Here is a 55,932-nt window from a genome sequence, read left to right as displayed (position 1 = left end):
GCCGGCCACCGCGCCGTTCAGCAGCAGACGGCCCGCGCCGTCGAAGCGGATGCTCTGGTTGGGCGGCCCCACCGCCTCCAGCGCGTCGGCCAGTGCGACCAGGGTGACGGCGGCGAGGCCGTCCCCCGCGTCCGGCCGGTCGGGGACCAGCACCACCGCCACGTCCAGCCGGTCACGCCGGCCGCTGTGGACGAGCGTGCCAGGCGCCGCCCCCTCCGCGGCGAAGCGGCAGGCGGTGGCAAAGGGTCCGCCCGCCTCGGCGGGCCAAGGGCGGAAGATGGGTGGCAGCGTCGGGGTGTCGGTCGGGTCCATGCCCCTGATAACGCGCGAACGGGAGGGTTGGTGCCCACGCCTGTTGGTGGGGGACGGCCTTGTCACCCCCCTGCCCAAAGGAGTCCGCGCCTTGCTCGCCGCACTGATTTCTTCCAGCCTTGTCGCCGGGCTGCTGATGACCGGCAACGTCATCGCCCAGGAAGCCACCAAGGAGTCGCTGTCCAACGACATCAAGGTGCAGCAAAGCCAGGAACCGCCGCCCAACCAGCAGGGCGTTCGCGCGCCCAAGGCCACCACCAGCGGCGAAACCCAGGGGGCGGAGCTTCAGCAGGCCCTGGCCGACGTCCGCCGGGCACCACCCGACCTCCAGGGCAACCCGGTGCCGCGCCCCAACCAATGGGCCAGCGAACCCGACATGGGGCACGAACCGACCCGCTCCGAAAATCCGTCCGACCTGAGCAGCCAGGAAGCCAAGTAAGGCGGATCACCAACCTTCCGCACAGCGCATCCTTTTCCGCTTGATATACTCTAATTGAGCATTTATGGTTTTGCTCACTGCGAGCATTAAAGGAATGCGCCATGCGCGATACCACCGGCCTTGCCTACACGCCCGACATCGCCGCGGCGACGCAGCCGATCTACGAGCGCATGAAGCGCGTGATGCCCGCCGTCGAGTGGCCGTTCCACGCCCCGCTGGTCCATGAGATCAACCGCTTGAAGCGGGAGCGCAACGCGGTGATCCTCGCCCACAACTACCAGACGCCGGAGATCTTCCACGGCGTGGCCGACATCGTCGGCGACAGCTTGGCGCTCGCCGCCCGCGCGACCGAGACCGACGCCGACGTGATCGTCGTGGCCGGCGTGCATTTCATGGCGGAGACGGCGAAGCTGCTGAACCCGGCCAAGACGGTGCTGATCCCCGACACCGGGGCCGGCTGCTCGCTGGCCGAATCGATCACCGCCGCCGACGTGCGGCTGCTGCGCGAGCGTTATCCGGGCGTGCCGGTGGTCGCCTACGTCAACACCTCCGCCGACGTGAAGGCGGAGGTGGACATCTGCTGCACCTCCGGCAACGCGGTGGAAGTGGTGGAATCGCTGGGCGCGCCGCGCGTCATCATGCTGCCCGACGAGTATCTGGCGAAATACGTCGCCACCCAGACCAGCGTCGAGATCATCGCCTGGAAGGGCCATTGCGAGGTGCACGAGCGCTTCACCGGCGACGAGATCCGCGAGTTCCGCGGGCGCTTCGGCGAGTTGATCGTCATCGCCCACCCGGAATGCCCGCCCGACGTCCTGGAGGCTGCGGATTTCGTCGGTTCCACCGCCCGCATGGTCGATTTCGTGGCGGACCGCCGCCCGCCGCGGGTGCTGATGGTCACCGAATGCTCGATGAGCGACAACGTCGCCGCCGCCTCGCCGGAGACGGAGTTCGTGCGGCCCTGCAACCTGTGCCCGCACATGAAGAAGATCACCCTGGCGAACATCCTCGACAGCCTGCGCACGCTGGAACCGCAAGTGACCATCGCGCCGGAGGTGGCCGACCGCGCCCGCCGTTCGGTGGAACGGATGCTCGCCGTCAAGCCGCGCTGACCTTCTATTCCCTCTCCCCTCCGGGGAGAGGGTCAGGGTGAGGGGGGTGCGCTTGTGCCGGACGCACGGCCACGCGCATCCCCCTCACCGGCCCTCCGGGCCACCCTCTCCCCAGAGGGGAGAGGGTTAGAACGATCTTCTCGCCGGGAGGCTTTCCATGCCCACCCCCTACACGGTCCGCGATTCGGAGGTGGTCGTCATCGGCTCCGGCATGGCCGGGTTGACCGCCGCCCTGCATCTGGCGCCGCGCGCCGTCACGCTGCTGACCAAGACGCCGGACCTGCCGGGCGGCTCCAGCAACCATGCCCAGGGCGGCATCGCCGCCGCCATCGGCCCTGGCGACGGGCCGGAGGCACACGCCGCCGACACGGTGGCTGCCGGAGCCGGCTTCGTGGACGCCGGCCGCGCCCTGCTGCTGACCCGCGAGGGGGCGGAGCGGGTGCGGGCGCTGCTCCTCGCCGGGCTGCCCTTCGACCGCGACGCCGACGGCGCGCTCCTGCTGGGGCGGGAGGCGGCGCACGGGGCGGCGCGCATCGTCCATGCCGGCGGCGACGCCACCGGGGCGACCCTCGTCGCGGCGCTGGCCGAGCGGGTGCGGGCCACCCCGTCGATCCGCGTGGAGAGCGACGCCTTCGCCGTCGATCTGGCGGTGCGCCACGGGCGGGTCTGCGGCGTTCTGGCCTGCCACCCGGAAGGCTGGGTGTTCTACCGCGCGCCGCGCGTGGTGCTGGCGACCGGCGGGGTCGGCGGGGCCTACGCCCGCACCACCAACCCGCCGGAGGCGACCGGCGACGGGCTGGCGCTGGCGGCGCGGGCCGGGGCGCTGCTCGCCGACGTGGAGTTCGTACAGTTCCACCCGACGGCGCTCGCCGTGGACGCCGACCCCGCCCCCCTGCTGACCGAGGCGCTGCGCGGCGCCGGGGCGCTGCTGCTCGACCGGCGCGGGATCCGTTTCATGGCGGCGGAACACCCCCTGGCCGAGCTGGCGCCGCGCGACGTGGTGGCCCGCGCCATCGGCGCGCGCGTCGCGGCGGGGGAGCCGGTGCGGCTGGACATGCGCCCGGCGCTGGCCGCCAAGCCGGACGGCTTTCCCACCGTGCTGGCGCTCTGCGCCGCCCACGGGTTGGACCCCTGGCGGGAGCCGGTGCCGGTCGCTCCGGCGGCGCACTACCACATGGGCGGGGTGGTCACCGACCACGCCGGGCGAACCAGCCTGGACGGGCTGTGGGCCTGCGGCGAGGTCGCCTGCACCGGTGTCCACGGCGCCAACCGGCTGGCCAGCAACTCCCTGCTGGAGGCGCTGGTGTTCGGCGCGCGGGTCGCCCGCGACGTGGCCGGGCGGGACCTCCCTCCCCTGCCGCCCTTCCCCCTGCCCGAAGCGCCGGCCGTCGCCGGGGAGATCGGGGCCGGCCTGCTCGACGCCATGACGGACGAGTCCCGCTGCACGCTCTACCAGGGCGCCGGGCTGGTGCGTGACGGGGTGGGCCTGCTGGCCGCCCGGCGCAAGCTGGACCGTCTGGCTGTGGCGCTCGACGCGCTGTGCGACGGCGGCACGGCCGACCTTGCTGCCGTCCGCCGCTGGGGCGAGGCGCGCAACCGCCTGCTGGCCGGGCGTCTGATCGTCCACGCCGCCCTCGCCCGCAGCGAAAGCCGCGGGGCGCATTTCCGAACCGACTTCCCGCAGGAAGACCCGGCGGCGCAACGCCACCGCTTCACCCTCACCGACCTGACCGGGGCCGCCGGCCCCCTTTCCGGAGACGCCGCATGCTCCATCCTCTGACCTATGAACCGATCGTCCGCGCCGCCCTGGCGGAGGACCTTGGGCGGGCCGGCGACATCACCACCGACAGCATCGTCTCGGCGGACGCCGTGGCGACGGCGGGGCTGGCCGCGCGCAAGGACGGGCGCGTCGCCGGGCTGGAGGTCGCCCTGTCCGCCTTCCGCATCCTCGACCCCGCGGCGGAACTGCGGGTGGAGCACGGCGACGGCGCCGATGTCGCGCCCGGCGCCACCATCGCCACCGTGACGGCCCGCGCCCGCGCCCTGCTGACGGCGGAGCGCACGGCGCTGAATCTCCTGGGCCGCCTGTCCGGCATTGCGACCGCCACCCGCGCGCTGGTGCGCGAGGTGGAAGGCACGAACGCCCGCATCGTCTGCACCCGCAAGACCACCCCCGGCCTGCGCGTCCTGGAGAAGCAGGCGGTCCGGCTGGGCGGCGGCTTCAACCACCGCTTCGGGCTGGACGACGCGGTGCTGGTCAAGGACAACCACATCGCCGTGGCCGGCGGCATCCGCCCGGCGGTGGAGCGCGTCCGCGCCGCCATCGGCCACATGGTGAAGGTGGAGGTCGAGGTCGACACGCTGACCCAGCTTGAGGAGCTGCTGGCCCTGCCGGTCGATGTCGTCCTGCTCGACAACATGGACCCGGAGACGCTGCGCCGCGCCGTCGCCATGGTGGACGGCCGCATGGTGACGGAGGCGTCGGGCAACGTCACCCTGTCCACCGTGCGCGCCATCGCCGAAGCGGGCGTGGACATGATCTCGGTCGGCTGGCTGACCCACAGCGCGCCGAATTTTGACGTCGGGTTGGATATGTAGGGAGGAGCACTGCCCCTCCCCCGGAACGCAGATCCTCAGTGGCCCATGAAGTTCCGGTGCTGCACGGTGTTGTCCTCGCTCAGCCGGACCGAGGGGGCGGCGTAGGTCTCATCGGCGGTGCGGCCCAGCGTGCCTTCCAGGATCACGCTGGCGCCGATGGCGAGGATGACCGCGGTGGCCAGGGCCATTCCGAACGCTTTCATGACGCTTCCCTCCTGCTGTGGACCGGAGCGGACGATGGAGCGGGCTGCGGGGCGGCGCCGATCCCGGAAATGCCGCGCGCACCCTCCGCCACGGCGCCTTCGGCCTTGGCGATGCGGGTGTAGAGCGCCAGCGCCTGCGCCACCACCTGATCCATGTTGTAGTAACGGTAGGTCGCCAGCCGCCCGACGAAATGGACGTTCGGCGTGGCGTCGGCCAGCTCCTGGTACTTGCGGTAGAGGGCCGCGTTCTCCGCGCGGGGGATCGGGTAGTAGGGGTCGCCCTCCGCCGACGGGTATTCGTAGGTCAGGCTGGTTTGCGGGTTCGTCTGGCCGGTCAGGTGCTTGTATTCGGTGATGCGGGTGTGCGGCACCTCCTCGCCGGGGTAGTTCACCACGGCGACGGGCTGAAACCATTCCTGATCGACCGTCTCGTGCCGGAAGGTCAGGGAGCGGTAGGGCAGCTTGCCGAAGCGGTGGCCGAAATACTCGTCCACCGGGCCGGTGAAGATCAGGTTGCGGTAACGCACGTCGCGCACCACGTCGCGGAAATCGACACCCAGGCGGATGGTGATGTTCGGGTGGTCGAGCATGTTCTCGAACATCCGCGTGTAGCCGTGCAGCGGCATGTTCTGGAAGCTGTCGCCGAAATAGCGGTCGTCGTCGTTGGTCCGCGTCGGCACCCGCGCCGTCACCGCCTTGTCGAGGTCCGACGGGTCGAGGCCCCATTGCTTGCGGGTGTAGCCGCGGAAGAACTTCTCGTACAGCTCCCGCCCGACCGCGCCGACCACCACGTCCTCCGAGGTGCGGACGTCGGCCACCGGTTCCGCGCGGCTCTTGAGGAACTCCGCCACCCCGGACTCATCGAGGTCAAGCCCGTACAGTTGGTTGACCGTCGTCCGGTTGATCGGGATCGGGACGAGCTGCCCGTCGACATGGGCGAGCACCCGGTGCTCGTAGGGGCGCCACTTGGTGAATCGCGACAGATAGTCCGCCACCGGCTGCGAGTTGGTGTGGAAGATGTGCGGGCCGTAGCGATGGATCAGCACGCCCGCGTCGTCGTGATGGTCGTAGGCGTTGCCGCCGATGTGCGGGCGCCGGTCGATCAGCAGGACACGTTTGTCCAGCCCCGCCGCCAGACGTTCCGCCAGCACGCTGCCGGCGAAGCCCGCCCCGACGATCAGGTAATCGAAAACCGCCGGCCCGTCCGTCCGCCCCACATAAGCCGGAGCGGCTCCATCGAAATCACGCATAAGGTCTGCCTTCCTCGTCCCGCCAAAAGGCGGACGAGCGGGGCAAGCCGTCCGGCGCCCCACCCGTCCGCACATCCTGCGAACGGTGGAAGCCGCCGGTGGTTCCGGAGGAAGACGGTCGAGAAGGAGGTACCGATGCAGGGTACCTCCCGTGGCATCACCCCCCGAAGACGGTGTTCAGCTGCGCGCCGACGCGGACGAAGGTGGTCCGCTTCGACACCTCCTTCAGCTTGGTGGCGCCGATGTAGGTCATCATGCTGCGCACGCCGCCCATGATCTCCTGCATCGTGCCGTCGATCGGTCCACGGTAGGGGACCTCCACGGTCTTGCCCTCCGACGCGCGATAGGAGGCGACGCCGCCCGCGTACTTGTGCATCGCCGTGTCGGACGACATGCCGTAGAAGGTCATCGCCACCGGCACCTTCTGCCCGCCGCGCTCCTCATAGCGGATGTCGCCCTCGCACTCGTCGTGGCCGGCCAGCATGCCGCCGAGCATCACGAAGTCCGAACCGGCGCCGTAGGCCTTGGAGATGTCGCCCGGCACCGTGCAGCCGCCGTCGCCGCAGACCTGCCCCTTCAGCCCGTGGGCGGCGTCGGCGCATTCGATGATGGCGGAAAGCTGCGGATAGCCGACGCCGGTCATCTTGCGGGTGGTGCAGACCGACCCCGGCCCGATCCCGACCTTGATGATGTCGGCCCCGGCGAGCACCAGCGCCTCGGTCATGTCGCCGGTCACCACGTTGCCGGCCATGATGACCATGTCCGGATTCTCCTTCCGCAGCCGGGCGATGACGCGCACGAAGCGTTCCGTGTAGCCGTTGGCGACGTCCAGGCAGAGCTTGCCCACCGGGGCCTTGGCCTTCACCGCCTGGAACTTGTCGTAGTCGGCCTCGGTCGTGCCCAGCGAGTAGAAGACGTTGGCCGTGTCCTCGTCGCGGAAGAAGGGGATCAGGGCTTCGGCCGGGTAGTGCTTGTGCAGCGCGGTCAGCGCGCCGAAGCGCGACAGGGCGCGGGCGACGGCCATGGTGCCGACCACGTCCATGTTGGCCGCGATCAGCGGGAAGCCCGTCCATTCCAGCCCGCTGTGGACGAAGCGGAAGGTCCGCTCGATGTCCACGTCGTTGCGGCTTTCCAGGGTGCTGCGCTTCGGGCGGATCAGCACAGGGGAGGGAGAATGAAGTCCCCTCCCCTGCGCAGCGGGGGAGGGTTAGGGTGGGGGCAAGGTCAGCACCAGCGCAGCCTCACCCCTCGCCCAGCACCTCCAACAGCGACAGCGCCACAACCTCCGTCGCCTTGAACAGATCGGACAGCGGCAGGCGCTCGTCGGCGCGGTGGGCGTTGGCCTCCTCGATGGTGTGGGGGCCGGCGCCGAACAGCGCGATGGGCACGCCCGCGTCGGAGTAATGGCGCGCGTCGGTGTAGAGCGGCACGCCCTTGGTCTCCACCGGCTCGCCCATCACGCGGCTGGCGTGGGCGCAGAGGACGGCGGCCAGCCGGTCGGTGCCGGGCAGCGGGGTCAGCGGGCGGGCCAGCAGGATGCGGCGGACCTCGGCGCGGGCCTTCGGGAAGGCCGTGGCCGCATCGGCGATGACCGCGCGCAACGCCTCCTCCACCGTCTCCGACGCCTCCTCCGGGATCATGCGGCGGTCGAGGCGCAGCGTCACACGGTCGGGGACGACGTTGGTGTTGATGCCGCCCTTGATCAGCCCGACCGTCAACTGCGGCGAGCCGATGCCGTCCACCGCCGACACGGTGCCGGCGTAGCCCTTGCGGTGCTCATAGAGCGCGCCGAGGATCGCGGTCGTCGCCTCCAGCGCGTCGATGCCGGTCATCGGCAGGGCGGCGTGGGCGGACTTGCCGGTGACCTCGACCTCCAGATGCAGGCAGCCGTTGTGCGCGGTGACGACGCCGTAGCTGAAGCCCGCGGCGATGGCGAAGTCCGGCTTGGTCAGCCCCTCGTCGAGCAGCCATTTCGGCCCGATCTCGCCGCCGGCCTCCTCGTCGTAGGTCAGGTGCAACTCCACCGTGCCGCGGTCAAGACCGGCCTTCTCCAGCGCCAGCAGCGCGTAGGTGTAGGTGACGAAGTCGGACTTCGAGACGGCGACGCCGCGCCCGTACATCCAGCCGTCCACCACCTCCGCCCCGTAGGGGTCGCGGGTCCAGCCCTCGCCCGGCGGCACCACGTCGCCATGGGCGTTCAGCGCCACGGTCGGCCCATCGCCGAAGCGGCGGCGCACGATCAGGTTGGTGGCGGAGATCATGCCGTTGGCCCGCACCAGATCCGCCGGAACCGGGTGGCGCTCCACCGTCAGCCCCATGGCCTCCAGCAGCGCGGCGGCCCGCTCGGCGTGGGGGGCGCAGTCGCCGGGCGGGTTGTCGGAGGGCACCTTGACCAGTTCGGCCAGGAAGCGGACCTGCTCGTCGCGCGTCTGCTCCAGGAAAGCGCGGATGGCCTTTTGGGCGGTGTCGGTCATGGTGTCGGGGTCTCGTGCTCGAAGTGGCGGATGATGTCCAGGAGGATCTGCACCGACAAATCGGCGTCCTCCGCGGTGATGGATTCGGCGGGGTTGTGGCTGATGCCGCCCGCGCAGCGGACGAACAGCATGCCCATCGGCAGCACGCCGGCGAAGGCCATGGCATCATGCCCGGCGCCGCTGGGCAGCGACAAGGGGCGGACGCCGGCGCGGATCACGGCGGCCTCGATCTGCCGCCGGATGCCGGGGGAACAGGGGGCCGCCGCCGCGTCGTGGGTTGTCTCCACCGCCAGTTCCACGCCGCGGCGGCCGGCAATCGCCTCGAACGCCCCGAGGATGGCGGCGCAGGCGTCCCGCCGCACGGCGTCCTCCGGCGCGCGGACGTCGAGGGTGAAGGCGGCCTCGCCGGGGATGACGTTGACGGCGCCCGGCTTCGCCTCGATCCGGCCGACCGTCGCCACCAGTCCGGCGTCGGAGGCCGCGGCCACCCGCTCCGCCGCGAGAGTCATCTCGGCGGCGGCGGCCAGCGCGTCGCGGCGCAGCGCCATCGGCACCGTGCCGGCGTGGCCGGCCATGCCGCGCAGCCGGATGGCGAAGCGCGTGGCGCCGTTGATCGCGGTGACGATGCCGACCGGCAGACCTTCAGCCTCCAGCACCGGCCCCTGTTCGATGTGGACCTCCAGAAAGGCCAGCGCCTCCCCCGGCTTGCGGGCCGCCGCGGCGATGGCCTCGGGATCGCCGCCGAAGGCGCGCAGGGCGTCGGCCATGCGCACGCGGTCGCGGTCGCGCGCCTCCAGCGCCGCCCGGTCGAAGCGCCCCGCGACGGCGCGGCTGCCGGTCAGCGTCACGGGGAAGCGCACCCCCTCCTCGTCGCCGAAGCCCAGCACCTCGATGGCGAAGGGCAGGCGCTCGCCGCGCCGGTCCAGCTCCGCCACCGCGGCGACGGCGGCGAGCACGCCCAGATTCCCGTCATATTTGCCGGCGTTTCGCACCGTGTCGATGTGGGAGCCGATCAGCAGGGCCGGCGCGCCCGGCGCGGTCCCCTCGTAACGACCGACCACCGTCCCGGCCGGGTCCATCCGGGCGTCCATCCCGGCCTTGCCCATCCACTCCATCAACTGGTCCGCGGCGGCGCGGTGCTGCGGGGTCAGGAACAGGCGGGTCAGCAACCCCGGCTCCTCCGTGAAGCCGGCGAAGGCGTCCAGCCGCGCCATCAGGTCCGCGCCGAAGCCGGTCATGACTCGATGTCCTTGGGAAGCAGGTCCTTCAGGCGCAGCCAGGTGATGCGCTCGACCTGGGCGAGCGCCGTGGCGAACTCCTCTTCCGGGCCGTTGGACAGGCGGGTTTCGAACGCCTCCAGGATCTCGGCGCGGCTGCGGCCCTTGACCGCCAGGATGAAGGGAAAGCCGAAGCGCGCCTTGTAGGCGTCGTTCAGTTCGGTGAAGCGGGCGAACTCCTCGGGCGTGCAGCGGTCCAGCCCGGCGCTGGCCTGCTCCGCCGTGCTGTCGGCGGTCAGCTCGCCGCGCAGCGCCAGCCGGCCCGCCAGATCGGGATGGGCGTTCAGCAGCGCCAGCTTCCGGCCATGGTCGGCGGCGCGCAGGACGGCGACCATCGCGGCGTGCAGCCCGTCCGCGTCGTCGGGCAGGTTTCCCCCCTGATTGCCGGCATCCCAGGCGCCTTCGGCGACCCAGGGCGAATGTTCGAACACGCCGCCGAATCGGGCGACGAAACTTGCACGGTCCATCTCGCTCGGTCGCATCCCGGCCTTCCCTGATCGGTCCTCTGCCACGCAGCATAACCGCAATCGCCGAGGTCCGCTTTTTCGATCCGTTTGAAAGTCTTTTTGCGCAGGCCCCGTTCGGACTGCGTCGCGCTGCGGTATAAAGTCACTTATTCCTTCTCCCCCCTGGGGAGAAGGTCAGGATGAGGGGGCGGCCGAAGGCCGACCACGCCGGCCCCTTGCAGTGCGTTGGACGCCCTGGCGGGCGCCCCCTCACCCTAACCCTCTCCCCAGGGGGGCGAGGGGATTCACGAGAGGAGAGACCCATGTCCGGAAGCGGGCGCCTGACCACCCATGTTCTCGACACGACGCACGGCCTGCCCGGCGCCGGGATCGCCGTCACCCTCTACCGCATCGACGGGGAGCGGCGGGAGCGGCTGACCCAAACCCGCACCAACGCCGACGGGCGCTGCGACGCGCCGCTCCTCGCCGGGGCCGACCTGACGCCGGGCGTCTATGAGCTGGTGTTCGAGGCCGGCGACTATTTCCGGGCCTCCGGCCTGGAGATCGTCGAACCCGCCTTCCTCGACGTGGTGCCGATCCGCTTCGGCGTCGCCAACGCGGACCAGCATTATCACGTGCCGCTGCTCGTCTCCCCCTACAGCTACTCGACCTACCGGGGAAGCTGATCGGCCCAGGCGGCGAGCAGGCGGCGCTCCTCCGGCGTGATACCGGTGACGTTGCCGGGGGGCATCGCGTCGGACAGCGCCGCCCAGGTCCGGATCTGGGAGGCGTGGCGGCTGATCGCCTCCGCGCTGTCCAGCATCACGCCGCGCGGCGCCACGCCGATCCCCTCCCACACCGGCTGCGCCGCGTGGCACATGGAGCAGCGGGACAGCACCACCTCCTCCACCTGCGCGAACTCGACCCTGGCCGGTGCGGCGGCGCTCTCGGTCCGCGTCCCGGCGGCGCTCAAGCCCACGATGACGGCGACGCCCGCGGCGGCCACCGCCCAGGTCCACCAGGGCGTCGGCTTGCCGGCGTGGCGGCTGTTGAAGAAGTGGCGGATCACAGCCCCCACCACCAGCACCGCCGCCACGATGACCCAGCTGTAGCGCGTGCCGAAGGCCAGCGGGTAGTGGTTGGAGATCATCAGGAAGACGACCGGCAGCGTCAGGTAGTTGTTGTGCAGCGAGCGCTGCTTGGCCTGCTTGCCCAGCGCCGGGTCGGGCACCTGACCGGCCTTCATGGCGGCCACCGCCTTGGTCTGGTTGGGGATGATGATGCGGAAGACGTTGGCCGACATCATCGTGCCGATCAGCGCGCCCACATGCAGCATCGCCGCCCGCCCGCTGAAAAGATGGCTGAGGCCCCAGGCGACCAGCACCAGGAAGACGAAGCCCGCCGCCGCCAGCTTCACGTCGTCCTTGCCCAGCGGCGACTTGCACAGCCGGTCATAGACGTGCCAGCCCAGCCCGAGGGCGCCCAGGCTGAGCAGCACCGCGCCCCACCAGGGGATGTCCAGCACCGCCGGGTCGATCATGTAGAGTGCCGCGCCGTGGTAGTAGAGCACCGACAGCAGCGCGAAGCCGCTGAGCCAGGTGGCGTAGGATTCCCATTTGAACCAGGTCAGCGTCTCCGGCAGCTCCGCCGGGGCGACCGTGTATTTCATCATGTTGTAGAAGCCGCCGCCGTGGACCTGCCACGCCTCCCCCGCCACGCCGTTGGGCAGGCCGTCGCGCCGCCGCAGGGACAGGTCGAGGTGGATGAAATAGAAGCTCGATCCGATCCAGGCGATGGCCGTGACGACGTGCAGCCAGCGCACCAGAACGTTGACCCACTCCCAGATGATCGGCTCCATGCGTCGCGGCCTCTTCCGTTCGGTGATCCTCACCCTGAACTCTACGGTTGCCGCGGCGCAGCGGGGAAGCGGATGCGTGCGCCAGCACTTTCAAAAAAAACGGAAAGGTGGGAGGATTCCTCCTCTTATCCCCTCGCCCCCCTGGGGAGAGGGTTAGGGTGAGGGGGCGCCCGCCAGGGCGTCCAACGCGCGGCAAGGAGCCGGCGTGGTCGGCCTTCGGCCGCCCCCTCATCCTGACCTTCTCCCCAGGGGGGAGAAGGAAAATCAGGAAAGACACGGCGTGGCGCTGCTGGAGAACATGCGGGTGTTCGTGCGGGTGGTGGAGCTGGGCAGCCTGTCCGCCGCCGGGCGCAGCCTGCGCCTGTCGCCCGCCGTGGTCAGCCACCGGCTGCAAAGCCTGGAGGAGCATCTGAACGCCCGCCTGCTCAACCGCACCACCCGGCAGGTGCAGTTCACCGAAGCCGGGAAGGTCTTCTTCGAACACTGCCTGGAGGTTCTGGAGGCGGCTGAGCGGGCGGAGAGCAGCGTCGGCGCCATCGGCGGGGCGCCGGTGGGCAGCCTGCGGGTGACGGCGCCGCTGGGCTTCGGTCGGCGCATCCTGGCCCCGATGGTGCCGCGCTTCCACGCCGCCTACCCCCAGGTGGACCTGCGGCTGCGCCTGTCCGACCATCTGCTCGACCTGCTGCGCGAGGCGACGGACGTCGCCATCCGCATGGCGCCGCTGAAGGATTCCAGCTTCGTCGCGCGCAAGATCGCCGACCTGCCGCGGGTGCTCTGCGCCGCGCCCTCCTACCTGGAGCGACGGGGCGTGCCGGCCCGGCCCGAGGATCTGCTGTCCCACCACTGCCTGCTGCTGCGCTTTCCCGGATCGCAGCAGTTCCAATGGACGCTGACCACGCCGCAAGGCCCGATGACCCTGCCGGTGTCCGGCCAGTTCGACGCCGACGACGGCGACGTGCTGACCGGCTGGGCGCTGGCCGGGGAAGGGATCGTGCTGAAGCCGCTGTGGGAGGTCGCCGACCATCTGCGCCGCGGGACCCTGCGCGTCGTGCTGCCCCACTGCCCGCCGGAACCGGTGACGCTCGCCGTGCTCTACCCCCACCGCAACCTTTTGCCCGCCAAGATCCGCGTCTTCATCGACTTCTTCGCGGAGCAGGCGCGCGCCGCCCTGGCGGATACGGAAATGGCCGGAGCGGAACCGAATGCCGCGCCCTGACCGTTCCCGCATTTCCCCCGCTTTTCCAACGGCGTGCTATGATGCCGCCTCGCCGCGCGGCGGGGTTCGCCGCAGGGAAGGACGAGAATGACCGCACAGCCGCCCGCCAAGCCGTTTCCGCCGAAACCCGCCAAACCCATCCGCAAGAAGACCCGCCGCGCCACCGAGCGGCTGACCATGACGGACGTGGCCAACGCCGCCGGCGTGTCGCCCAGCACCGTCTCGCTCTATCTGCGCAAGCCGGAGGCGGTGTCGGAGGAGCTGGCAACCCGTGTGCGGACGGTGATCGACCAGCTCGGCTACGTGCCGAACCTCGTGGCGGGCAGCCTCGCCGCGGCGAAGAGCCGGACGGTGGGCGTGATCCTGCCCTCCATCACCAACTCCTTCTTCGCGGAAACCTACAACACGCTGCAAAGCGCCTTCCAGACCGCCCATTACCAGACGCTGCTCGGCGTCAGCGAGTTCGATCCGGAGCGGGAGGAGGAGTTGATCCGCGCCTTCCTCGCCTGGTCGCCCGCCGCGGTGGTGGTCACCGGCCTGCACCACACCGAGCGGACGCGCGCCATGCTGCGCTCCTCCGGCGTGCCGGTCGTGGAGATGTGGGACATCCCCTCCGCCCAGACCCCGGCGGTGGACATGACGGTCGGCTTCTCCCACTTCGAGGTCGGGCGGCGGCAGGCCAGCCACCTCTACGACCAGGGCAGCCGCAAGGTCGCCTACATCGGCGCCGCCGTTCACCAGGACATGCGCGTGCGCAGCCGCACCGACGGCTATGAGGACGAGGTGCGCCGCCGCGGCCTGCACGAGCCGATCGCCTTCACCGCCCCCGACACCGCCTCCACCCCGGTCGGCATCTGGCTGATCGACGAGGTGTTCGCGCTGCATCCGGACATCGACGGGGTGGTCTGCTCCAACGACGCCATGGCGCTGGGCGTGCTGTTCGAGGCGAACCGGCGCGGGCTGAACGTGCCCGACGATCTGGCGGTGATCGGCTTCGGCGACCTGACCTTCAGCGCCGCCTGCCTGCCGCCACTGTCCACCGTCCGTCCGCCGCAGCGCGAGATCGGGGAACTGGCCGCCGGCCAGATCCTGGCCCGGCTGAACGGCACCACGGTGGCGCAGCCGCACCACGGGCTGGATTGCGAGCTGGTCGTCCGCGACAGCACCCGCCCGGATGCCGCCGTGGGCGTGGAGCGGCAAAAGGCGGGGTGAATCCTGGTCTGAAGAACAGGACCGAAGATTGTCCCTTGTCCATGGTTCGTTCCCCTGCTTCCTTCCGCGCCATCGTGATTAGCACACCGGGTTAGGGACCATGGCCGGCTTGGCTGTAGATGGAGCCGCGGTGATCCGCGCCACCCTGCCGACGCTGCCGGACACGCCCGGCGTCTACCGGATGATCGGGGCGGACGGGCGCATCCTGTATGTCGGCAAGGCGAAGAACTTGAAACGCCGGGTGGCCAGCTACACCCGGACGGACGGGCTGCCCAACCGCACCCGCCGCATGGTGACGCTGACCCGCTCCATGGAGTTCGTCACCACCCACACCGAGGCGGAGGCCCTCCTGCTGGAGGCCAACCTGATCCGCCGCCTGCTGCCGCCCTTCAACGTGCTGGTGAAGGACGACCGCTCCTTCTCCTACATCGCTTTGGGCGAGGGACACGAGTTTCCGCGGTTGATGCACCATCGCGGCAGCGCCGACCGGCATGGCAAGAAACGCGACCTGTTCGGCCCCTACGCCTCCCCCGCCCTTGTCGGCATGACCATCGGGGCTTTGCAGCGCGCCTTCCTGCTGCGCAACTGCGACGACGCCACCTTCACCGCGCGCACGCGGCCCTGCCTCCAGCACCAGATCAAGCGCTGCTCCGCCCCCTGCGTCGGCCGCGTCTCGGCGGAGGACTATGCCGCCCAGATGCAGGGCGTGCGCGACGTGCTGACCGGGCGCAGCGCCGCCGTCCAGGCGGAGTTTGCACGGCACATGATGGACTGCTCCGACCGGCTGGCCTACGAGGACGCCGCCCGTTGGCGCGACCGCATCCGCGCCCTGACTGCCCTGCAAAGCCGCCAGGACATCAATCTGGAAGGCGTGCTGGAAGACGCCGATGTGCTGGCCGTCCATGCCGAGGGCGGAACCGCCTGCGTCCAGGCCTTCTTCTTCCGCGGCGGGCGCAACCAGGGCACCCGCGCCTTCTTCCCCCGGCACGACGGCGAGGAGGAGCCCGCCGCGATCCTCGCCGCCTTCGCCGCCCAGCTTTACGAAGGGACGCCGCCGCCCCGTCACCTTCTGCTCAGCCACGCCATCCCGGAGCGCGCCCTGCTCGCCGAGGCGCTGACGCTCGCCGCCGGACGGCGGGTGGAGGTGGAGGTTCCCCAGCGCGGCCCCAAGCGCCGCGTCGTCGAACACGCCCTGACCAACGCGCGCGAGGCGCACGGGCGCCGCATGGCCGAACGCTCCGCGCAAGGCAAGCTGCTGGCCGGGGTGGCGCGCGTCTTCGGCTTGTCCCAAACACCGGCCCGTATCGAAATCTACGACAACTCGCACATTCAGGGGGCTTTCCCCGTCGGCGCCATGGTGGTCGCCGGGCCGGAGGGCATCCAGCGCAACGCCGGACGCCGCTTCCACATCAAGGACCCGGCGGCGGCGGGCGACGACTGCGCGATGCTGCGCGAGGTGCTGACCCGCCGCTTCGGGCGCGCGCTGCGCGAGGACCCGCAGCGCGGCGGCGGCCAGTGGCCCGATCTGGTGCTGATCGACGGCGGGCTCGGCCAGTTGAACGCCGCCCGTGCGGTTCTCGACGGGCTGGGCATCGCGGGCGTGCCGCTGGCCGCTATCGCCAAGGGGCCGGACCGCGACGCCGGACGCGAGCGCTTCTTCCTGCCGGACCGCGAGCCCTTCCGGCTGGAGCCCAACGACCCGGTGCTGTACTTCCTGCAACGGCTGCGCGACGAGGCCCACCGGACGGCCATCGATGCCCACCGCACCCGCCGCCTGAAGGCGATGGACCACACCCGCATCGACGGCATCCCCGGCGTCGGCCCGTCGCGCAAGAAGGCCTTGCTGCACCATTTCGGCAGTTCCACCGCGGTGGCCTCGGCGGGGCTGAAGGACCTGGAGGCCACCCCCGCGGCCCTCCCCCGCTGTCGCAGGGGAGGGAGAATAGTCCCCTCCCCTGCGACAGCGGGGGAGGGTTAGGGTGGGGGCAACCGCCGCCCGAATTATTCCAAAGACACCGATGCAGCCGCCGCTCATCAGTCCTGCGTTTGCGCGGTTTTTGGTTAGTGCTTCCTTAACCCGACAGGATCATGGTCCGCCCACCGAAAACAGAGCATGCACGCAGGGCGCCTGACCATGGGCCAGAAGACCATCAAGTTCTCCGACAAGAACGGCTACCGCGACGTCGAACTCGACAGCCTGCCGCGCAACGTGCGCGCCGCCGTCACCGACATGGCGGCCAGGAACCCCGTCGCCGGCATCATCATCGACCAGACGGGCATGCTGTACCGCATTCACCTGACCGAACCGGCAAACGTCTATCTGGACGTGCTCTCGGTCGCCTGAACCGCGGCACATCCCCAGAAGAAACGGCGGCGCACCCGAGGCGCCGCCGTTTCCATTTCAGCGTGCCGTCACGAGCGTTCCGTCACTCCGGCAGAACGGTGACGGTGCGGTCCAGCGCGGCGCGCGGAACCGTCGAGCCGAAGCCGGATAGGATCGCGCGGGCGTGCCCCGGAGCCAGCCCCGTCATCCGGGCCAGATCGCCGGCGTCCAGCCCCTGCTGTTCGGCGGCGTGGCGGATGCGTGTGATGGCGTCGCGTTTCTCCGTGCGGTCCATGGCGCTGCTCCGTTTGCGGACATGATGGGTCATGCGGTCCTCCTGTGCCGGCGGGCAGGGAGAGGCGGGTTTGCGGCTCCTCAGTGCGGGCGGCCTTCCAGGCGGCGCAGCGCGCGGTCGAGCGTGCTCACGGGCATCATGAACACGGTGCCGCCCAGCACCGCCCGGACATCCTCGATGTCCAGGCCGGTCGCCGCGGCAACGCCACGCTCGTCCAGACCGCGGTCTTCAGCGATCACGGCGATCCAGCCCGCCAGCGTGCGGGCCTGGGCCATCCGGGCCGGGTCCGTCAACGGGTGACGATGCGCCGATAAGCTGCGGCCTCGAGGGGCCGTAAGGTCGGTTGGGGTTAGCATGGGCTCCTCCCAAAGAGCATTGGCCTGATCCAATGGCCTTCTTTTTCGGGCTATGGTGCGCTTCCTCCGCCCTGCGCACAATCCATCCATCGGCGTAATGCCCTTCGCCCGATGCCCCCTGGCAAAAGGTTCTGCGACGAAAAGTCCCGATGCTGCGCCGCCACGCTCAGGCTCCAACCCAGCGCCGCGTCGGCCCGGTGTCCACATGGACGAAGTTCCGCTTCGCGTAGCAACCCGCCCCGCCCTCGCCGAAGGACAGGGCGCAGCGATAGAGGTCCACCGCGCGCCGCCCCTGCAGGCGCAGGTCGACCGCCCGCCCCTGCAGATGCAGGCTGCCCGTCGCCGCTCCCTTGACCCGGCGGTTGGTTTCCTGGGACCGGAAGGCCGACAGCACTTCGAACGGATGCTGGCTATCCAGCTTCTCCTGCATTTCCGACAGGCGGTTCAGCAGGGCGAGATCGATGCGGTGGCAATCGTCGCTGCGATGATCGCGCAGCACCCAGTCGATGCGGGCCATCGCCTCCGCCACCGGGCGTCCCTCCGCCCAATAGACGTCGTCGAAGCCCTCCCCCGTCAGGCAGTTGTAAATTCGCAGCGTGCGCTCCGGCGCCGGCTCCCACGCCGCGGCGGTGCGGCTGTTGCAAACACCGACCGCCACGGCAGCCCCCAACCCGAAGATGCCGCGGCGCGTCAGCGCGGACGTGGCAGGCTGGTCCATCCGGGATTTCTGGGGAGACGTTTGAAGGGAGGGAGCGGGGCAGCGGCGGGACGGAACGTTCAGCGTGGACAAGAAAGACGAAGACAAAAAAGGCATGGAACCACCGGTGCGTTGCGTTACCGAAGCCGAGAACAGGGAAAACCGGGAAATGTCGGCACGCCTTATCGACGGCGGGGGATGCGCGTCGGTGAGCCGGGCGTGCCGCGGGGACGGGAGAGAGCCTCAGCCAGTGTTCGGGTCCTCCCGTGTCGAGTCCCCTGTCCGGCGGCGGGTAAACCGGATAATGGCCCGACCGTTCCGCCGCGGCGGGTAGCATACGGTAGTTTACGCCCCGTTCGGCGGGGGTACTCCTCGCCGCATTCGGTCCGGCGCCTCGGGCCTTTGGATGACCGCCCTATCCCAACGATCAGAGAAGCGGGCGGACTTCGGGAACATGGTCCGGCCTAAAAGCACAGGGCCGATGGACATCAGTTTTTCCCAATGAAAGAATGCCGGCAACACATCGACCCACCCCTTTTGGGAAAGAACGCCCGTCGTCTTTCTCAACGTTCGGGAGACGTCACGAATGACCGAGGAAACTCCGCCCGCGCAGGGGTGGGCATTGGACGATCGTGCCGTCAGAACTCAGCTTGAGCGGATTTTGGCGAGCGTCCATTTCGACGCGTCGGATCGCAACCGTCGCTTCCTGCGCTATGTGGTCGAGGAGTGCCTGGAAGGCCGGGCGCAGCAGATCAAGGCCTACTGCATCGCCGTCAGCGTCTTCAACCGGGAGCCGAGTTTCGACCCTCAATCCGATCCCATTGTGCGGCTGGAGGCCGGGCGGCTGCGCCGCAGTCTGGAGCATTACTATCTGACCGCGGGCCGCCACGACCCGATCCGCATCGTCGTGCCGAAGGGCGGTTATGCCCCTCGCTTCGAAAAGCTGAGCGACGATCCGTGCCTTGACCCGCCCTGTCCCCCCGTTCCGGCGGCGGACACATCTCGGCGCCCCATTTCTCCGCGCATCGCCGGGCTGGCCGCCGTGGTGCTGATCGCGGTCGGGCTGGTGGGGCTGCTGATCGGTCGCAACCTCGCCACCTCCATCGAGGTGGAGGAGGCCCTGGCGCTCGGCCCCCATTCCATCGCGGCGGCCATGGGGCCGGGGGTGAGCGACCCGAGGACGGCCCGGTCCCCGGCAGTCGATGCATCGATGACCATTGTCGTCGGCCCCTTCCGCACCACCGGCCAGTCGGCGGAGGATGGCGCTCTTGCCGCCATGCTGACCGACGAGATCGCCAGCGGCCTCGCCAGCCGCACCGATCTTTCTGTGCGGATCGACCCGCCGCCCACCGCCGCCCTGCCCCATCAAGGACTTCGCCTGTCTGGAAGCCTTCAGGCACACGACGCGGCGGTTCGCCTGGTCGTGCACTTGACCGACCTCGCCACCGGGGCGGTGCTGTGGTCCAGCAGCCTGGACCGGCCCGCCGGGCCGGAGGGAGCACCCACCCCGCAGGCCCTGGCGGTCGGCATCGTCGAGCCGCTCACCGCTGCGCAAGGCCCCTTGCTGCCGGTTGCCACCGCGCGTCTGCGCGCGAAACCGGCCGCCAGCCTGTCGCCGCGTGAGTGCGCCGTCCTCGCCACCGGACGGCATGAGATCCCGCCGGCCGAGCGGGCCGCCTTGAGCGGTTGCCTGACCTCCGGGGCTAGCGCGCTGACGACCAGCGCCGGCGAGGCCGCCCGCCTCTGGTCGGCGCTGTCCCTGCTGCAATCCGACGCCTATCGTGCGGAGCGGAACGACGCAACGCTGAACGAAGCCTTGGCTGCCGCCTTGCGCGCCACCGAACTGGAGCCGACCTCGCTGCGCCCGTTGACGGCACTCTACACCGCCTATTGTCTGGGCGGGCAATACGCCCCCTGCTTTGCCACCGGGCAGCGCGCCTTGCAGGCTTCACCCGGGAACGCCCATGTGCTGGGTGACCTCGGCCTGTGGCATGTCGAAGCCGGGCAGTCCACGAAAGGTCTGCCACTGCTGGAGCAGGCGATGGAGCGCGACCCCGCGCAGCGGGAACGGCTTCTGCCCGCCTACAGCCTCGCCCTCCAGCGTCATGGACACCCGGACAGCACGAAGCTGGAGTTCGAGGTGACCGCCGCCGCCCCGGCCCAGGCCGCCCTGGCGGTCGCCTTCGTGCAGATGGGCCGGATGGACGAGGCCAAGGCGGCGGCGACACGGGCGTTGGCGGCGGACCCCGATTTCGCCCGCCGCGCCGCGCGGGAGCAACGCATCCAACCCCTGCCCCCGACGCTGGACGCGGCCATCCGCAGCAGCTATGCCATGGTCGGACTGGCCGCGCCCGCGGGCGAGAGCGTCACCCGGTAGCTCTCATACCCAGTCGTTCTCATACCCAGTCGTTCTCATACCCAGTCGTTCTCATACGACGTCGTATGATGAAACCGACGACGCTTCCGACACGTCAGCCGGTGCCCGGCTGGACGGAGCCGTCATCCTCTTCCGCCCGCCGCCGCAGCTCGTCCGACGTCGTTCCGGCGGGTACGGCGTCCTGCAACGTCCCATCGCCGGGCGTCTTGGTCTTGTCTTCCAACGGGGAGTCTTTCCCCGCCTCGGCCCCCGCCTGGGGAAGGCGGTCGGGTGTCTTCTCTTCAGCCATGGCGAACCTCCGCTTGTTGTGGTTCCAGCGAACAACGCCCGCAGTGCCTGCGGGGGTCCCCGTCACGGCCGGGGTGCACTGTCCGGAGAGTCGCCCGTGCCCAACGCCTTATCCTTTCTGGTCTCGGCGCCCGGCCCTTCGATGTTCTGGAAGCCCATCTTCTCCTCGTCGATGGCGGGGTCGGCGCGGGTGTTCTTGATGTCGAGCGGTTCGTCGCGCTGGTCGCTATAACGCCTGTCGGTGCTCATGGTCCACTCCTGTCCATGGGTGAGGCTTTCGTCTCCGCCCTTCCCAACAGGGTGCCGGGAGACCTGTTGCGGCCCGTCTTTCCCATGGCCCCTTGCCGCGGGCGGCCCGGCTGCACACATCACGGCGTCATGATCGCGTATAAAGTTGACCCCGACGGTCAGGCAATCCTTGACCGCGCCGCGGCACTTCCGTAGGGACTCGCGCGGTGGACCATGCCGGACAAGACCGGTATGAACCGGCACCCGACCATCAAGCACCCCGCCCCGGCAGCGCCTCGCGCACCGGCGGCCCGAACGGAGAGCGTCATGCTCAACGAAGCCACGCCCACCGTCGCCGTTCCGGCGGCGCGGGACATCTTCTCCCTCCCCCGGCACCGGACGGAGGCCCGGCGCCCGGCGCCCTTCCTGCCGATGACGCGGGCGGAGATGGACCGGCTGGGCTGGGATTCCTGCGACATCGTGGTGGTGACGGGCGACGCCTATGTGGACCATCCCAGCTTCGGCATGGCGATCATCGGGCGGCTGCTGGAGGCCCAGGGCTTCCGCGTCGGCATCATCGCCCAGCCGGACTGGAGCAGCGCCGAACCATTCAAGGCGCTGGGCAAGCCGAACCTGTTCTTCGGGGTGACCGGCGGCAACATGGACTCGATGGTGAACCACTACACCTCGGACCGCCGCCTGCGTCACAACGACAGCTACACCCCCAACGACGAGGGCGGCAAGCGGCCCGACCGCGCGGTGATCGTCTACAGCCAGCGCTGCCGCGAAGCCTACAAGGACGTGCCGATCGTGCTGGGCGGCATCGAGGCGAGCCTCCGCCGCATCGCCCAGTACGACCATTGGAGCGAGAAGGTGCGCCGCTCCGTCCTGGTCGACGCCAAGGCGGATATCCTGTGCTACGGCAACGCGGAGCGCGCGATCATCGACGTCGCCCACCGCATCGCCGCCGGGGAGAAGGCGCGGGAGATCGACGACATCCGCGGCACCTCCATCGTCCGCAGCCGCGTGCCCGATGGATGGACCGTCCTCGACAGCAGCAGCATCGACGAGCTGACCGCCGCCGCGCCGCGCGCCGCCGGGGCCGACCGCACCGTGGTCCGCCTGCCCTCCTTCGAGCAGGTCAGCGCCGACAAGCTGCTCTACGCCCACGCCTCGCGCGTGCTGCACCAGGAGAGCAACCCCGGCAACGCCCGCGCGCTGGTGCAGCGGCACGGCGACCGCGAGGTCTGGCTGACCACCCCGCCGATCCCGCTGACCACGGCGGAGATGGACGGCGTCTACGGCCTGCCCTACGCCCGCGCCCCTCACCCGTCCTACGGCGACGCGCGCATCCCGGCCTGGGAGATGATCCGCTTCTCGGTGAACATCATGCGCGGCTGCTTCGGCGGCTGTTCCTTCTGCTCGATCACCGAGCATGAGGGGCGCATCATCCAGAGCCGGTCGGAGGAGTCGATCCTCAAGGAGGTCGAGGAGATCCGCGACAAGGTGAAGGGATTCACCGGCGTCATCTCCGACATGGGGGGGCCGACCGCCAACATGTACCGCATGGCCTGCAAGGACCCGGAGATCGAGAAGGTCTGCCGCCGCCCGTCCTGCGTCTTCCCGGACATCTGCAAGAACCTGAACACCGACCACAGCGACCTGATCCAGCTCTACCGCAAGGCGCGCGCCATCCCTGGCGTGAAGAAGATCAACATCGCCTCGGGCCTACGCTACGACCTCGCCGTCCGCAGCCCGGAGTATGTGAAGGAGCTGGTGACCCACCATGTCGGCGGTTACCTGAAGATCGCGCCGGAGCACACCGAGCCCGGCCCGCTGTCCAAGATGATGAAGCCGGGCATCGGCACCTACGACCGCTTCAAGGAGATGTTCGAGAAGGCGGCCAAGGCGGCGGGCAAGAAGCTCTACCTGATCCCCTACTTCATCGCCGCCCACCCCGGCACCAGCGACGAGGACATGATGAACCTCGCTTTGTGGCTGAAGCGGAACGGTTTCAAGGCCGATCAGGTGCAGACCTACCTGCCCTCCCCCATGGCGCTCGCCACGGCGATGTACCACAGCGACCGCAACCCGCTGCGCCCGATCCGCCGCGAGGGCTCGGAGACGGTGTTCTCCGCCAAGGGGCTGAAGCAGCGCCGCCTGCACAAGGCCTTCCTGCGCTACCACGATCCGGAGAATTGGCCGGTTCTGCGCGACGCGCTGAAGGCGATGGGCCGCAGCGACCTGATCGGGCCGGGCGAGCACCAGCTCGTTCCGGCCTGGCAGACGACGGGGGGGATCGGCAAGGCGGACAAGACCAAGGCGGATGGGCCGAAGCCGGGCAAGACCTTCTACACCCAGCAGGCGGGCAAGGGCCGGCGGACGCCGGCCAAGGTCGGCAAGCCGACGGGGCGGGCACGGTAGCCTTTCATCCCCTCTCTCGCCCCGGGAGATGAAAGGGGCCCACGCGCAAGCGTGGGAAGGGTGAGGGTGCCGGCAAAAGACCAGCGCTCGATCCTTGCGCGACCCTCACCCGCTCTCGGCGGACCGAAGGTCCGCCTGCCGCGTCAGCGCTGGCTTTCAGCCAGCGCGAGAGCCCGCTGCGCGGGCACCCTCTCCCGAGGCGGGAGAGGGAAAAAGACCTCAGCAGTCGTTGAGCGCCTTGATCCGTTCGATCAGCGCCAACCCATCGCGCTCCGCCAGCGCGACCTCGGCGGCGCCGTCGCAGGTGCGGCCGTTCACATAGACGTAATGGTAGCGCACGCGCACGGCGTCCCGGCCAACAGGCTCCGCGGCCAGCAGGCGGACGGGAACGCTCATGTTGCCGTAGAAGCGGTTCATCGACGCGATGTCGTAGGCCCCGCTGCCCCGCTTCTCGGGAATGACGTAGGTGTTGGCCCGCGCGGCGTCCGCCTGCCCCAAGGCGTCATAGAAGGCGCGCACCGCCGCGACCCCGTCGGTCGGTTGGGGGCGCGGCGTGGGCGGATGGATTTGGGCCGGGTCAGCGCTCGCGGCGGGCTGCGGGATGGGCGCAGGGCTGGCCGCGGGCTGACCCGGCCGGACCACCGTGGCCGCCGAGGACGGCTGCGGTGGAACGAGGACCGGCGGGGCAGGGGGCTGCTCCACCGCCGGAGAAGGAGCCGGAGAGGGAATGGGCTTCGGCACGAGCCGCAGGGGACCTTCGGTCGCCATTTGGGAGGCCGTCTGCGCCGTGGCTGCACCGGCCAGCAGACATGCCCCTGTCGCCGCCGCGAGCCCCAGACGCCTCACACGGTTGCCCATCGCACTCTCCTGTCGAAAAGCGTCAAATCCATAGCAAATCCCCACCTCCCGGAGGATTGTCCGGAACGGTCCTCTGGCTTGCAATCCGGCGGGGCGGGCTCTAGCGTGACCGGCATGACCGATGCACAGACCACCCCGATCCGCCGGCTCGCCGCCCCGCAGGCCGTTCTTCTGGAACAGCCGAGGCACGGCGTCCCGCAAACCAGCGAGATGCTGTTCGGTGAAACATGTACGCCGCTCGACCGGGATGGCGACTGGGTGAAGGTGGAAAACCGCACCGACGGGCATGTCGGCTGGCTGCCCCCCGGCACGGACCTGAGGGAACCCGTCTCCCCGACCCACCGCGTGTCCGGGCGCGTGGCGAACCTGCACCCGGCGCCCACCCACAAGGCGGTGCCGGTGGCAGCGCTGAGCTTCGGCAGTCTGGTGACCGTAGCGGAGCAAGCGGATAGCGGCTGGGTCCGGCTCGACAACGGGCTGTGGAGCTTCGGCAAGCGGCTGGAGCCGGTGGCCGTGCCGCTGGACCGCGTTCCGGTCGAAACGGCGCTGCGCTTCCTGGAGACGCCCTATGTCTGGGGCGGGCGGAGCGCCTTCGGCATCGACTGCTCCGGCCTCGTCCAGGTGGCGCTGCGCGCGGCGGGGATCACCACCCACCACAGCAGCGGGATGCAGCGCAACGACGGCCGGCTGGGGCCGATGGTCTCGGCTGACGGGCAGGGGGTCGACTACCGCCGGGGCGACATCGTGTTCTTCCCCGGCCATGTCGGCATCATGCTGGACGGCGCCACGCTGCTGCACGCCACCGTCTTCACCATGTCAGTCGTGACCGAGCCCCTGGCCGACGTGGCCGCCCGCGCAGAGGGCATCACCGGCGTGCGCCGGCCGGTCTTCTAGCACCTGGGCCTCCAGCGCCCAGCCGATCAGAAGCAGCGTCGGGCCGCCGCCCGCCGCCACGCCTTGCTCGGCCATGACGCCCAGCGTCGTGCGGTGGTGGCGTTCGTCAGGGCGGCAGCCGTTCTCCACCGCCAGCACCGGCGTGTCGGGGGAGAGGCCCCCCACGGTCAGGCCGCGCCCAACGCGGCGGGCGGCCTCGCGCCCCATGTAGATCGCCAGCGTGCCCTTGGGGTCGGCCAGCCGCGCCCAGTCCGGCTCCGTCGCGTCGCCCTCGCGGGCGTGGGCGGTGACGAAGGTGACGGCGCGCGACACGCCACGCTTGGTCAGCGAGAGCCCGGCGCTGGACGCGCAGCCGAGCGCGGCGGTGATGCCGGGGATCACCGACACGCTGATTCCGACACGCTCCAAATGCTCGATCTCCTCGCCGGCCCGGCCGAAGATCATCGGGTCGCCGCCCTTCAGCCGGACGGTGCGCCGCCCACTGCGGGCCTGCGCCGCGATCAGGGCGTTGATCGCCTCCTGCGAATGGGAGTGCTGGCCCGACCGCTTGCCGACGCAGATCAGCTCCGCCTCCGGCTGCGCCAGGGCGAGGATGCCCGGCCCGACGAGATGGTCGTAGAGGATCACCTCGGCCTGCGCGATGGCCCGCGCCGCGGCGACGGTCAATAGGTCGGGGTCCCCCGGCCCGGCGCCGACCAGCGTGACGTGCGGGGCCCGCGTGCCCGCCTGCGGGATGGCGCGGGCAACGCGGCGGGCTGTGCGCGGACGCAGCGCCGAGCCCAGCGCGGCGCGCAGGACGACGATGAAGTTGAAACGCTTGCCCCCGGATCGGGAGACGAGACCGTCAAGCCACATGGCTGCGCTGGGCATCGGTAAGGATCTCCTTGAGTTCGGGGATGCAGGAGCCGCAGTTGGTCCCGGCCCGCAGGGCCGCTCCGACCTCCTGGACCGTGGTCAGGCGTTGGCTTCGGATGGCGGCGATCAGGCGGTTGACGCCGACGCCGAAGCAGGAACACACCGTCCGCCCCTCGTCCGCCGTGGGAACCGGCGACCGGCCGGAGAGCAGGGCGCGGCGGGCGGCACCGTCCAGCGCCTCCGCCGACAGCAGGTCGACCAGCCAGCCCCGGCTGGGCAGGGCGCCGGAGGTGGACAGGAACAGGCAGGCCACCAGCCGGTCGTGGGTCACCCAGGCGCGGCGCAGCACGCCGCGGGCCGCGTCGCTGTAATCGACCGTCGCCCCGGCGAAGCCGAACGCCAGCGCCTCCGGAGCGGGCAGGGCGCCCTCGCCGGCCAGTTCGATCAGGTGGCCGCCGGGGACGGCGCGGCGTGACCAGTAGCCGCCATGGGCGGGCTCCACCGGGTCTCGGGCGATCAGGAAGCCGGTCCAGGCGGCGGGGTAGGGGGTGACCGTGACCGGCATCCGCTTCAGGTCCGGCTGGCCCGACACCGGGTCCACGGCCACGTCGTCCACCAGCCGCCCGACGACGCAGGAGGCGGTGAAGCGGTCGGTCCAGTGCATGGGCAGAAAGGCCTCCCCCACCCGCTGCGCCTCGGTGACACGCAGCCGGGCCAGCGCCGTGCCGACGGGGGTGGACAGGCTGATCAGGACGCCGTCCGCCAGGCCGCGCGCCGCCGTGTCCTGTGGGTGGAGGTCCAGGCAGGGTTCCGGCGCGTGGGAGGAGAGGCGCGGCGACAGGCCGGTGCGCGTCATGGTGTGCCACTGGTCGCGCAGGCGGCCGGTGTTCAACATCAGCGAACCCGGCTCCAGGGAACGGGGCAGGGGGCGGGACAAGACCGGGACGAAGCGCGCCCGCCCGTCGTCGGTGAAGAAGCGTCCGTCGGTGCAGAGACGGCGCGTCGGACCTTCGCCAACCCTTTGCGGCCAGGGGGCGGGAGCCAGTGTTTCAAATTCAGCGTCGGACAGCCCGGCGAGGCCGCCGATGTCGAAGGCGCGGGCGCCGTCGTTCTCGAAGGCGGAGAGGGCGGCGTGCTCGCGGAACAGGTCGGCGGGCGTCTCGAAGGGGAAGACGGCGGCGAAGCCCATGGCGCGGGCGACCTGGGTGACGATCCACCAGTCGGGCCGCGCCTCGCCCGCCAGGGGACGGAAGGCCCGCTGGCGGGAAATGGTGCGATCGGAGTTGGTGACGGTGCCGTCCTTCTCGCTCCAGCCGGCGGCGGGCAGGCGGATGTGGGCCAGCCGCGCCGTGTCGGTGTCGGCGATGCAGTCGGAGACGATGACGGTCTCGCACCGCGCCAGCGCGCGGCGGACGCGGGCGGCGTCGGGCATGCTGACCGCCGGGTTGGTCGCCATCACCCAGACGGCGCGGACCGTGCCTTGCTCCACGGCGCGGAACAGGTCCACCGCCTTCAGGCCGGGCTTGTCCGCCACCCGCGGCGCGTTCCAGAAGCGGCGCAGCCGGTCCACCGACTCCGGCTCGAACCCCATATGGGCGGCGAGCTGGTTGGCGAGCCCGCCGACCTCGCGCCCGCCCATGGCGTTGGGCTGGCCGGTGACCGAGAAGGGTCCCATCCCCGGCGCGCCGATCCGTCCGGTCAGGAAATGGACGTTCAGGATGGCGTTCACCGTGTCGGTCCCCTGGGAGGACTGGTTCACCCCCTGGGAATAGACGGTGACGGTGCGGCGGACCGTTGCGACTTCAGCGTAAAAGGCTTCGATTTCGGCCAGCGGCAGACCGCAGCGGGCGGCGACATGGGCGGTGGAGGGGGCGTCGGCGCGCGCCGCCTCCAGCGCTTTCGCCAATCCGGCGGTGTGCTCGGCGACGAAACGGGCGTCGATCAGGCCGTTGTCGGCCAAATGGACGAGCAGCCCGTTGAACAGCAGGGCGTCGGTGCCGGGCCGGATGGGCAGGTGGCGGTCGGCCCCATCCACCGTGGCGGTGCGGCGCGGGTCGATCGCGACGACGCGGGTGCCGCGCGCCTGTTTCGCCGCCAGCAGCCGCTGGTTCAGGATCGGGTGGCACCAGGCGAGGTTGGAGCCGACCAGCACGACCAGATCGGCTTCGTCCAGATCCTCGTAGGTCACCGGCACCGCGTCGGCGCCGAAGCCGCGCTTGTGGCCCGCCACGCTGGAGGCCATGCAGAGGCGCGAGTTGGTGTCGATGTTGGCGGTGCCGATGAAGCCCTTCGCCAGCTTGTTGACGGCGTAATAGTCCTCGGTCAGCAACTGGCCGGAGACGTAGAAGGCGACCGAGTCCGGCCCATGCTTGGTGATGGTGTCGGAGAGGCGCGTTGCGACTTCCGCGATGGCCTCGTCCCAGGCGACGCGCCGCCCGTCCACTTGCGGGTGCAGCAGCCGTTCGCCGAGGCCCAGCGTGTCGGGGAGGTTGGTGCCCTTGGAGCAGAGCTTTCCCCGGTTGGCCGGGTGGTCGGGATCGCCGACCACGCTGACGGTGCCGTCCGCGGCGACGGAGGCCAGCACGCCGCAGCCGACGCCGCAGTAAGGGCAGGTGGTGCGGATGGGCTTCCCCGCCGCGTTTTCCCTCTCCCCTCCGGGGAGAGGGGAGGGTGAGGGGGTTGCGCTTGTGCCGGACGCCGCGCCACGCGCAACCCCCTCACCCCAACCCTCTCCCCAGGGGGGAGAGGGAGAAAAAGGAAGGGGCGAGTCGGACGGCGCGTCACCCATGGCCGCACCCTCCACGTCCCGGACGGAAGGCCGCCAGCCCGAGCTGCACCGCGCCGTCCACCACCCGCACCGGGCAATGGCCGGCGCAGCCCTCGTCCGGGCCGACCGCTTCGCCGCTGGCGAGGTCGATCACCCAGCTGTGCAGCGGGCAGGTCACGCGGGCGCCGTGGACGATGCCCTGCGACAGCGGGCCGCCGGCGTGCGGGCAGCGGTCCTCCAGCGCGTAGACCTCGTCCGCCACGGTGCGGAACAGGGCGATGTCGCCGAAGTCGGTCCGCACCACGCGGGACCCCTGGCGGGGAATGTCCTCGACCGAGCCGACGGTGATCCAGGAAATGCTCTGATCCATGTGTCGTTACCCCACCTGTGCGAGCGGCGCGAATTCGTGACGGTCCACCGACCCGCTGGCCCGCTCGGCCCACGGATCGTCCTGCGAAAAGCTTTGGGAGAAGAGGAAGCGGGCGTTGAGCGCCGCGCGGCCCTCCGCGTCGTCGACCAGCCGGCGCTTGATGTGGTCCAGCCCGACGCGTTCGACCCATGGGGCGGTGCGCTCCAGATAGCGGGCCTCCTCGCGGTAGAGCTGCATGTAGGCGCCGGTGTATTCCAGCACCTCCGCTTCGGTCTCCACCTTCACCAGCAGGTCGCAGGCCCGGACATGCATGCCGCCGTTGCCGCCGACGTGAAGCTCGTAGCCGCTGTCCACGCAGACGACGCCCAGGTCCTTGATGGTGGCCTCCGCGCAATTGCGCGGGCAGCCGGAGACGGCCAGCTTCACCTTGTGCGGGGTCCAGGTGCCCCAGGTCATCCGCTCCAGCTTGACGCCGAGGCCGGTGCTGTCCTGCGTGCCGAAGCGGCACCATTCCGACCCGACGCAGGTCTTCACGGTGCGCAGCCCTTTGGCGTAGGCGTGGCCGGACACCATGCCGGCGGCGTTCAGGTCCGCCCACACCGCGGGCAGATCCTCCTTTTTCACGCCGAACAGGTCGATGCGCTGGCCGCCGGTCACCTTCACCGTGGGGATGGCGAACTTGTCCACCACGTCGGCGATGGCGCGCAGCTCCTTGGCGCTGGTCAGCCCACCCCACATGCGCGGGACGACGGAGTAGGTGCCGTCCTTCTGGATGTTGGCGTGGACGCGCTCGTTGATGTAGCGGGACCGGCTGTCGTCCTTGTACTCGCCCGGCCATTCGCAGAGCAGGTAATAGTTCAGCGCCGGGCGGCAATGGTGGCAGCCGTCGGGCGTGCGCCATTCCAGCCGCTGCATCACGTCGGGGATGGTTTTCAGTTCCAGCGCGGTGATGGCCCGGCGCACCTCGTCGTGGGTGCGGTCGGTGCATTTGCACATCGGCTTGGCCTTTGCCTCGCCCGCATAGCCATCGCCCAGCGTCAGGGCCAGGAACTGCTCCACCTGACCGGTGCAGCTTCCGCAGGAGGCCGAGGCTTTGGTATGAGCCCGCACCTCGTCCAGGTTGGACAGACCCTTTTCGGTGATCGCCTTGACGATGGTGCCCTTGCACACGCCGTTGCAGCCGCAGATCTCCGCACTGTCGGGGAGCGCCGCAACGGCGGCCTTAGGGTTTGCCGCCCCCTCGCCTCCAAAACTCTGGCCGAAGATCAGGGTGTCGCGGACCGGCGCCACCTCGGTGCCGTCCTTCAGCATCTGGAAGTACCAGCCGCCGTCCTTGGTGTCGCCGTAGAGCACGGCGCCGAGGATGCGGTTCTCCTTGACCACCACGCGCTTGTAGACGCCGCGGGCGGCGTCGCGGAACACGATGTCCTCACAGTCCTTGCCGCCGGTGAAGTCGCCCGCCGAGAAGACGTCCACCCCCGTCACCTTCAGCTTGGTCGAGGTGACGGAGCCGGTGTAGGCGGCCTCCGTACCGCCGGCCAGCCGGGCGGCGGCGACCTTGGCCATCTCGAACAGCGGGGCGACGAGGCCGTAGGTCTGGCCGCGATGCTCCACGCACTCTCCGACCGACAGGATCGCCGGGTCGGAGGTGGTCATGGCGTCGTCCACCTGGATGCCGCGCCCGCAGGCCAGCCCCGCCGCCTTGCCCAGCGCCATGTTCGGGCGGATGCCCACGGCCATGACCACCAGATCGGCGGGAAGCTCCTGCCCATTTTTCAGGCGAACCGCGGAAACGCTCTCATTGCCCACAATTTCGGCAGTGTCGGCGCCGGTCAGCACGGTGATGCCACGGCGTTCCAGCTCGTGCCGCAGCAGCGCCCCGGCGGAGCGGTCAAGCTGCCGTTCCATCAGCGTGTCCATCAGGTGCAGGACCGTGACGTCCATGCCCTTGACCTTCAAGCCGTTGGCCGCCTCCAGCCCGAGCAGGCCGCCGCCGATGACCACGGCGCGCCCGCCCTTGGCCGCCGCCTCCAGCATCGTGTCGACATCGGCGAGGTCGCGGAAGCCGACGACGCCGGGCAGGGTGGAGCCCGGAACCGGGATGACGACGGGGGTGGAGCCGGTGGCGATCAGCAGCTTGTCATAGGGCACGGTCAGGCCGGAAATGGCCGTGACGGTGCGGTTCGCCCGGTCGATCACCTCCACCCGGTCGCCGGTCAACAGCTTGATTCCGTTGGCTTCATACCAGTCGCGCCCGTTCAGCACGATCTGTTCGAAGGTCTTCTCCCCGGCCAGCACGGGGGAGAGCATGATGCGGTTGTAGTTGGGGTGCGGCTCGGCGCCGAAGACGGTGATGTCGTAGCGGTCCGGCGCCTTGGCCAGCAGTTCCTCCAGCGTGCGGATGCCGGCCATGCCGTTGCCGACGACGACCAGCCGTTCGCGCGGAGTGGATGGATTGGTGTGCGTGCTCATGCTGTGTGCCCTCTTGCGAGGCCGCGAGGCCGAAAAGAAAAAGGCGCCCGAAGCCCTGGGGACTCCCGCGGGATTCCCAGGGTTTCGGACGCCGTTGTCCGGGTGGTTCGCCGTCGAACCGGCCATGGCGCCGTTGCCCTGGCCCTGATCTGCCCATCCTTCTGGCAATCCGCGTGCCAACACCGGCACCAAGGTATGAGAAAGGGGCCGGAATGGCGGATTTCCGCCATTTGCGAGGCTCCGCCACCACTGGCGCATGGCGGGAGTGTCGGGACCTGAACACGCGCTTTTGTCCTGCATCGAACAAAAAGCGGTCCGAAAGCCGACAAATTGTGCAATGCGGCACCACCAAGGTACTAGCACAAACAATAGGCAATTCGCGTCAAAGCCGCAGAAACAAAGACCTTTGGCTCTGTTTGGACGCCATCTCAGCCTTTGGCATGGTCCTTGCGAGAGGAACGGCGGGACGCGCCAACGGCGGTGCGTCCATCCCATACGCCCAAGGTTGGGCCCCTCGGCACCGTCGCTGACCCGGTTCGACAGCCCTTCATGGCTGGAGAGCCCTCAACGGCGCGTCGCCGGTGGGGCGTTGGATCGAGGTCGGGCGTGCCGCGGGGGTCCGGAACGAGAGATGGAGCGACCAACGTGACGCGAGACGTGACCCGAGACGTGATCCGACTTCCCGCCTCCCCCCGCACCGCCCTGCTGTCCGCCGCCGCCACGCTGGCGCTGACGCTCGGGGCCGCCCAGGCCGCTCCGCTCGACGTGGAGAAGGACCAGCTCAAGCTGGGCTTCATCAAGCTGACCGACATGGCGCCGCTCGCCATCGCCGCGGAGAAGGGCTTCTTCGAGGACGAAGGCCTGTCGGTGACGCTGGAACCGCAGGCCAACTGGAAGGTGCTGCTCGACCGCGTGATCTCCGGGGAGCTGGACGGCGCCCACATGCTGGCCGGTCAGCCGCTGGGCGCCACCATCGGCTTCGGCACCCAGGCCAACGTGGTGACCGCCTTCTCGATGGACCTCAACGGCAACGGCATCACCCTGTCCAACGAGGTGTGGGAGCGGATGAAGCCCAACCTGCCCAAGGGGGCGGACGGCAAGCCGCTGCACCCGATCAAGGCCGACGCGCTGAAGCCGGTCATCGCCCAGTACCGGGCGGAGGGCAAGCCCTTCACCATGGGCATGGTCTTCCCCGTCTCCACCCACAATTACGAACTGCGCTACTGGCTGGCCGCCGGCGGGATCAACCCCGGCTACTACGCGCCCAACGACGTGTCGGGGCAGATCCAGGCCGACGCGCTGCTGTCGGTGACCCCGCCGCCGCAGATGCCGGCGACGCTGGAGGCCGGGACCATCTTCGGCTACAGCGTCGGCGAGCCGTGGAACCAGCAGGCGGTGATGAAGGGCATCGGCGTGCCGGTCATCACCGACACCGAGATCTGGAAGAACAACCCGGAGAAGGTCTTCGGCGTTACCGAGGGCTGGGCCGCCAAGAACCCCAAGACCCATCTGGCGCTGGTCAAGGCGCTGATCCGCGCCGCCATGTGGCTGGACGAGAACGACAACGCCAACCGCGCCGAGGCGGTGAAGATCCTGGCGAAGTCGGAGTATGTGGGGGCGGACGCCAAGGTCATCGCCAATTCGATGACCGGCACCTTCGAGTATGAGAAGGGCGACAAGCGGGCGGTTCCCGACTTCAACGTCTTCTTCCGCTACAACGCCACCTATCCCTTCTATTCCGACGCCGTCTGGTACCTGACGCAGATGCGCCGCTGGGGTCAGATCGCCGAGGCCAAGCCGGACGCCTGGTACGACGAGACCGCCCGCAAGGTCTACAAGCCGGAGATCTATCTGAAGGCCGCGCGGCTGCTGGTGGAGGAGGGCAAGGCCAAGGAGGCCGATTTCCCCTGGGCCAGCGACGGCTACAAGCCGCTGGACGAGGGCTTCATCGACGGCATCGCCTACGACGGCCGCAAGCCCAACGAGTACCTGACGAAGCTGCCCATCGGCCTGAAGGGCGGGCAGGCGCTGCAGGGCGGCCAACTGGTCGGCGGTTGAGACTGCGGACTTCCGAATTCCGCGCAGAGGCTGCGACGGGCCCCCACCCTAACCCTCCCCCGCTCACGCAGGGGAGGGGATTTCGTCCCTCCCCTGCGAAGCGGGGGAGCGCCGGGGTGGGGGCATCGGCGCCCCGCGCCAAACAGAAAGATCACCCCATGACCAGCGTGACCGACACCGCCACCCTCTCCTCCGCCGAGGCGCTGCGCGCCCGGCGCAAGGCCCGCCTCGCCCACGCGCTCAACCGTACCGCCGCCACCCTGCAAATCGTCGGGCTCGGCTGGCTCGGCCCGCTGCTGCGCATGGCCGCCGGGGACAGCCCGCGCCAGCAGGGGCGGGAGCTGTGGCAACAGATGGGCGTGCCGCTGACCGCCCTGATGCTGTTCCTCGCCGCCTGGGCGTGGCTGGCGCCGCAGGTGAACACCAGCCTGGGCGCCATCCCCGGCCCGGCCCAGGTGTGGGAGCAGGTGGGCGTCCTGCACGCCGACCATCAGGCCGAACGCGCCAAGGAGGCCGCCTTCTACGACCGGCAGGCCAAGCGCAACGCCGAGCTGCTGGCCAAGGACCCCGCGGCCGAGGTGAAGACCCGCCCCTACGCCGGCAAGCCGACCTATCTCGACCAGATCGTCACCAGCCTGAAGACGGTCTTCACCGGCTTCCTGCTCGGCGCGCTGGTGGCGGTGCCGCTGGGCGTGGCCTGCGGCCTCTCGCGTACGGTCAACGCGGCGATGAACCCGCTGATCCAGATCTTCAAGCCGGTGTCGCCCTTGGCCTGGCTGCCGCTGGTCACCATGGTGGTCAGCGCCACCGTGTCGAGCGACAACCCGACCTTCGAGAAGTCCTTCCTGACCTCGGCCATCACGGTCACGCTCTGCTCGCTGTGGCCGACGCTGATCAACACGGCGGTCGGCGTGTCCTCCATCGACAAGGACCTGATGAACGTCGGCAAGGTGCTTCAGCTCTCCGGCCCGACGATGGTGCGCCGGCTCGTGCTGCCCTCGGCGCTGCCCTACATCTTCACGGGTCTGCGGCTGTCGCTGGGCGTGGGCTGGATGGTGCTGATCGCGGCGGAGATGCTGGCCCAGAACCCCGGCCTCGGCAAGTTCGTGTGGGACGAGTTCCAGAACGGCTCCTCCTCCTCGCTCGCCCGGATCATGGTGGCGGTCTTCACCATCGGCCTGATCGGCTTCCTGCTCGACCGCGTGATGCTGGCCTTCCAGGCCGCCGTTTCCCACACCGGCATCCGCTGAGGAGTTCCCGAGCATGGCCATCCTTGAGCTGAAGAACGTCGCGAAGTCCTACGGCGGGACCGAGGTGCTGCGCGGCATCGACCTGTCCATCGCGGAGGGGGAGTTCGTCGCCATCGTCGGCTTCTCCGGCGCCGGCAAGACCACGCTGGTCAACCTGATGGGCGGGTTGGCCGCCCCCGACGCCGGCGAGGTGCTGTTCCGCGGCGAACCGGTGCGCGGGCCGGGGGCGGAGCGCGGCGTCGTGTTCCAGAACTACTCGCTGATGCCCTGGCTGAGCGTGAAGGACAACGTGGCGCTGGCCGTGGACGCCGTGCACAAGGGCAAGCCGTCGCCGGAGCGCGGCGTGCTCACCCGCCGGGCGGTGGAGACGGTCGGCTTGGGCCACGCCACCGACCGCCGCCCCAAGGAGCTGTCGGGCGGCATGCGCCAGCGCGTCGGCTTCGCCCGCGCGCTCGCCATGAGCCCGGAAATGCTGCTGCTCGACGAGCCCCTGTCGGCGCTGGACGCGCTGACCCGCGCCAAGCTCCAGGACGAGATCGAGGCGATCTGGCGCAAGGACCGCAAGACCGTCGTCCTCATCACCAACGACGTGGACGAGGCGATCCTGCTGGCCGACCGCATCATCCCGCTGACGCCGGGTCCGGGGGCGACGCTCGGCCCGGCCTTCGCGGTGGACCTGCCGCGCCCGCGCGACCGCACCGCCGTGAACCACGACCCCGACTTCAAGCGCCTGCGCGCCGAGGTCACGGCGTGGCTGATGGAGGCCGGGGCCAGCCGCGCCGCCGCCGCGGTGGACGAGACCCTGACCCTGCCGGCGGCGACGCCGATCACCGCCGCGCCGCCGCCCAAGGCTTATCTGGCCGGGCAAGCCGGCGGCCTGTCCGACGACCGCTACGTCGAGTTCAGCCGGGTCACCAAGACCTTCGCCACGCCGAAGGGGCCGCTGACCGTGGTGGACGGCTTCGACCTGAAGATGCGCAAGGGGGAGTTCATCTCGCTGATCGGCCATTCAGGCTGCGGCAAGTCCACGGTGCTGTCGATGGTCGCCGGGCTGGCCGACGTCTCCAGCGGCGGCATCGTTCTGGACGGCCGGGAGGTCGACGGCGCCGGCCCCGACCGGGCGGTGGTCTTCCAGGCGCCCAGCCTGTTCCCCTGGCTCACCGCGCTGGAGAACGTCATGCTGGGGGTCGACCGCGTCTACCCGCAGGCCGGCCGGGGGGAGCGCAACGACATCGCCCGCTACTACCTGTCGCGCGTCGGGCTGGGCGACGCCATGCACAAGAAGGCGGCGGAGCTGTCCAACGGCATGAAGCAGCGCGTCGGCATCGCGCGGGCCTTCGCCCTGTCGCCGAAGCTGCTGCTGCTCGACGAGCCCTTCGGCATGCTGGACAGCCTGACCCGCTGGGAGCTTCAGGAGGTGCTGATGGAGGTGTGGGCGCGCACCCAGGTCACCGCCATCTGCGTCACCCATGACGTTGACGAGGCGATCCTGCTGGCCGACCGTGTGGTGATGATGTCCAACGGGCCGAACGCCCGCATCGGCCACATCCTGGAGGTGGACATCCCCCACCCCCGGACCCGGCAGGCCCTGCTGGAGCACCCCCGCTACTACGCCTACCGGGAGGAGTTGCTGAATTTCCTGGAAGGCGGGCATCACGGGACGGTGAAAGCGGCGTGAAATGGGCGGCATGAACGGGTCGGCGTAAGGGGAAGGTGAGAACGGCGATGGCGAGCAAACCCCTGACCATTCTTGTGGCCGGCCCCGACGCCACAGCGACGCGGGCGGTGGAGGACGGCTTGGCCGGGGCGGGGGGCCGCGACCGGATCGCCGACCGGATCGTCGTGGTCCATGGCTTCGCCGATCTGCCAGCCCGCGTCGCCGCTCGGGCGCCGGACGCGGTCGTCGCTGTTTTGGCAACATCGGACCCTGCAACGCTGGACGGCCTCTTCCGGCTGGCCCGGTCGGGAGCCTGCGCCGTCGTCCTGTTCGCCGACAGAGCGCCGCCGGGGGCTGCGGCGCAGGCGGCGGAGGCCGGGGTGGCCGCCTTCGTTCTGGACGGTCTGCATCCCGCCCGCGTGCGGCCGATCCTGGAAACCGCGCTGGCCCGCTACGCTGCTTTTGAAACGCTGAAACGCGAACGCGACGAGGCCCGGACGCAGCTCGCCGACCGCAAGCTGATCGAGCGGGCGAAGGGCATCCTGATGCAGCAGAAGTCCCAGACGGAGGAGGCGGCCTACAACGCCTTGCGCAAGGCCGCCATGAAGCAGGGCCGCCGCATCGCCGACATCGCGCAAAGCGTCATCACCGCCGCCCAGATCGAGCTGTGACGCGTTTCAGATCAAGCACTTCGGAGGGAGATTGTACTAAACGGCCGCTTCACTTCCTTGACTGGAAGATTGGGGCTCAAACGACCCGGTGATGGTGCGCCCCCTCAACAGTGCCAAAGCTCGCGAATCGCGGCAAGCCATCTGTTTGTCCCGATTGAGATGATGGACTCGTTCCGGCGGATCGATGGCAGGAACAGCCGCGCCGCCTGGAGCCCGCCGCCGACGTTGAGGGAGAGCTGATTCTGGATGGCATCCTCGTCGCCGTCGGCGAAAGGTGCCCTTAACCTGGGTGAAGAGAGCTTTCCCGAAAAGACGCTTAACACACGTTGAACGGTGGCGAGCGGAGGACAGCATGACGCCAGGATCAGCGACGAAGAGCGGACTCGGCATTCCGTTCCGGTTCCGTAACCGGAACGAAGCTGGCCGACGCCTTGCCGCAAGCTTGACACACCTTCGCGACGAGAAGCCGGTCGTCCTGGCTCTGCCGCGCGGCGGCGTTGCGGTGGCCGTCGCGGTGGCAGGAGCCTTCCATGCGCCGCTCGACATCGTGCTCGTGCGCAAGATCTGTGCGCCATTCCAGCCGGAACTGGCCGTCGGTGCCATAGCGGATGGCGGCCAGATCGAAACCGTCATCAACCCGGATGTTGCGGCCTTCGTGTCCGAAGCCTGGATCGGAAAGGAGACGATTCGCCAGCTTCGGGAGATCGAGCGCCGGCGGGCCGTGTATGTCGGCGACCGCCCGCGCGTGCCGGTCGCCGGGCGCACCGCCATTCTTGTGGATGACGGCATCGCGACCGGCGCGACGATGCGCGCCGCCTTACGGTCGGTGCGCCGCGCGAACCCGAAGCGGCTCGTGCTGGCGGTGCCGGTGGCGCCGCCCGACATCGTGTCGGAGCTGCGGGCCGAAGCCGACGAGGTCGTCTGTCTCCAGGTTCCGCACTCGTTCGGCGCCATCGGCGCCTTCTACGAGGATTTCCACCAGCTCGACGACGCCGAGGTCATCCGCCTGCTGGACGAGGCGTCGCGCCCATGCCCGCCTCGGCATTGGATCAGGCGCCGTGAGCGGTGACTGATGGCAGCCACCTCGTCGGCAGCAGGTCAAAAATGGTTGCGCGCGGCGGCGCGGATGCGGTGGATGCAGTCGTCGATCCGCTCGGGCGTGGTGTTCGGCCCCAGATCGTCGAAATGCACATGCTCGACCACCTTGATGCCGCACAGCCCCATGATCGCGGCGTCCTGCGTGACCTTGAAGGCCTGCATTTCCCCGACCGCTTCCAGATAGTCCAGCGGAGCGCCGGAGCTGGTGACGATCAGTCCCTTGCGCCCGTGCAGCTTGCCCTTGATTTCCTCACCACGCATCTCCCAGGCAAAACCATAGGTGAAGACCCGGTCCACATAGCCCTTGAGCATGGCGGGCATTCCGGCCCACCAGATCGGAAACAGGAACGTGATCGCCTGCGACCCGGCGATGATCTCCTGCTCCCGCCGGATGTCCTCGGGCACCGGCCCCTTGCCGGCCATCTCCTCTTCCGAGAGGACCGGGTTGAAGCCCATGGTGTAGAGGTCGCGCACCTCGACCGAATGTCCGTATTGTTCCAGCTCGTCCACATAGGCCCCCGCGGCCTGCCGGATGAAGCTGCCGGAGCGCGGGTGCGCGAAGACGACGACGTGCTTCATGCTGGATCTCCCGTCTCGGGGTTGCGCGGGGCGCGGCCGAGCCCTCGTTCCAGCTCCACCACGGCGCGCAACGTCCTCAGCACGCTGTCGGGCGTCAGGCTGATGGAGTCGATGCCGAGCCGCACCAGGAACTCGGCGATTTCCGGATAGTCCGAGGGCGCTTGGCCGCAGATTCCGCAGGGCCGGCCGTTGCGCCGCGCGCCTTCCACGGCCTGGCGCAGGAAGGCCAACATGCCGGGATCGCGCTCATCGAAGTCGAAGGCGACCAGCGGGCTGTCACGGTCCACGCCGAGCGTGAGCTGAGTCAGATCGTTCGACCCGATGGAAAAGCCGTCAAAGCGTTGGGCGAACTCGTCCACCAGCAGCACGTTGTTGGGGATCTCGCACATCACGTAAATTTCCAGCCCGTCGCGCCCGCGCTCCAGCCCATGGCGGGCCATGGCGGCGATCACCCGGTCCGCCTCCTCCAGGCGGCGGCAGAAGGGAACCATGACCTTCACGTTGGTCAACCCCATCTCGACACGCACCCGGGCCAGCGCCCGGCATTCCAGCGCGAAGCCCTCCTCGTAGGCAGGATGGGCGTAGCGCGCCGCCCCCCGGAAGCCGAGCATGGGATTCTCCTCGACCGGCTCGAACCACCGCCCGCCGATCAAAGAGGCGTATTCGTTGGTCTTGAAGTCCGACAGGCGAACGATGACCGGGCGCGGGAAGAAGGCTGCGGCAATGGTGCCGATCCCTTCCGACAGACGCTCCACGAAATAGGCGCCGCCGTCGGGATGGCTGCACGTCAGCCGGGCGATGTGGGCGCGCACGTCGGAGTCCTCGACGCGCTCGGGATGGACGAGCGCCATCGGATGCACCTTGATGGCCTCGCTGATGATGAACTCCATGCGCGCCAAGCCAACCCCGTCCACAGGAAGCTGGCCGGTCTGGAAGGCCTGGTCGGGGTTGCCGAGGTTCACCATGATGCGCGTTTGCGGGCGCGGCAGCCGGCTGAGGTCGATGCGCTCCACGCGGAACGGCAGGGCGCCGTCATAGACCTTGCCGGTGTCGCCCTCGGCGCAGGAAACGGTCACCGTTCGGCCGTCGCGCAGGGCCTCCGTCGCGCGCTCGGCCCCGACAACGGCGGGAATGCCCAACTCGCGGGCGACGATGGCGGCGTGGCAGGTGCGGCCGCCCCGGTTGGTGACGATGGCGGCGGCCGTCTTCATAACCGGCTCCCAATCCGGCGACGTGGTGTCGGCCACCAGCACCTCGCCCGGGCGGAAGGCGGACAGCGGGTGGGTGCCGGTCACCAAACGGACGGCCCCGGCGGCCATGCGCCCGCCGACCGCGCGCCCGGAAACGAGCACGGTGCCTTTTCCTTCCGGAACGAAGCTCTCCAGCTCCAGGGCCGAACGCCGGGAGGCCACCGTCTCCGGCCGCGCCTGGACGATGTAGAGGCCGCCGTCCTGCCCGTCCTTGGCCCATTCGATGTCCATGGGCTGGCCGTAATGGTCCTCGATCCGGATGGCCTGTTCGGCAAGCCGCAGCACCTCGTCGTCGGTCAGGCAGAAGTGCTCCCGGTCGGCGCCGGGGGTGGGCACCGTGCGCGTCGGCTCACGCGTGCGGCCGGAGCGGTAAACCATCTTCACCAGCTTCTCGCCCAGGCGCCGCCGCAGCACCGCGCGATGGCCCTGCCGGAAGGTGGGCTTGTGCACATAGAACTCGTCGGGATCGACCGTCCCCTGGACCACCGTTTCCCCCAGCCCATAGGCACCGGTGATGAACACGGCATCCCGGTATCCCGATTCCGTGTCGAGCGTGAACATCACCCCGGCCGAGGCGAGGTCGGAGCGCACCATCTTCTGCACGCCGACCGACAGGGCGACCTTGAAATGGTCGAAGCCCTGGTCGATCCGATAGGAGATGGCGCGGTCGGTGAACAGCGAGGCGTGGCAGCGCCGCACGGCGTCGAGCAGCATCGCCTCGCCTGCCACATTCAGGTAGGTCTCGTGCTGCCCGGCGAAGCTGGCCGTCGGCAGATCCTCGGCGGTGGCGGAGCTGCGCACCGCCACGGTCAGGCCCTCCCCGTATTCGGCCAGCAGCGCGCGGAAGGCCGTGCGCAATTGCGCTTCCATGTCCGGCGTCAGGCCGGCGGCGTAGACGATCTCGCGGGCGCGTGCCCCGGCGCGGGCCAGACGCTCCACATCCGCCTTGTCCAGATCGTCCAGCAGCGCGTGCAGGCCGTCCCAGGCATTGGCGGCGGTCAGCGCGTCGCGGAAAGCGGCAGCGGTCAGGGCGAAGCCGTCCGGCACCTTCACCCCCAGCGGCTTCAAGCGCCGATGGAGTTCGCCGAGCGAGGCGTTCTTCCCGCCCACCAGGGCGACGTCGTCGCGTCCAAGGTCGGAAAACCAGCGGATGTAGGACGTGTCCGGCATGTCGGCCTCCCAGGTGATGACGCCCGCTACGGTGGCGTGGATTCCGACACCGGCCGCTTCGGTGATTGAACTCGGGCGGAAAGCGAAAGCGTGAGGCTCACGACGCCGAATGCGTCTTCACATCCAGCCTGCGGCGGCGCACGTAATCTTCCAGTTCCCGGCGGATGGCGTCGAACGAATCGCGAATGGCGACCTCGGGATCTTCATGGGCATGGTCGGCGGGTTTGGCATGGTGCACGGCCAGTTCTTCTCCTGGAACAGTCAGGTCGATCCGGACGGTGTAAAGCCCGCCCTTGTGGTGGTGCCGATGCGGCGCGTCGATGACCACGTGACAGGCCGTGATGTGCCCGAAGAACCGCTCCAGCTTCGCGGCGCGTTCCCGGACGCATGTCTCCAAAAGGGGCGAGGGTTCCATGTTGTGGAAGGTGATCCGCAGAGGCGGTTGCATGGCGGTCCTCCAGTCGGCGGCCCCATCTCCCGTCGCGGCCCCGTAGGCCGTCGTACCGCCGGGATCATCATTGGGATGCGGGGGTCGCGGAGCCTTAACCTAGGTAAAGGTGCCTCGGCGATATCAGAGGCCGACCTCCGCGCAACGCCCCGGAACGGATGGAGTCGCGGCGGCAATCGGCCCTGGGCAGCACGCCATGGGCGATGGCCATGGCGACCGAGCGGGCGTTCGGCGGGTCGAACGACAGATGGAAGGCGGCGACCATGCGGCTCGCCACGTCGATAGGCACGGTGAGCCCGTGGCGCGTGTGGACAGGCAGGCGCGCGCTCTCAAGGGTCACGATCTCATGGGCGATCAACCCTTCGGTCTCGCCGGGCAGGCGCCGGTGACCGGCCTTCGGTCCGCGCCGCCCCGGGAGCATGGCCCTGACTGCGGGATCTTGTTCGTACGGGGCGAGCCGGCGGTGGAATTGCGGGACGCATCCCGAGCCAAGGCTGACGTGGCATCGACACATCAGCCCCGGTCGGAAGCCCCGGTCGGGAAATCATCACCGATGTTGGATCAGGCAGCCGGAGGAACCCGAGCGATCACCTTGATCTCGAAGTCGAAACCGGCAAGCCAGGTCACTCCGACGGCGGTCCAGTTGGGATAGGGCTTCTCCGGAAACATCCGGTCCTTGACGGACAAGACGGTCTCGAACTGGGCCTCCGGATCGGTGTGGAACGTCGTCACGTCCACGATGTCGTCGAACGTGGCGCCGGCCGCTCTCAGAACCTCGCGAAGGTTGTCGAAAGCACGTTGAACCTGTTTCGCGAAGTCGGGCTCGGGCGAGCCGTCCTCGCGGCCGCCGACCTGCCCGGAGACGAAGAGCAGATCGCCGGATCGGATGGCGGCGGAGTAGCGGTGGATCTCATAGAGCGCCTGCCGACCGGCAGGAAAGAGGGCGTCGCGCTTGGACATCGGTGTCTCCCGTTCGGAATGGACCTGGAGCAGGAGATAGCAGCCAAGGGAATGTGCGATTAGACGTTGAAATCGGCATGAGTTGATGCAAGATCACCATCAATGACGCGCCCCTCCCTGAACGATCTCAGCGCCTTCGTGGCCGTTGCCACCCGTCGCAGCTTCCGCCGCGCGGCGGATGAGCTGGGAACGGCGCCGTCCACGCTGAGCCATGCGATGCGCGGTCTCGAGGATCGGCTGGGCGTTCGGCTCCTCAACCGCACGACCCGCAGCGTCTCGCCGACCGAAGCGGGGCTTGAGTTGCTCGCCCGCCTGAATGTTGCGCTGACGTCCCTGGATGAAGCGCTCGACGCGGTCAACGCCTTTCGCGGCAACGTCGCCGGACGGGTCCGGATCAACGCGCCGCGCGTGGCCGCCGCGGCTCTGGTCCGCGGCGTCCTCCCGCGCATGGTCGAGCGATTTCCCGACGTGACGGTGGACATCGTCGTCGAGGGGCGGTTGATCGACATCGTGTCCGGCGGCTTCGATGCCGGCGTCCGCCTGATCGACTCCATCCCGAAGGACATGATCGCGGTGCCCTTCCCGGACCCGATCGGGTTCGTCTGCGTCGCCTCCCCCGCCTATCTCGCTCGCGCCGGGGAGCCGGCGACGCCGGACGATCTCCAGCACCATCGCTGCATCGGCCACCGCCTTCCGGGCGGCCGGCTGTACCGCTGGGAGTTCGAGCGGGCCGGGCAGGAACTGACGGTCGACGTCAACGGACCGGTGGTTCTCGACGATGAGGAGCTGATGGCGGACGCCGCCGCGCGAGGTCTGGGGATCGCCTATGTGGCGAGTTGGGCCGCCGAAGCCGCCCTCGCGGACGGGCGGTTGCGAACCGTCCTGCCCTCTTGGATGCACAAGCCGGAGCGGGCGGCGGTGTACTACCCCGGACACCGCGCCGTACCGCCGGCCCTGCGGGCGTTTCTCGATGTCGTCAAGACCATGCCGACCGCTCTGGAAACGCATTGATGACCCCACAAACCAGCGGGTCCCCGACGCTTGCGGTCGCCACTATGATGGCGCCCCGTTTGGTTCAGGGGGTAGGGCATGCTGGTCCGGCAGGGTGAACATCGTGGCGTGTCGGCGGACCGCAGCTTGGCCTGGTCGCTGGCGGGCGTCGCCGGCGCCGTCAACGCCGCGGGATTCTACGCCGCCGGCCTCTACTCCTCGCACATGACCGGCACCGTTTCGACCATGGCCGATCATCTGGCGCTGGGCGAGATGGGCGCCTTCGGCATGGCGCTGGCCATCGTGGCGACCTTCATCGCCGGAGCGATGGTGTCGGCGATGCTCATCAACGCCGGGCAGCGCCGCGGCCTGTCGGCGATCTACGCCTACAGCGTCTGCCTCGAAGCCCTTCTGCTCGCCGGGCTCGGCGCCGCCGACGTCTGGCTGCACGAGCTGCGCGGCGCCGCGCTGGTCATGGGGTTGAGCTTCCTGATGGGGTTGCAGAACGCCATCGTCACGCGCATCTCCAACGCCCGCGTCCGCACCACCCACGTCACCGGCATGATCACCGACATCGGGATCGAGTTGGGCAACCTGATCGACGATCTCTACCACCGCAACGGCCGGGATCGGGTCCGGGTGACGCTCGACAAGCTGAGGACGCATCTGCCGACCGTCGGCTCCTTCTTCCTGGGCGGCGTGCTGGGGGTGCTGGGCTACAGCGCCTGGGGCGCCATGCTGTTCGTGACGCTGGCGGCCATCCTCGCCGGCTTCGCCGCCCCGGTGATCCTCGCCGAATGGCGGACGGCGGAGTAGAAGCGTTTCAAATTCAGCGTTGCCGGACGCCGCGTTGGAGTGTTGACGCAACATGACCGAGTCCGAAGGCCCGATCCCCGACATCATCGCCCCTGGCCTGAACGCTTTGTTCGTCGGCTTCAACCCCGGAACGCGCTCCGGCCAGCTCGGCCACAACTACGCGGGGCGTGGCAACCAATTCTGGAAGTTGCTGGCGGAGGCCGGCCTGACGCCGCGCCTGCTGCGCCCGGAGGAGGATCGGCTCCTGCCGGAGTTCGGGCTGGGGTCCACCAACCTCGTGGCGCGGGCGACGCCAGGCGCCGCCGATCTCAGCCGGGCGGAACTGCGCGGCGGCGTGCCGCGGCTGCGCGCCCTGGTCGCGGACGTCCGGCCGCGGGTGATCGCCTACACGGGGAAGGGAGTCTATCTCGCCGCCGCGGATCGCGACCGGGCGGACTGGGGCGTGCAGCCGGACAGCCTGTTCAATGGTCCGGTGGACGTCGTGCTGCCTTCGCCCAGCGGGCTCGCCCGTCTGCCTTTCGCGGAAAAGCTGCGCTGGTTCCGCGAGGTCAGGCGGGTCATCGACGCTGAAGTTGACACCCGCCGCTGACGTCAGCGGGTGTGCGTTACAAATTCAGCGTTGCTGACGGTCAGGCCAGCAGCTCATCGAGAAGGGCGTGGAGACGGCGCAACTCCTGCCATTGCGCCTCACTGAGCTGCTTGCGGTGCGCCCGCAGCTCCCCGGCATCGACGGCGGAGAAGTCCTTGGCGATGCGCTGGACGGCGGAGACGAAACGCACCGCCGGGGCCGGCTGAGCCTTCGCCGCCGCCATGGAATCCGGCTCGCCGCCGCCCATCTGGGCGCGCTTGGCCTCGCGCAACGCCTTGACGGTGCCGCCGTCCTTGATGGTGTCCCACAGCTTCCTCTGCAGGATCGGATCGTCCACCGCGGCGATCTCCGTCAGGATGCTTTTCGGGACGGAACGGTGGCGCGTTTCAAATTCAGCGACGATATCCGCCGGCAGACGCAGCAGTGACAGGGTGCGCGTCACCTCCGCCTGGCTCCGCCCGATCACCTGCCCCAGCGCCTCGTGCGTGTAGTCGTGCCGCTCGATCAGCCGGGCGAAGGCGCGGGCCAGCTCCATGGCGTCGAGGTCGACGCGCTGGATGTTCTCGATCAGCGCCAACTCGTCGGGGTCGCCGTCGGTGACGATGGCGAAAATGGTCTGTCGGCCGGCCAGCCCGCAGGCGCGCAGGCGCCGCTCACCCGCGATCAGCCGGTAGTCGCCGTCGCCGAGATCCTGCACGAGAACCGGCTGTTTCAGCCCGTGGCGGGCGATGGAGTTGGCCAGCTCCTGCAGCGACTGGTCGTCGAAATGGCGGCGCGGCTGGTCGGGATTGGGGTGCACCCGGTCGAGATCGACCTCGATCAGCCGCGGGAAGTCGGCGGAGAGCCCGAACAGCGCGTCCCCGCCGCGCTGCGCCGCCTTGTCGAAAATGCGGGTGCTGGTCCGTTCGAGTTTACGAGACATGGGCGTCTTCCGCAGTCTGGAGGTGGGCGGCCAGTTCGCGCGCCAGTTCGCCGTAGGCCTGGACGCTGTTGGAATTCGGATCGGCTTCGATGGCCGGACGGCCGGCACCCGACGCCTGGGCGAACAGGGTGGCGCGCGGCACCGCGTTCAGAACGCGGGTGCGCCCCTCGTAATGCTCCTGGATCTCGCGCAGGCTGGCCTGATCTTGCGTCAAGCGGGACGAGAACATGGTCGGCAGGATGCCGAAGATGTTCAACGACGGGTTCGAGCGGCGGCGGATCTTGGCGATGGTTTCCAGCAGCAGCGGCACGCCGAGCCCGGCGAACACCTCCGTCTGCACGGGAATCAGCACGAGATCGCTGGCCGCCAGCGCGTTGATGGTGAGAAGGCCGAGGTTGGGCGGGCAGTCGATCACGATGACGTCGTAACGGTTCCGCACCTCCGCCAGCTTCTCCTTGAGGACCAGGGAGTTGTCCGGCTCCGCCACCAGCTCCGTCTCCGCCGCGGCCAGCCCGATGCTGGAGGGGGCGAGCATGACGGCGCCGCCGCACACCGGCTGGAGGATGCTGTCGAAGGACGCCCCGCCGCGCACAACATTATAGATGCCCTTGCGCTGGGTTTCGATCTCGCCGGGGTCGAGCCCCATATGGACGGTGGCGTTGCCCTGGGGATCGCTGTCGAGAAGCATCACCTTCAGGCCCAGCGTCGACAGCGCGTAGGACAGGTTCACCGCTGTCGTCGTCTTGCCGACGCCACCCTTCTGATTCGCCACGGCCACGACGGCCCGCTGCATCTTGGGCATCCCGGTGTTCTGCGGCACGGCGGCCATGCCGCCCTGACCGGCCAGGAACCCGGCGACCTGCTGGGGGATGCGCTCCGCCCCGCTTTCCCACCGGCTGATCCGGGAGCGGTCGTAGCGGCGGTTCAGTGCGCCGTTGAGCCATGTCGCGAAGCTCAACTGATCCTCGGCACGCCGTTCGCGGATGGCGCGCAGTTCTTCCCCGTTCATCGGGCCTCCGACTTTCCCTGTGTGAGGTCCTTTCTTGCAAAATGTGACGCAACTGGTCAAGCCGAAGTGCACCGAATTGCGTCAAATGGCGGCGGGAGCACAGGTCATGCGACGTCGTATGGGACTATGGTCATAGAATTCGAGGGCGTTTGCCGGTCGCTGCGAGCGGTGGAATACCATTCCGGAGTCGAATCGACCGAGAGCCCGTCAAGCCCATTTTCCAAAGCGTTACCAATTCAGCGTTGGCTGCGAGGAGTGGTTTCGATTCGGCCCTTGAATCGCTTGGAGTCTGTCGTTTCAAATTCAGCGTCGTATGTCGATTCGTTGGTTTCCGTCGGCGTTACAAGATCTGCGCGAGACTCGCCGAGTCGGCTAAGCCCTGGAAAGCCTTGGGTTTCCGAGTCGAATGTTACCAATTCAGCGTTGGACCCGAGTCGCCTTTGTATCAAATTCAGCGTCGGGTTCGGTTGACAGTTGACGGTTTTGGACTGGAACCCCCGGCCAGGGACGATGCTCGTTCTGGTGGAGGATTGGGGTCTGGATCACCCTCGAATGCCCGGTTGGCGATTCTCCCACCCCACCGACGTTGCGTTTTCAGCGAAGGGGGTCGCGCCAGCACCCGCGCAACTGGTCTAACCGGAGAATCCTATAGGGACTCATATAGGACATGGTTGCGAGTTCAGCGTGGATAACCGCCTTTCGTGACTCGTCTTCAGCGTGGATGAGCGAGTCCCCGTTGCGACTTCGGCGTCCCCGCCGTTGCGGAGTCAGCGAACCGATCCGGCCGGTTTCGCCCGGTGCGATTCCAACTCAGCGTGGACAAGCCGCTCCGGCTGTGGACAAGCGGCCCATCCGGCGTGGGGTGCTCCGTTGGGGACGCTGATTTTGAAACGCTGGCTTGGCAGATGGTTTGGCGGCTGGCTTGGCGGTTGCCGGCAGGGGACGGAGCGACGGGATCACGAAAGGCCGCTTCGCTGAAGTTGAGTCGGAATCTGCAGCTTCCGTTGCAACTTCAGCGATTCGTGGGATGGACGCGCTTCACAGCCACCACATTTTGTGTTTTCTGAAATGACAGGAACGTGACCGAACGAGGCCGGAGGGGTCCCATGGCGAAAATCCACGAGCAGCTTACCCTGGAGGGATTCGAGGCGGTTCTTGCCCGCACCGAAGACCCCAAGGAGCGCCGCCGTGTGATGATGGCCCATGAAGCGCTGTCCAACGAAATGGACGCGATCGGCTATCTCCATGCCGGCTTCTGCCAAGCCTCCCTGCCGCACCGCAAGCCCAAGGACGAGACCGCCCCCTGGGTGCGCAACAATGGCAAGTACCAGCTCGTCGTCCGCCCCGGCATCCTGCCGCTGCGCGACGGCACGGTCCTGGACGTCGGCGTTCCCTACGGCGCCAAGGCGCGCCTGATCATGATCTACCTGCAGACCGAGGCGCGCAAGACGCGCAGCGCCCACGTCGATCTGGGGCCGAGCATGAGCGCGTGGCTGCGCCGCCTTGGGCTGGCCCCGACGGGCGGCGAGCGCGGGAACTACAAGCCGGTGCGCGAGCAGGTGCTGCGGATCGCCCGTAGCGAATTCACCCTGCGCACCACCACCGGCCCCTCGACGGCGGAAATCTCCGACCAGCGCCTGATCGACGGCATCAAGCTGTGGCGGGACGAGGAGGACACGCCGGACCTGTTCCGCACGGGTGGCGAGTGGGTGCGCTTCGTCCGGCTGACCCAGAGCTTCTTCGAGCATCTGATGGAACACGCCGTCCCGCTGGACGAGCACGCCATCGCCAAGCTGAAGAACTCCGCCCTGGCGCTCGACGCCTATGTGTGGCTGGTCCACCGCCTGCACCGGCTGGACAAGCAGACGGTCGTTCCCTGGCACGCCCTGTCCCAGCATTTCGGCTCGGTCAGCGAGCACCGCGTCCTGGCCTTCCGCCTGAAGGAAGCCCTGAAGGACGTCATGGCCGTCTATCCCGACGCGAACATCGAGCCGACCTCCAAGGGGCTCGTTCTGCGTCCCTCGGCGCCGGCCGTGCCGTCCAACAAGCATCTCGTCCTGCGCCCAGTCCGCGGCTGAGGGGTGCGGTTGTGCGCCGCGGATGAAATGGTCCAGACGCATCGCATCCTGTTGAAAAGCACCGCCCCAGCGTGACATTGTCGATCGGTTGCAACCATCCGGTGCGATGTCGTGCCGGGTGCAGCGGAAGGACCGTTTCCAATGTCCTACAGGGTCGACGACGATTTGTATCCGGCGCGCGCCGTGGTCTCCATCGAGGCCACCTGGGGAAGCCGCACCTACGTCGGCTCAGGCTTCCTGGTCGGTCGGAACGACGTCATCACCGCGTCCCACGTCGTCTACAACGCCGCTCTCGGCGGTAAGCCGAGCAGCCTGAAGATCTATCCGTCCTACAATCCCGGTAAATCGGACAACGTCGCCTACGGCGTTGCAAAATCGCAGTTCTTCACCAATTTTGACCCGGATTCGGACGGCAGGCTCATTGCCGGCGATTTCTACCGGACCACCCAGAGCGGATCGGAGATCGACGTTGCCCTGCTGACCCTGTCCCAGCCGATCGGCGACACCTACGGCCATTTCGGGATCGACTGGAACTTCAGCGGCGGGGCGGTCAACGTCCTGGGCTATCCCACCAAGTACGGGCGGTACGAGACCTTCGACAGCGGCACCGTCCGCCGGTCGAGCGTCGATTCGGTCTACTACATAAACGGGGATCTGGAGATCAATCCCGGGAATTCGGGCGGTCCGATCTTCCATGGTTCCGGAAACAGTTTTTACGCCGTCGGCGTCGTGTCCACCGCCATCGGCGCCACCGCGCTTGGCGGCCACGCCTATTGGCTGAAGGACGCCTTGTCGGCCAATGATTCCTACATCTCGAACGCTCCGCCGACCTCCGAATCGGAGCGGCGCGCCGTGGTGAACAACGGCTCGTCCAGCCGCGACGTGCAGATGGAAGTCTATGTCGGTCCGGTCGCCACGCTGAAGAACCTCTTTCTGGGCACCAAATCCATCGAGATCATCATCAGCAGCGAGGTCGGCGATTTCCTCAACCTTGGCGCCGGCGACGACGCGGCGGACGGCAGGGGCGGCGACGACGTGCTGGATGGCGGCACCGGCTCGAATTTCCTGACCGGCGGTTCCGGCACCGACACATTCTTCCTGGATGGGCGGAGCGGGGGGGTAACCTGGTCCACCATCACCGATTTCGAACCAAACGAGTGGGCTACCGCCTGGGGATGGAAGGAAGGCGTATCGACACTCAGCTGGGCCTCCATGGCGGGCGCCGAGGGGTTCAAGGGCGCCACGGCGCACATCGACTTCGATGGCGACGGCAGCATCGATGGCAGCATCACCTTCACCGGAAAATCCGTTGGTGCGGTCATCACCATGCCGGGGCAGGTCGGCGCCGACAGCTATCTGGCCTTTCGTCTGGCCTGACGCCACTTTCACCACGGAGACACGGAGGGGAGGGCGCGCCTCTGTGCCTCCGTGTCTCCGTGGTGATCCCGCGCCGCCTGAAACGCCTTACAAAGGCAGCAGCAGTTCCCGTTCCGCCGCCGCGTCCGTTGACGGCGCCGCCAGTGTCCCGCGGGTCACCGTCACGGCGCTGCGTCCGCCGCCCTGCGGGGTGACGCGCACCTGCACGCCGATCCGCTCCACCAGCGCCGGGACGTGGCTGATGACGCCCACTTGCCGCCCGGTGGCCTGAAGCGCCTCCAGGCAGGACAGCGCCAGATCCAGGCTGTCGGGGTCCAGCGTGCCGAACCCCTCGTCGATGAACAGCGTGCCAATTCCACCGCCGCCGCCCCCCGCCATGGCCGAGAGGCCGAGCGCCAGGGCCAGCGACACCAGGAACATTTCGCCGCCGGATAGGCTGTGCACGCCGCGCCGCTCGTCGCCCATCTCGCCGTCCACCACCTGGATCTCCAGGTCGGCCCCTCCCACCCGCTCCAGCCGGTAGCGGCGGGCGAGATCCGCCAGATAGCGGTTCGCCTGCACCAGAAGCAGGTCGAGGCTGAGGCTCTGGGCGAAGTTGCGCAGCTTCCGCCCGTCGGCGGAGCCGATGAGCTGGGCCATGGTCGCCCACAACCCCTGCGCCTTGCGCTGCGCCTCCACCCGGTCGAGCACCGCGGCGAGGCGGCCGCGATTCTCCGTGTCGGCGCGCAGCCGGGCCTGGACCTCGCCCAGCCGGCCGCGGGCCTCCTGAAGGCGCCAGCCCGTCTCGGCGACGGCCTTGCCGGCCTCCTCCACGCCGAGCGCGGGGAGTCCGGCGGTGTGGTGCTCCCTCCGCAGTCGCGTCCGCTCCGCCGCCAGAAGCGCCGTCTCGCGCCGCGCCGGCTCGAGGTCGGCCAGCGCCCGCTCCTCGTCGGCCAGCCACTCCTCGTCCCGGACCAGATGGACGCGCGCCTCGTCCACCGTCACGCCGCAACGCTCCGCCGCCGCGGCCAGGGCGTCCGCCGCCGCTTCCGCCTCGGCGGCGCAGCGGCGCGCGGAGTCGCCGCGCGTGGCGACGGTCTGTTCCGCCCCGGACAGCCGGGCCGCCGCGTCCTGCCGGGCGATCGTGGCCTGCTCGACCAGGGCCTCCGCCCGCTGGCAGGCGTCGGCCAGCTCCTTCTTCACCGCGCCCACGGCCCGTCCGTCCAGCAGGGTTGCCCGTGCCGCGCGCCGATCCTCCAGCGCGGCGGCGAGCCCCTCGCACCGCCGCCGCGCCACCTGCTCGGCCTGCCGCGCACCCTCCAACTCCGCCGCCTTGGCGCCGGCTTGCCGCTCCAGGGCCTCGACGTCGCGCAGCGCCTGGGCCAACCCCTCGCGCTGACGGAGGATCTCGGCGACCCGCCCGCCGAGATCCTCGCGGAACGCGTCGGGATCGCGGTCGAGCCGGCTGTGCCAGTTCTCAAGCCCGGCGAAGGGCGGGGCCAGTTCCGCCCGTACCGCCGCCCGCGTGTCCGTTGCCTGATCGCGCCGCGCCATGGCCAGGGATTCGGCGTGGCGGGCGGCGTCCCGCTGGCGGGTCCGCGCCTCGATCGTCCGTTCCGCCTCGGTCAGCGCCGCTTCCCGCTCCCGGCAGGTCTGCACCGCGGCGTCGAGCCGCCCTTTGTGGTCCAGCGCCCTGGCCTCGGCCTGCCCGGCCGTCGCCAGTTCCGCGTCCACGTCGGACAGCCGTCGGGTGACGATCTCCGCGTCCGGTTCGGCGGGAAGTCCGAAGGCCGGCGCCCGCTTCGCCCAGCGCTCCACCGCGGTCGCCCGCTCCACCGCCAGGGTGGCCAGCCGTCCATCCAGGGCCGCGGCCCGCTCGCGCGCCGCATTCGCCGCAGCGCTGTGGGCGCCCTGGTCGGTGGCCAGCCCGGTCACCTCGGCGCGCAGGGCGGTGACGTGGCGCTCCTGATCTTGGGCAAGCCGGTCGAGCGGGGTGTGCCCGCCTCCCCAGGGATGCTCCGTGGCACCGCAGACCGGACAGGCCTCGCCCTCCGCCAGCTGAGCACGCAGCGACGCCACATCCTCTCGGCGGGCGAGGCGCAAGCGATGCAGGGCGGCGTCCGCCTCCTCCAACGCCGCCCGGCGCTGGTCCAGCCGTGCTTTGGTCTCAGCCGCACGGGTCTCCCCGTCCGCGGCGGCGGTGCGCTGCTGCTCGCGCTCCGCTTTGGCGTCCGCGTCGTCTGCGGCCAGCCTTGCGGTCTGCTCCGCCAATTGAGCCAGGACGAACAGACCGTCGCGGCGCTCCGCCAGCGCCGTGCGGCGCCCGCGCAGGGTGTCCAGCGACTCCACCGCCTCGGCCTTCAGCGCGGATAGCGTCCGCTCCGCCGCGTCCCGCCGCGCGGCGGCGTCCAGACGGACGGTGGACAGACGGGCCAGCTCCGCCTCGTGGGCCGCAGCCTCCGCGGCAGTGCGGCGGGCCTCCGCCTCCGCTTCCCGCATCGCCCTTGCCGAGTCGCGGTGGCGCAGCAGCAGCGCGTCCCAGCGCGCCCACTGATCGGCCACCGGCAGCAGCGCCGTCTGGCCAGCCAGCCAGCCCTCCCGCTCCGCCGAGTCGGTGCGCGCCTGCTCAAGTGCTGTCCGGATGGCGACCCAGCTCTCTCCGATCCCCCTCGCGTCCGCCTCCGCCGTCGCGGCATCGGCGAGCGCTCCAGCCTGTTGGCCGGCCAGCGCGGCGATCTCGGCGTCCAGGGCGGCGGCCTGTTCCAGTTCCGGCTCGGCAGCGTCGATGGCGCCGCGGGCCGTCTCGTAGGTACCGCGCACCTCACGATGACGGGCCTCGGCCTGGACCAGCCGGTCCTGCGCTTCGGTCACCGTGGCGTGGGCGCGGGCCAGAGCCTCTCCAGCCTCCGACGCTGCCGCGGCGCAACGGTCCGCTTCGGTCAATCGCACCCGCAAGGGCTGGAGGCGGCGCAGCAGCGCGGCTTCCTCCCGCCGCGCCGCGGCCTCCCGCCAGACCCCTTCGGCCCGCGCGCTCGCCGCGGCGGCGTCCGCCTCCGCCTTGGCCAGTCGGGCGTCCTGCTCGTGCCAGGCGACGGCGGCCCGGGCCTGCTCGAACGCCGTTTCCTCCCGCCGGACCGCCTCGGCCGCCGCACCGGCCTCGATGTCCAGGGCGGCGCGCGCGTCGTCGGTCAGCACGCCAATGCCCGCGCATTGCGCCTCCAGCGCCTCCAGCGCCCGCTGCTCCTCCCGGGAGCGCTCATGCGCGGCGACGGAGATGCGGGAGTAAATCTCGGTGCCGGTCAGCAGCTCCAGCAGGGCGGAGCGCTCGGTCGCCGGAGCCTTGAGGAAGTTGGCGAAATCGCCCTGGGCCAGCAGGACGGCGCGGCGGAACTGCTCGAAGCTCAGCCCCAGCCGGGTGGAAATCTCGTCCAGCACGCTGGTCTTGCCGTCGCCCAGCCGCTTGCCGTCGGCAAGCGCGGTCAGGCTCATCGTCTGCTTCTGCAACTGGCCGCGCGCGTTCTGCCGCGCCCGCCGCAGCTCCCAGCGCGCCCGGTAGACGGCGCCGTCGATCCCGGCGAAATCGACCTCGGCCCAGCCGGACCCGGCGCCGCGGCGCAAGACGCTGCGCACGTCGGTGGTGCTGATCGCATCGGTGTCCCCGCTGGCGCCCAGCGTCACGCCGCGCCCGTCCGGCAGCCGGGGCATGCGGTCGAACAAAGCGAGGCACAGCGCGTCCAGGATCGTGCTCTTTCCCGCGCCGGTCGGTCCGGTGATGGCGAACAGGCCGGCGTGGCGCAGCGGCCCGTCGGCCAGCTCCACCGCGAAGGTCCCGTCCAGGCTGGCCAGATTGCCGCCGCGAATCGCCAGAATACGCATCACGCACCCTCCTGAACGGTCGCGACCAGCTCGTGGAAGGCGGCGAGCAAGGCCGGCTCCGGCTCGCCCTCGTGATGGCGGCGGTAGAGCCGCAGGAACACATCCTCCGGCGCAAGGTCCGCCAGATCGGCCAGCGGTACGGATTCGGCCAGCGCCTCGCCGCTGCCGGTCAGGCGCAGGGCCAGCTTGACCAGCCGCGCCGGGCGCCCGGCCAGCGCCGCGACCACCTCCTCGCGCAGGGCGGGGCGGGGCGTCGGCAATTCCACCGAGACCTCGACATAAGGCCATGCTTCGCGCGGCAACTCCTCGTCCAGCTCCAGCGCGGCCAGCGCCGCCAGCGCGTCCTCCGGCGCCGCGAATCGCCCGCCGCCGGGGACCCGCCGGATGGCGACGAAGCGGGGCACCCGCAGCGATTCGACATTGGCCAGCCGCCCCTCCGCGAAGTCGGCCAGCACCACCTGATGCGGGTAGGGCTCCTCGTCCACCGCCAGCGGAAGGGGGGAGCCGCTGTAACGCACCGATTCGCGCGCCCCCACCGCCTGCGCCCGGTGCAGGTGGCCGAGCGCCACATAGGCCGCGTCCTCCGGGAAGACGTCCACCGGCAGCGCGTGCTGGTTGCCGCCGAGGATCTTGCGCTCGCTGAGTTCGGACAGCGCGCCGTCGCGCATGTAGCAATGGCCGGTGAGGATCAGCGCCTCGCCGGGCCGCAGCGCGCGCCGCCCGGCCTCCGCCGCGTCGGCATAGACCCGGCGCACCCCCTCGACCAGCGGGTCGGCACCCGCCGCGATCTCCCCCTCGCTCAGCGGCGGCAGGTCGGCGGGACGGAGGTAAGGCAGCGCGACGCAGCGCGCGGCAACCGTTCCGTCGCGGTCGGTCAGCGGAACCACCAGCCCGTCCGGCGCGAAGGCGCCATCCCCGCCCACCGGCGGGGCGCCGACCACCCGTACCCCCATTTCCGTCAGCAGCGGCGAGGGCGCCTCCAGCCGGCTGCCGCTGTCGTGATTGCCGGCGACCACCACGATGTCCAACCCTGGGCAGCGCGCCTTGGCCCTCGACAGGAACCGGTAGAACAGGCCGAGCGCGGGGATCGGCGGATTCTGCCCGTCGAACACATCGCCGGCGATGATCAGCGCGTCGACGGCTTGATCCTCAAGCCGGTCGAGAAGCCAGTCAAGGAATCGCGCATGCTCGTGCTCGCGCGCGAAGCCGTGCAGAGTTTGCCCGAGATGCCAATCGGCGGTGTGGAGAAGGCGCATGGAGGGAAACGGGTCCATCGGAAAGGGGACCGGCATTCTACGAAAGGGCGGCGACGAAGGCGCCGTGTGAAAAAGGCAGCGGAGAAAAATCGCCGGGGGTCGAAAAAAGTGCTTGCCACCCCCGGGACACCACGCATATAAAGCGCCTCCCGACGCGGTGGCCGCCAACGAGGCGCCGACGGGTCGGGACACAAAGACATTCTGGCCCTGGCGGCCCGCTCCTCGAAGGGGCTGGGCGCGGGGTATTGCGGTTCTCCTGGAGCCGCGGGATCTTGGATATCGTTGATACCGTGTTGTG

The 55,932-nt window shown here is 69.6% G+C and carries 49 protein-coding genes (1 of these 49 only partly in view); 22 read left to right on the top strand and 27 right to left on the bottom strand.

What is annotated here, in order from left to right; all coding sequences use genetic code 11:
- Positions 1-312: the 5' portion of a biotin/lipoate--protein ligase family protein gene (locus AC1DVI_RS24445; protein ID WP_476960176.1), read on the bottom strand. It extends 294 nt beyond the left edge of the window; only the first 312 of its 606 coding nucleotides appear in the window; it begins with the start codon at positions 310-312; the stop codon falls past the left edge of the window.
- A 91-nt stretch (positions 313-403) separates the two neighbouring features.
- Here AC1DVI_RS24445 and AC1DVI_RS24440 point away from each other — a divergent pair, with 91 nt between their 5' ends.
- From AC1DVI_RS24440 to nadC, 4 genes are all read left to right on the top strand, one after another.
- Complete coding sequence (locus AC1DVI_RS24440) at positions 404-751, top strand: hypothetical protein (protein WP_237905426.1); 348 nt, start codon at positions 404-406, stop codon at positions 749-751.
- A gap of 101 nt (positions 752-852) precedes the next feature.
- The gene (gene nadA / locus AC1DVI_RS24435) at positions 853-1,863 is read left to right on the top strand and encodes a quinolinate synthase NadA (RefSeq protein ID WP_476960175.1); all 1,011 of its coding nucleotides are present in this window, start codon (positions 853-855) and stop codon (positions 1,861-1,863) included.
- Between the two features lie 157 nt (positions 1,864-2,020).
- The gene (locus tag AC1DVI_RS24430; RefSeq protein ID WP_476960174.1) at positions 2,021-3,643 is read left to right on the top strand and encodes an L-aspartate oxidase; all 1,623 of its coding nucleotides are present in this window, start codon (positions 2,021-2,023) and stop codon (positions 3,641-3,643) included.
- Entirely contained in the window at positions 3,628-4,461 is an 834-nt protein-coding gene (gene nadC / locus AC1DVI_RS24425) for a carboxylating nicotinate-nucleotide diphosphorylase (RefSeq protein WP_476960173.1), read from the top strand. Before AC1DVI_RS24430 ends, nadC begins: the two co-directional genes overlap by 16 nt.
- Positions 4,462-4,496: 35 nt before the next feature.
- Here the strand turns inward: nadC and AC1DVI_RS24420 are convergent, their stop codons facing one another.
- From AC1DVI_RS24420 to uraD, 6 genes are all read right to left on the bottom strand, one after another.
- Positions 4,497-4,664, bottom strand: coding sequence for a hypothetical protein (locus AC1DVI_RS24420; RefSeq protein ID WP_476960172.1), 168 nt, complete (start codon positions 4,662-4,664; stop codon positions 4,497-4,499).
- The gene (glf, locus tag AC1DVI_RS24415) at positions 4,661-5,914 is read right to left on the bottom strand and encodes a UDP-galactopyranose mutase (RefSeq protein WP_476960171.1); all 1,254 of its coding nucleotides are present in this window, start codon (positions 5,912-5,914) and stop codon (positions 4,661-4,663) included. Before glf ends, AC1DVI_RS24420 begins: the two co-directional genes overlap by 4 nt.
- A gap of 157 nt (positions 5,915-6,071) precedes the next feature.
- Positions 6,072-7,076, bottom strand: a complete 1,005-nt coding sequence (locus AC1DVI_RS24410; protein ID WP_476960170.1) for a GMP reductase — start codon at positions 7,074-7,076, stop codon at positions 6,072-6,074.
- Between the two features lie 79 nt (positions 7,077-7,155).
- Positions 7,156-8,388 (bottom strand): M20/M25/M40 family metallo-hydrolase, encoded by a 1,233-nt coding sequence (locus AC1DVI_RS24405; protein ID WP_476960169.1) that lies wholly within the window; start codon positions 8,386-8,388, stop codon positions 7,156-7,158.
- Positions 8,385-9,626 carry an allantoate amidohydrolase gene (locus AC1DVI_RS24400; protein ID WP_476960168.1) on the bottom strand — a complete coding sequence of 414 codons (1,242 nt, stop codon included), beginning with the start codon at positions 9,624-9,626 and terminating at the stop codon, positions 8,385-8,387. The genes AC1DVI_RS24405 and AC1DVI_RS24400 overlap by 4 nt, the downstream gene beginning before the upstream one ends.
- Entirely contained in the window at positions 9,623-10,132 is a 510-nt protein-coding gene (gene uraD / locus AC1DVI_RS24395) for a 2-oxo-4-hydroxy-4-carboxy-5-ureidoimidazoline decarboxylase (protein WP_476960167.1), read from the bottom strand. The genes AC1DVI_RS24400 and uraD overlap by 4 nt, the downstream gene beginning before the upstream one ends.
- Positions 10,133-10,434: 302 nt before the next feature.
- On the opposite strand from uraD, the gene uraH reads away from it, so the two are divergent.
- Positions 10,435-10,797, top strand: a complete 363-nt coding sequence (gene uraH / locus AC1DVI_RS24390; protein WP_476960166.1) for a hydroxyisourate hydrolase — start codon at positions 10,435-10,437, stop codon at positions 10,795-10,797.
- Here uraH and AC1DVI_RS24385 read toward each other — a convergent pair.
- Complete coding sequence (locus AC1DVI_RS24385) at positions 10,782-11,969, bottom strand: urate hydroxylase PuuD (RefSeq protein WP_476960165.1); 1,188 nt, start codon at positions 11,967-11,969, stop codon at positions 10,782-10,784. The genes uraH and AC1DVI_RS24385 overlap by 16 nt on opposite strands.
- Before the next feature lie 280 nt (positions 11,970-12,249).
- On the opposite strand from AC1DVI_RS24385, the gene AC1DVI_RS24380 reads away from it, so the two are divergent.
- The 4 genes from AC1DVI_RS24380 to AC1DVI_RS24365 all read left to right on the top strand — a co-directional run bounded on the left by AC1DVI_RS24380 (position 12,250) and on the right by AC1DVI_RS24365 (position 16,741).
- Positions 12,250-13,185 carry a LysR family transcriptional regulator gene (locus AC1DVI_RS24380; RefSeq protein WP_476960164.1) on the top strand — a complete coding sequence of 312 codons (936 nt, stop codon included), beginning with the start codon at positions 12,250-12,252 and terminating at the stop codon, positions 13,183-13,185.
- An 87-nt stretch (positions 13,186-13,272) separates the two neighbouring features.
- The gene (locus tag AC1DVI_RS24375; RefSeq protein WP_476960163.1) at positions 13,273-14,397 is read left to right on the top strand and encodes a LacI family DNA-binding transcriptional regulator; all 1,125 of its coding nucleotides are present in this window, start codon (positions 13,273-13,275) and stop codon (positions 14,395-14,397) included.
- A 100-nt stretch (positions 14,398-14,497) separates the two neighbouring features.
- The gene (uvrC, locus tag AC1DVI_RS24370; RefSeq protein ID WP_476960162.1) at positions 14,498-16,375 is read left to right on the top strand and encodes an excinuclease ABC subunit UvrC; all 1,878 of its coding nucleotides are present in this window, start codon (positions 14,498-14,500) and stop codon (positions 16,373-16,375) included.
- 135 nt (positions 16,376-16,510) lie between these two features.
- Positions 16,511-16,741, top strand: coding sequence for a hypothetical protein (locus AC1DVI_RS24365; protein WP_247889599.1), 231 nt, complete (start codon positions 16,511-16,513; stop codon positions 16,739-16,741).
- Between the two features lie 82 nt (positions 16,742-16,823).
- On the opposite strand, the gene AC1DVI_RS24360 is transcribed toward AC1DVI_RS24365, so the two are convergent.
- The 3 genes from AC1DVI_RS24360 to AC1DVI_RS24350 all read right to left on the bottom strand — a co-directional run bounded on the left by AC1DVI_RS24360 (position 16,824) and on the right by AC1DVI_RS24350 (position 18,089).
- On the bottom strand, positions 16,824-17,048 hold the full coding sequence (locus tag AC1DVI_RS24360; protein WP_246472645.1) for a hypothetical protein: 225 nt from the start codon (positions 17,046-17,048) through the stop codon (positions 16,824-16,826).
- A gap of 47 nt (positions 17,049-17,095) precedes the next feature.
- A complete protein-coding gene (locus AC1DVI_RS24355) occupies positions 17,096-17,308 on the bottom strand; it encodes a hypothetical protein (RefSeq protein ID WP_147394556.1) in 213 nt (70 codons plus the stop codon).
- 229 nt (positions 17,309-17,537) lie between these two features.
- A complete protein-coding gene (locus AC1DVI_RS24350; RefSeq protein WP_476960161.1) occupies positions 17,538-18,089 on the bottom strand; it encodes a YcbK family protein in 552 nt (183 codons plus the stop codon).
- A 565-nt stretch (positions 18,090-18,654) separates the two neighbouring features.
- On the opposite strand from AC1DVI_RS24350, the gene AC1DVI_RS24345 reads away from it, so the two are divergent.
- Positions 18,655-20,445 (top strand): hypothetical protein, encoded by a 1,791-nt coding sequence (locus AC1DVI_RS24345; protein WP_476960160.1) that lies wholly within the window; start codon positions 18,655-18,657, stop codon positions 20,443-20,445.
- A gap of 94 nt (positions 20,446-20,539) precedes the next feature.
- Here AC1DVI_RS24345 and AC1DVI_RS24340 read toward each other — a convergent pair whose 3' ends face one another.
- Both AC1DVI_RS24340 and AC1DVI_RS24335 read right to left on the bottom strand, forming a co-directional pair.
- Positions 20,540-20,734, bottom strand: a complete 195-nt coding sequence (locus AC1DVI_RS24340; protein ID WP_476960159.1) for a hypothetical protein — start codon at positions 20,732-20,734, stop codon at positions 20,540-20,542.
- A 62-nt stretch (positions 20,735-20,796) separates the two neighbouring features.
- Positions 20,797-20,982 (bottom strand): hypothetical protein, encoded by a 186-nt coding sequence (locus AC1DVI_RS24335; protein WP_476960158.1) that lies wholly within the window; start codon positions 20,980-20,982, stop codon positions 20,797-20,799.
- A gap of 306 nt (positions 20,983-21,288) precedes the next feature.
- On the opposite strand from AC1DVI_RS24335, the gene AC1DVI_RS24330 reads away from it, so the two are divergent.
- Positions 21,289-23,385 (top strand): YgiQ family radical SAM protein, encoded by a 2,097-nt coding sequence (locus AC1DVI_RS24330; protein WP_476960157.1) that lies wholly within the window; start codon positions 21,289-21,291, stop codon positions 23,383-23,385.
- 219 nt (positions 23,386-23,604) lie between these two features.
- Here the strand turns inward: AC1DVI_RS24330 and AC1DVI_RS24325 are convergent, their stop codons facing one another.
- Positions 23,605-24,243 (bottom strand): hypothetical protein, encoded by a 639-nt coding sequence (locus AC1DVI_RS24325; RefSeq protein WP_476960156.1) that lies wholly within the window; start codon positions 24,241-24,243, stop codon positions 23,605-23,607.
- Positions 24,244-24,357: 114 nt separating this feature from the next.
- Here AC1DVI_RS24325 and AC1DVI_RS24320 point away from each other — a divergent pair, with 114 nt between their 5' ends.
- The gene (locus tag AC1DVI_RS24320; protein WP_476960155.1) at positions 24,358-25,137 is read left to right on the top strand and encodes a C40 family peptidase; all 780 of its coding nucleotides are present in this window, start codon (positions 24,358-24,360) and stop codon (positions 25,135-25,137) included.
- On the opposite strand, the gene cobA is transcribed toward AC1DVI_RS24320, so the two are convergent.
- The 4 genes from cobA to nirB form a co-directional block, all read right to left on the bottom strand.
- Positions 25,060-26,007, bottom strand: coding sequence for a uroporphyrinogen-III C-methyltransferase (gene cobA, locus AC1DVI_RS24315; RefSeq protein WP_476960154.1), 948 nt, complete (start codon positions 26,005-26,007; stop codon positions 25,060-25,062). The genes AC1DVI_RS24320 and cobA overlap by 78 nt on opposite strands.
- Entirely contained in the window at positions 25,982-28,576 is a 2,595-nt protein-coding gene (locus tag AC1DVI_RS24310) for a molybdopterin-dependent oxidoreductase (protein WP_476960153.1), read from the bottom strand. Before AC1DVI_RS24310 ends, cobA begins: the two co-directional genes overlap by 26 nt.
- A gap of 196 nt (positions 28,577-28,772) precedes the next feature.
- Complete coding sequence (gene nirD, locus AC1DVI_RS24305) at positions 28,773-29,129, bottom strand: nitrite reductase small subunit NirD (RefSeq protein WP_035677835.1); 357 nt, start codon at positions 29,127-29,129, stop codon at positions 28,773-28,775.
- Positions 29,130-29,135: 6 nt separating this feature from the next.
- The gene (gene nirB, locus AC1DVI_RS24300) at positions 29,136-31,601 is read right to left on the bottom strand and encodes a nitrite reductase large subunit NirB (RefSeq protein WP_476960152.1); all 2,466 of its coding nucleotides are present in this window, start codon (positions 31,599-31,601) and stop codon (positions 29,136-29,138) included.
- 669 nt (positions 31,602-32,270) lie between these two features.
- On the opposite strand from nirB, the gene AC1DVI_RS24295 reads away from it, so the two are divergent.
- From AC1DVI_RS24295 to AC1DVI_RS24275, 5 genes are all read left to right on the top strand, one after another.
- Positions 32,271-33,659, top strand: coding sequence for a CmpA/NrtA family ABC transporter substrate-binding protein (locus tag AC1DVI_RS24295; protein ID WP_476960151.1), 1,389 nt, complete (start codon positions 32,271-32,273; stop codon positions 33,657-33,659).
- 158 nt (positions 33,660-33,817) lie between these two features.
- On the top strand, positions 33,818-34,909 hold the full coding sequence (locus AC1DVI_RS24290) for an ABC transporter permease (protein ID WP_476960150.1): 1,092 nt from the start codon (positions 33,818-33,820) through the stop codon (positions 34,907-34,909).
- 13 nt (positions 34,910-34,922) lie between these two features.
- A complete protein-coding gene (locus AC1DVI_RS24285) occupies positions 34,923-36,587 on the top strand; it encodes an ABC transporter ATP-binding protein (RefSeq protein ID WP_476960149.1) in 1,665 nt (554 codons plus the stop codon).
- 47 nt (positions 36,588-36,634) lie between these two features.
- Positions 36,635-37,237, top strand: a complete 603-nt coding sequence (locus AC1DVI_RS24280; protein ID WP_476960148.1) for an ANTAR domain-containing response regulator — start codon at positions 36,635-36,637, stop codon at positions 37,235-37,237.
- Positions 37,238-37,589: 352 nt separating this feature from the next.
- Positions 37,590-38,306: a phosphoribosyltransferase gene (locus AC1DVI_RS24275; RefSeq protein ID WP_476960147.1), complete on the top strand. Its 717-nt coding sequence runs from the start codon at positions 37,590-37,592 to the stop codon at positions 38,304-38,306.
- 29 nt (positions 38,307-38,335) lie between these two features.
- Here AC1DVI_RS24275 and AC1DVI_RS24270 read toward each other — a convergent pair whose 3' ends face one another.
- The 5 genes from AC1DVI_RS24270 to AC1DVI_RS24250 all read right to left on the bottom strand — a co-directional run bounded on the left by AC1DVI_RS24270 (position 38,336) and on the right by AC1DVI_RS24250 (position 42,742).
- Positions 38,336-38,914: an NAD(P)H-dependent oxidoreductase gene (locus AC1DVI_RS24270; RefSeq protein ID WP_476960146.1), complete on the bottom strand. Its 579-nt coding sequence runs from the start codon at positions 38,912-38,914 to the stop codon at positions 38,336-38,338.
- Positions 38,911-41,334: a phosphoenolpyruvate synthase gene (gene ppsA / locus AC1DVI_RS24265; protein ID WP_476960145.1), complete on the bottom strand. Its 2,424-nt coding sequence runs from the start codon at positions 41,332-41,334 to the stop codon at positions 38,911-38,913. The genes AC1DVI_RS24270 and ppsA overlap by 4 nt, the downstream gene beginning before the upstream one ends.
- A 97-nt stretch (positions 41,335-41,431) precedes the next feature.
- Positions 41,432-41,782 (bottom strand): HPF/RaiA family ribosome-associated protein, encoded by a 351-nt coding sequence (locus AC1DVI_RS24260; protein WP_476960144.1) that lies wholly within the window; start codon positions 41,780-41,782, stop codon positions 41,432-41,434.
- 94 nt (positions 41,783-41,876) lie between these two features.
- Entirely contained in the window at positions 41,877-42,140 is a 264-nt protein-coding gene (locus AC1DVI_RS24255) for a hypothetical protein (RefSeq protein ID WP_476960143.1), read from the bottom strand.
- Between the two features lie 203 nt (positions 42,141-42,343).
- Positions 42,344-42,742: a RidA family protein gene (locus AC1DVI_RS24250; RefSeq protein ID WP_476960142.1), complete on the bottom strand. Its 399-nt coding sequence runs from the start codon at positions 42,740-42,742 to the stop codon at positions 42,344-42,346.
- Positions 42,743-42,844: 102 nt separating this feature from the next.
- Here AC1DVI_RS24250 and AC1DVI_RS24245 point away from each other — a divergent pair, with 102 nt between their 5' ends.
- The 3 genes from AC1DVI_RS24245 (at position 42,845) to AC1DVI_RS24235 (ending at position 45,137) form a co-directional block, all read left to right on the top strand.
- The gene (locus tag AC1DVI_RS24245; RefSeq protein WP_476960141.1) at positions 42,845-43,753 is read left to right on the top strand and encodes a LysR family transcriptional regulator; all 909 of its coding nucleotides are present in this window, start codon (positions 42,845-42,847) and stop codon (positions 43,751-43,753) included.
- Positions 43,754-43,831: 78 nt separating this feature from the next.
- A complete protein-coding gene (locus tag AC1DVI_RS24240; RefSeq protein ID WP_476960140.1) occupies positions 43,832-44,548 on the top strand; it encodes a YoaK family protein in 717 nt (238 codons plus the stop codon).
- Between the two features lie 52 nt (positions 44,549-44,600).
- Complete coding sequence (locus tag AC1DVI_RS24235) at positions 44,601-45,137, top strand: mismatch-specific DNA-glycosylase (protein ID WP_476960139.1); 537 nt, start codon at positions 44,601-44,603, stop codon at positions 45,135-45,137.
- Between the two features lie 40 nt (positions 45,138-45,177).
- Here the strand turns inward: AC1DVI_RS24235 and AC1DVI_RS24230 are convergent, their stop codons facing one another.
- Together AC1DVI_RS24230 and AC1DVI_RS24225 are read right to left on the bottom strand one after the other, a co-directional pair.
- Positions 45,178-46,059 (bottom strand): ParB/RepB/Spo0J family partition protein, encoded by an 882-nt coding sequence (locus AC1DVI_RS24230; RefSeq protein WP_149168311.1) that lies wholly within the window; start codon positions 46,057-46,059, stop codon positions 45,178-45,180.
- Positions 46,049-47,068, bottom strand: coding sequence for a ParA family protein (locus AC1DVI_RS24225; RefSeq protein ID WP_145678675.1), 1,020 nt, complete (start codon positions 47,066-47,068; stop codon positions 46,049-46,051). Before AC1DVI_RS24225 ends, AC1DVI_RS24230 begins: the two co-directional genes overlap by 11 nt.
- A gap of 1,106 nt (positions 47,069-48,174) precedes the next feature.
- Between AC1DVI_RS24225 and AC1DVI_RS24220 the strand changes: the two genes are divergently transcribed.
- On the top strand, positions 48,175-49,146 hold the full coding sequence (locus AC1DVI_RS24220) for a replication protein RepA (RefSeq protein WP_014197970.1): 972 nt from the start codon (positions 48,175-48,177) through the stop codon (positions 49,144-49,146).
- A 141-nt stretch (positions 49,147-49,287) separates the two neighbouring features.
- Positions 49,288-50,523: a trypsin-like serine peptidase gene (locus AC1DVI_RS24215; RefSeq protein WP_476960138.1), complete on the top strand. Its 1,236-nt coding sequence runs from the start codon at positions 49,288-49,290 to the stop codon at positions 50,521-50,523.
- An 87-nt stretch (positions 50,524-50,610) separates the two neighbouring features.
- On the opposite strand, the gene AC1DVI_RS24210 is transcribed toward AC1DVI_RS24215, so the two are convergent.
- Together AC1DVI_RS24210 and AC1DVI_RS24205 are read right to left on the bottom strand one after the other, a co-directional pair.
- Entirely contained in the window at positions 50,611-54,378 is a 3,768-nt protein-coding gene (locus AC1DVI_RS24210) for an AAA family ATPase (RefSeq protein ID WP_476960137.1), read from the bottom strand.
- Positions 54,378-55,634: an exonuclease SbcCD subunit D gene (locus tag AC1DVI_RS24205; RefSeq protein ID WP_476960136.1), complete on the bottom strand. Its 1,257-nt coding sequence runs from the start codon at positions 55,632-55,634 to the stop codon at positions 54,378-54,380. The genes AC1DVI_RS24210 and AC1DVI_RS24205 overlap by 1 nt, the downstream gene beginning before the upstream one ends.
- Between the last annotated feature and the right edge of the window lie 298 nt (positions 55,635-55,932).

Source organism: Azospirillum sp. P4_B5 (assembly GCF_056402275.1).
The sequence above is the reverse complement of the archived record's forward strand: the minus strand, read 5'-3'. Positions and strand labels throughout refer to the sequence as shown.

What these genes read in the sequence shown, in the direction of transcription:
- nadA (WP_476960175.1), top strand. Translation starts at nt 853, where the DNA reads ATGCGCGATACCACCGGCCTTGCCTACACGCCCGACATCGCCGCGGCG.
- AC1DVI_RS24430 (WP_476960174.1), top strand. Translation starts at nt 2,021, where the DNA reads ATGCCCACCCCCTACACGGTCCGCGATTCGGAGGTGGTCGTCATCGGC.
- nadC (WP_476960173.1), top strand. Translation starts at nt 3,628, where the DNA reads ATGCTCCATCCTCTGACCTATGAACCGATCGTCCGCGCCGCCCTGGCG.
- AC1DVI_RS24420 (WP_476960172.1), bottom strand. Translation starts at nt 4,664, where the DNA reads ATGAAAGCGTTCGGAATGGCCCTGGCCACCGCGGTCATCCTCGCCATC.
- glf (WP_476960171.1), bottom strand. Translation starts at nt 5,914, where the DNA reads ATGCGTGATTTCGATGGAGCCGCTCCGGCTTATGTGGGGCGGACGGAC.
- AC1DVI_RS24405 (WP_476960169.1), bottom strand. Translation starts at nt 8,388, where the DNA reads ATGACCGACACCGCCCAAAAGGCCATCCGCGCTTTCCTGGAGCAGACG.
- AC1DVI_RS24400 (WP_476960168.1), bottom strand. Translation starts at nt 9,626, where the DNA reads ATGACCGGCTTCGGCGCGGACCTGATGGCGCGGCTGGACGCCTTCGCC.
- uraD (WP_476960167.1), bottom strand. Translation starts at nt 10,132, where the DNA reads ATGGACCGTGCAAGTTTCGTCGCCCGATTCGGCGGCGTGTTCGAACAT.
- uraH (WP_476960166.1), top strand. Translation starts at nt 10,435, where the DNA reads ATGTCCGGAAGCGGGCGCCTGACCACCCATGTTCTCGACACGACGCAC.
- AC1DVI_RS24385 (WP_476960165.1), bottom strand. Translation starts at nt 11,969, where the DNA reads ATGGAGCCGATCATCTGGGAGTGGGTCAACGTTCTGGTGCGCTGGCTG.
- AC1DVI_RS24375 (WP_476960163.1), top strand. Translation starts at nt 13,273, where the DNA reads ATGACCGCACAGCCGCCCGCCAAGCCGTTTCCGCCGAAACCCGCCAAA.
- uvrC (WP_476960162.1), top strand. Translation starts at nt 14,498, where the DNA reads ATGGCCGGCTTGGCTGTAGATGGAGCCGCGGTGATCCGCGCCACCCTG.
- AC1DVI_RS24365 (WP_247889599.1), top strand. Translation starts at nt 16,511, where the DNA reads ATGCACGCAGGGCGCCTGACCATGGGCCAGAAGACCATCAAGTTCTCC.
- AC1DVI_RS24360 (WP_246472645.1), bottom strand. Translation starts at nt 17,048, where the DNA reads ATGACCCATCATGTCCGCAAACGGAGCAGCGCCATGGACCGCACGGAG.
- AC1DVI_RS24350 (WP_476960161.1), bottom strand. Translation starts at nt 18,089, where the DNA reads ATGGACCAGCCTGCCACGTCCGCGCTGACGCGCCGCGGCATCTTCGGG.
- AC1DVI_RS24345 (WP_476960160.1), top strand. Translation starts at nt 18,655, where the DNA reads ATGACCGAGGAAACTCCGCCCGCGCAGGGGTGGGCATTGGACGATCGT.
- AC1DVI_RS24340 (WP_476960159.1), bottom strand. Translation starts at nt 20,734, where the DNA reads ATGGCTGAAGAGAAGACACCCGACCGCCTTCCCCAGGCGGGGGCCGAG.
- AC1DVI_RS24335 (WP_476960158.1), bottom strand. Translation starts at nt 20,982, where the DNA reads ATGAGCACCGACAGGCGTTATAGCGACCAGCGCGACGAACCGCTCGAC.
- AC1DVI_RS24330 (WP_476960157.1), top strand. Translation starts at nt 21,289, where the DNA reads ATGCTCAACGAAGCCACGCCCACCGTCGCCGTTCCGGCGGCGCGGGAC.
- AC1DVI_RS24325 (WP_476960156.1), bottom strand. Translation starts at nt 24,243, where the DNA reads ATGGGCAACCGTGTGAGGCGTCTGGGGCTCGCGGCGGCGACAGGGGCA.
- AC1DVI_RS24320 (WP_476960155.1), top strand. Translation starts at nt 24,358, where the DNA reads ATGACCGATGCACAGACCACCCCGATCCGCCGGCTCGCCGCCCCGCAG.
- cobA (WP_476960154.1), bottom strand. Translation starts at nt 26,007, where the DNA reads ATGCCCAGCGCAGCCATGTGGCTTGACGGTCTCGTCTCCCGATCCGGG.
- nirD (WP_035677835.1), bottom strand. Translation starts at nt 29,129, where the DNA reads ATGGATCAGAGCATTTCCTGGATCACCGTCGGCTCGGTCGAGGACATT.
- nirB (WP_476960152.1), bottom strand. Translation starts at nt 31,601, where the DNA reads ATGAGCACGCACACCAATCCATCCACTCCGCGCGAACGGCTGGTCGTC.
- AC1DVI_RS24290 (WP_476960150.1), top strand. Translation starts at nt 33,818, where the DNA reads ATGACCAGCGTGACCGACACCGCCACCCTCTCCTCCGCCGAGGCGCTG.
- AC1DVI_RS24285 (WP_476960149.1), top strand. Translation starts at nt 34,923, where the DNA reads ATGGCCATCCTTGAGCTGAAGAACGTCGCGAAGTCCTACGGCGGGACC.
- AC1DVI_RS24280 (WP_476960148.1), top strand. Translation starts at nt 36,635, where the DNA reads ATGGCGAGCAAACCCCTGACCATTCTTGTGGCCGGCCCCGACGCCACA.
- AC1DVI_RS24275 (WP_476960147.1), top strand. Translation starts at nt 37,590, where the DNA reads ATGACGCCAGGATCAGCGACGAAGAGCGGACTCGGCATTCCGTTCCGG.
- AC1DVI_RS24270 (WP_476960146.1), bottom strand. Translation starts at nt 38,914, where the DNA reads ATGAAGCACGTCGTCGTCTTCGCGCACCCGCGCTCCGGCAGCTTCATC.
- ppsA (WP_476960145.1), bottom strand. Translation starts at nt 41,334, where the DNA reads ATGCCGGACACGTCCTACATCCGCTGGTTTTCCGACCTTGGACGCGAC.
- AC1DVI_RS24260 (WP_476960144.1), bottom strand. Translation starts at nt 41,782, where the DNA reads ATGCAACCGCCTCTGCGGATCACCTTCCACAACATGGAACCCTCGCCC.
- AC1DVI_RS24250 (WP_476960142.1), bottom strand. Translation starts at nt 42,742, where the DNA reads ATGTCCAAGCGCGACGCCCTCTTTCCTGCCGGTCGGCAGGCGCTCTAT.
- AC1DVI_RS24245 (WP_476960141.1), top strand. Translation starts at nt 42,845, where the DNA reads ATGACGCGCCCCTCCCTGAACGATCTCAGCGCCTTCGTGGCCGTTGCC.
- AC1DVI_RS24240 (WP_476960140.1), top strand. Translation starts at nt 43,832, where the DNA reads ATGCTGGTCCGGCAGGGTGAACATCGTGGCGTGTCGGCGGACCGCAGC.
- AC1DVI_RS24235 (WP_476960139.1), top strand. Translation starts at nt 44,601, where the DNA reads ATGACCGAGTCCGAAGGCCCGATCCCCGACATCATCGCCCCTGGCCTG.
- AC1DVI_RS24230 (WP_149168311.1), bottom strand. Translation starts at nt 46,059, where the DNA reads ATGTCTCGTAAACTCGAACGGACCAGCACCCGCATTTTCGACAAGGCG.
- AC1DVI_RS24225 (WP_145678675.1), bottom strand. Translation starts at nt 47,068, where the DNA reads ATGAACGGGGAAGAACTGCGCGCCATCCGCGAACGGCGTGCCGAGGAT.
- AC1DVI_RS24220 (WP_014197970.1), top strand. Translation starts at nt 48,175, where the DNA reads ATGGCGAAAATCCACGAGCAGCTTACCCTGGAGGGATTCGAGGCGGTT.
- AC1DVI_RS24215 (WP_476960138.1), top strand. Translation starts at nt 49,288, where the DNA reads ATGTCCTACAGGGTCGACGACGATTTGTATCCGGCGCGCGCCGTGGTC.
- AC1DVI_RS24210 (WP_476960137.1), bottom strand. Translation starts at nt 54,378, where the DNA reads ATGCGTATTCTGGCGATTCGCGGCGGCAATCTGGCCAGCCTGGACGGG.
- AC1DVI_RS24205 (WP_476960136.1), bottom strand. Translation starts at nt 55,634, where the DNA reads ATGCGCCTTCTCCACACCGCCGATTGGCATCTCGGGCAAACTCTGCAC.